Origin of the sequence: Pseudomonas sp. BF-RE-22, assembly GCF_019956155.1 — a bacterium.
Classification (GTDB): Bacteria; Pseudomonadota; Gammaproteobacteria; order Pseudomonadales; family Pseudomonadaceae; genus Aquipseudomonas; species Aquipseudomonas migulae.
This window is the reverse complement of sequence record NZ_JAHBDD010000087.1, coordinates 113,106-169,585: the sequence shown is the minus strand read 5'-3', so window position 1 is coordinate 169,585 and position 56,480 is coordinate 113,106. Positions and strand designations below refer to the sequence as shown.

At 60.8% G+C, this 56,480-nt stretch carries 53 protein-coding genes and 1 pseudogene (2 of these 54 cut by a window edge); 25 read left to right on the top strand and 29 right to left on the bottom strand.

The features are described from left to right. A protein-coding gene (locus KGA82_RS29140) for a DUF6515 family protein (protein WP_008044572.1) crosses the window boundary here: on the bottom strand, window positions 1-814 show its 5' portion. Its footprint begins 215 nt before the window's first position; 814 of the gene's 1,029 nt are visible here — the first part of the coding sequence; it begins with the start codon at window positions 812-814; its stop codon lies off the left edge, out of view. Window positions 815-1,249: 435 nt separating this feature from the next. Between KGA82_RS29140 and KGA82_RS29135 the strand changes: the two genes are divergently transcribed. Next, window positions 1,250-1,729, top strand: coding sequence for an Lrp/AsnC family transcriptional regulator (locus KGA82_RS29135; RefSeq protein WP_007894448.1), 480 nt, complete (start codon window positions 1,250-1,252; stop codon window positions 1,727-1,729). 189 nt (window positions 1,730-1,918) lie between these two features. Next, entirely contained in the window at window positions 1,919-2,128 is a 210-nt protein-coding gene (locus tag KGA82_RS29130) for a DUF2788 domain-containing protein (protein WP_007937369.1), read from the top strand. Here KGA82_RS29130 and KGA82_RS29125 read toward each other — a convergent pair. The 4 genes from KGA82_RS29125 to KGA82_RS29110 all read right to left on the bottom strand — a co-directional run bounded on the left by KGA82_RS29125 (window position 2,123) and on the right by KGA82_RS29110 (window position 8,617). Then, window positions 2,123-2,758: a pseudouridine synthase gene (locus KGA82_RS29125; RefSeq protein ID WP_223453282.1), complete on the bottom strand. Its 636-nt coding sequence runs from the start codon at window positions 2,756-2,758 to the stop codon at window positions 2,123-2,125. The genes KGA82_RS29130 and KGA82_RS29125 overlap by 6 nt on opposite strands. A 71-nt stretch (window positions 2,759-2,829) precedes the next feature. Continuing rightward, window positions 2,830-4,329 carry an AMP nucleosidase gene (gene amn, locus KGA82_RS29120; RefSeq protein WP_177318196.1) on the bottom strand — a complete coding sequence of 500 codons (1,500 nt, stop codon included), beginning with the start codon at window positions 4,327-4,329 and terminating at the stop codon, window positions 2,830-2,832. Between the two features lie 183 nt (window positions 4,330-4,512). Then, window positions 4,513-6,159: an acyl-CoA dehydrogenase family protein gene (locus KGA82_RS29115; protein WP_223453281.1), complete on the bottom strand. Its 1,647-nt coding sequence runs from the start codon at window positions 6,157-6,159 to the stop codon at window positions 4,513-4,515. A gap of 73 nt (window positions 6,160-6,232) precedes the next feature. Further along, window positions 6,233-8,617 carry a hybrid sensor histidine kinase/response regulator gene (locus tag KGA82_RS29110; RefSeq protein ID WP_223434722.1) on the bottom strand — a complete coding sequence of 795 codons (2,385 nt, stop codon included), beginning with the start codon at window positions 8,615-8,617 and terminating at the stop codon, window positions 6,233-6,235. Window positions 8,618-8,931: 314 nt separating this feature from the next. On the opposite strand from KGA82_RS29110, the gene KGA82_RS29105 reads away from it, so the two are divergent. The 4 genes from KGA82_RS29105 (at window position 8,932) to KGA82_RS29090 (ending at window position 12,450) form a co-directional block, all read left to right on the top strand. Then, a complete protein-coding gene (locus tag KGA82_RS29105; RefSeq protein WP_008044566.1) occupies window positions 8,932-9,729 on the top strand; it encodes a hydroxymethylpyrimidine/phosphomethylpyrimidine kinase in 798 nt (265 codons plus the stop codon). Window positions 9,730-9,747: 18 nt separating this feature from the next. Next, window positions 9,748-10,371 (top strand): thiamine phosphate synthase, encoded by a 624-nt coding sequence (thiE, locus tag KGA82_RS29100; RefSeq protein WP_008044565.1) that lies wholly within the window; start codon window positions 9,748-9,750, stop codon window positions 10,369-10,371. Window positions 10,372-10,386: 15 nt separating this feature from the next. After that, complete coding sequence (gene hemL, locus KGA82_RS29095) at window positions 10,387-11,670, top strand: glutamate-1-semialdehyde 2,1-aminomutase (protein WP_008035126.1); 1,284 nt, start codon at window positions 10,387-10,389, stop codon at window positions 11,668-11,670. A 225-nt stretch (window positions 11,671-11,895) separates the two neighbouring features. Then, on the top strand, window positions 11,896-12,450 hold the full coding sequence (locus KGA82_RS29090; protein WP_008035122.1) for a tetratricopeptide repeat protein: 555 nt from the start codon (window positions 11,896-11,898) through the stop codon (window positions 12,448-12,450). A gap of 119 nt (window positions 12,451-12,569) precedes the next feature. On the opposite strand, the gene KGA82_RS29085 is transcribed toward KGA82_RS29090, so the two are convergent. Then, a complete protein-coding gene (locus tag KGA82_RS29085; RefSeq protein ID WP_007894425.1) occupies window positions 12,570-12,899 on the bottom strand; it encodes a DUF1820 family protein in 330 nt (109 codons plus the stop codon). A gap of 135 nt (window positions 12,900-13,034) precedes the next feature. Here KGA82_RS29085 and miaB point away from each other — a divergent pair, with 135 nt between their 5' ends. The 5 genes from miaB (at window position 13,035) to lnt (ending at window position 18,452) form a co-directional block, all read left to right on the top strand. Beyond that, complete coding sequence (miaB, locus tag KGA82_RS29080; RefSeq protein WP_032832882.1) at window positions 13,035-14,363, top strand: tRNA (N6-isopentenyl adenosine(37)-C2)-methylthiotransferase MiaB; 1,329 nt, start codon at window positions 13,035-13,037, stop codon at window positions 14,361-14,363. 220 nt (window positions 14,364-14,583) lie between these two features. Continuing rightward, window positions 14,584-15,588 (top strand): PhoH family protein, encoded by a 1,005-nt coding sequence (locus KGA82_RS29075; RefSeq protein WP_032829221.1) that lies wholly within the window; start codon window positions 14,584-14,586, stop codon window positions 15,586-15,588. After that, window positions 15,581-16,075, top strand: coding sequence for an rRNA maturation RNase YbeY (gene ybeY, locus KGA82_RS29070; protein WP_008035119.1), 495 nt, complete (start codon window positions 15,581-15,583; stop codon window positions 16,073-16,075). Before KGA82_RS29075 ends, ybeY begins: the two co-directional genes overlap by 8 nt. Before the next feature lie 5 nt (window positions 16,076-16,080). Continuing rightward, entirely contained in the window at window positions 16,081-16,920 is an 840-nt protein-coding gene (locus KGA82_RS29065) for an HlyC/CorC family transporter (RefSeq protein WP_008035118.1), read from the top strand. Window positions 16,921-16,928: 8 nt separating this feature from the next. Further along, on the top strand, window positions 16,929-18,452 hold the full coding sequence (gene lnt, locus KGA82_RS29060) for an apolipoprotein N-acyltransferase (protein WP_223453280.1): 1,524 nt from the start codon (window positions 16,929-16,931) through the stop codon (window positions 18,450-18,452). A gap of 125 nt (window positions 18,453-18,577) precedes the next feature. On the opposite strand, the gene KGA82_RS29055 is transcribed toward lnt, so the two are convergent. Beyond that, window positions 18,578-19,339: a YdcF family protein gene (locus KGA82_RS29055; RefSeq protein ID WP_223453279.1), complete on the bottom strand. Its 762-nt coding sequence runs from the start codon at window positions 19,337-19,339 to the stop codon at window positions 18,578-18,580. A gap of 107 nt (window positions 19,340-19,446) precedes the next feature. Further along, window positions 19,447-19,767 carry a hypothetical protein gene (locus tag KGA82_RS29050; RefSeq protein WP_008044553.1) on the bottom strand — a complete coding sequence of 107 codons (321 nt, stop codon included), beginning with the start codon at window positions 19,765-19,767 and terminating at the stop codon, window positions 19,447-19,449. A gap of 279 nt (window positions 19,768-20,046) precedes the next feature. On the opposite strand from KGA82_RS29050, the gene leuS reads away from it, so the two are divergent. The 5 genes and pseudogenes from leuS (at window position 20,047) to KGA82_RS29025 (ending at window position 26,070) form a co-directional block, all read left to right on the top strand. Continuing rightward, window positions 20,047-22,653 (top strand): leucine--tRNA ligase, encoded by a 2,607-nt coding sequence (gene leuS / locus KGA82_RS29045; RefSeq protein WP_223453278.1) that lies wholly within the window; start codon window positions 20,047-20,049, stop codon window positions 22,651-22,653. Between the two features lie 87 nt (window positions 22,654-22,740). After that, window positions 22,741-23,346 carry an LPS assembly lipoprotein LptE gene (gene lptE / locus KGA82_RS29040; protein ID WP_223453277.1) on the top strand — a complete coding sequence of 202 codons (606 nt, stop codon included), beginning with the start codon at window positions 22,741-22,743 and terminating at the stop codon, window positions 23,344-23,346. A 39-nt stretch (window positions 23,347-23,385) separates the two neighbouring features. After that, window positions 23,386-24,417, top strand: a pseudogene (gene holA, locus KGA82_RS29035) (DNA polymerase III subunit delta); the annotation flags it as partial. A 103-nt stretch (window positions 24,418-24,520) separates the two neighbouring features. Then, the gene (arfA, locus tag KGA82_RS29030) at window positions 24,521-24,685 is read left to right on the top strand and encodes an alternative ribosome rescue factor ArfA (protein ID WP_008035105.1); all 165 of its coding nucleotides are present in this window, start codon (window positions 24,521-24,523) and stop codon (window positions 24,683-24,685) included. 62 nt (window positions 24,686-24,747) lie between these two features. Then, window positions 24,748-26,070 (top strand): lytic murein transglycosylase, encoded by a 1,323-nt coding sequence (locus tag KGA82_RS29025; protein ID WP_223453276.1) that lies wholly within the window; start codon window positions 24,748-24,750, stop codon window positions 26,068-26,070. Between the two features lie 94 nt (window positions 26,071-26,164). Here KGA82_RS29025 and KGA82_RS29020 read toward each other — a convergent pair whose 3' ends face one another. The 13 genes from KGA82_RS29020 to KGA82_RS28960 form a co-directional block, all read right to left on the bottom strand. Continuing rightward, window positions 26,165-27,115, bottom strand: a complete 951-nt coding sequence (locus KGA82_RS29020; RefSeq protein ID WP_223453275.1) for an LD-carboxypeptidase — start codon at window positions 27,113-27,115, stop codon at window positions 26,165-26,167. A gap of 161 nt (window positions 27,116-27,276) precedes the next feature. Continuing rightward, a complete protein-coding gene (lipA, locus tag KGA82_RS29015; RefSeq protein ID WP_008035102.1) occupies window positions 27,277-28,302 on the bottom strand; it encodes a lipoyl synthase in 1,026 nt (341 codons plus the stop codon). Window position 28,303: 1 nt separating this feature from the next. Then, window positions 28,304-28,951, bottom strand: a complete 648-nt coding sequence (lipB, locus tag KGA82_RS29010; protein WP_008044547.1) for a lipoyl(octanoyl) transferase LipB — start codon at window positions 28,949-28,951, stop codon at window positions 28,304-28,306. Beyond that, the gene (locus tag KGA82_RS29005) at window positions 28,951-29,226 is read right to left on the bottom strand and encodes a DUF493 domain-containing protein (RefSeq protein ID WP_008022933.1); all 276 of its coding nucleotides are present in this window, start codon (window positions 29,224-29,226) and stop codon (window positions 28,951-28,953) included. Before KGA82_RS29005 ends, lipB begins: the two co-directional genes overlap by 1 nt. 86 nt (window positions 29,227-29,312) lie before the next feature. Then, entirely contained in the window at window positions 29,313-30,470 is a 1,158-nt protein-coding gene (locus KGA82_RS29000) for a D-alanyl-D-alanine carboxypeptidase family protein (RefSeq protein ID WP_008035100.1), read from the bottom strand. Between the two features lie 182 nt (window positions 30,471-30,652). Continuing rightward, complete coding sequence (locus KGA82_RS28995) at window positions 30,653-31,663, bottom strand: septal ring lytic transglycosylase RlpA family protein (RefSeq protein WP_008044546.1); 1,011 nt, start codon at window positions 31,661-31,663, stop codon at window positions 30,653-30,655. After that, window positions 31,663-32,673: a lytic murein transglycosylase B gene (gene mltB / locus KGA82_RS28990; protein ID WP_008035098.1), complete on the bottom strand. Its 1,011-nt coding sequence runs from the start codon at window positions 32,671-32,673 to the stop codon at window positions 31,663-31,665. The genes KGA82_RS28995 and mltB overlap by 1 nt, the downstream gene beginning before the upstream one ends. A gap of 17 nt (window positions 32,674-32,690) precedes the next feature. Beyond that, window positions 32,691-33,794 (bottom strand): rod shape-determining protein RodA, encoded by a 1,104-nt coding sequence (rodA, locus tag KGA82_RS28985; RefSeq protein WP_050550375.1) that lies wholly within the window; start codon window positions 33,792-33,794, stop codon window positions 32,691-32,693. Window positions 33,795-33,825: 31 nt separating this feature from the next. Further along, the gene (mrdA, locus tag KGA82_RS28980; protein ID WP_008035095.1) at window positions 33,826-35,721 is read right to left on the bottom strand and encodes a penicillin-binding protein 2; all 1,896 of its coding nucleotides are present in this window, start codon (window positions 35,719-35,721) and stop codon (window positions 33,826-33,828) included. 9 nt (window positions 35,722-35,730) lie between these two features. Continuing rightward, the gene (gene rlmH / locus KGA82_RS28975; protein WP_007937439.1) at window positions 35,731-36,198 is read right to left on the bottom strand and encodes a 23S rRNA (pseudouridine(1915)-N(3))-methyltransferase RlmH; all 468 of its coding nucleotides are present in this window, start codon (window positions 36,196-36,198) and stop codon (window positions 35,731-35,733) included. 9 nt (window positions 36,199-36,207) lie between these two features. Continuing rightward, complete coding sequence (rsfS, locus tag KGA82_RS28970; RefSeq protein ID WP_008035092.1) at window positions 36,208-36,702, bottom strand: ribosome silencing factor; 495 nt, start codon at window positions 36,700-36,702, stop codon at window positions 36,208-36,210. Between the two features lie 72 nt (window positions 36,703-36,774). Further along, window positions 36,775-37,464, bottom strand: coding sequence for a nicotinate-nucleotide adenylyltransferase (gene nadD / locus KGA82_RS28965; protein ID WP_085988415.1), 690 nt, complete (start codon window positions 37,462-37,464; stop codon window positions 36,775-36,777). A 1-nt stretch (window position 37,465) separates the two neighbouring features. Continuing rightward, window positions 37,466-38,737 (bottom strand): glutamate-5-semialdehyde dehydrogenase, encoded by a 1,272-nt coding sequence (locus tag KGA82_RS28960; RefSeq protein ID WP_223453274.1) that lies wholly within the window; start codon window positions 38,735-38,737, stop codon window positions 37,466-37,468. A 177-nt stretch (window positions 38,738-38,914) separates the two neighbouring features. Between KGA82_RS28960 and KGA82_RS28955 the strand changes: the two genes are divergently transcribed. Both KGA82_RS28955 and KGA82_RS28950 read left to right on the top strand, forming a co-directional pair. Continuing rightward, a complete protein-coding gene (locus KGA82_RS28955) occupies window positions 38,915-39,613 on the top strand; it encodes a DNA-3-methyladenine glycosylase (protein WP_032832881.1) in 699 nt (232 codons plus the stop codon). A gap of 175 nt (window positions 39,614-39,788) precedes the next feature. After that, window positions 39,789-41,105, top strand: coding sequence for a bifunctional DedA family/phosphatase PAP2 family protein (locus KGA82_RS28950; RefSeq protein ID WP_008044540.1), 1,317 nt, complete (start codon window positions 39,789-39,791; stop codon window positions 41,103-41,105). Between the two features lie 124 nt (window positions 41,106-41,229). Here KGA82_RS28950 and KGA82_RS28945 read toward each other — a convergent pair whose 3' ends face one another. From KGA82_RS28945 to KGA82_RS28930, 4 genes are all read right to left on the bottom strand, one after another. Then, on the bottom strand, window positions 41,230-41,388 hold the full coding sequence (locus tag KGA82_RS28945; RefSeq protein WP_223453273.1) for a hypothetical protein: 159 nt from the start codon (window positions 41,386-41,388) through the stop codon (window positions 41,230-41,232). Between the two features lie 114 nt (window positions 41,389-41,502). Beyond that, window positions 41,503-42,093, bottom strand: coding sequence for an LON peptidase substrate-binding domain-containing protein (locus tag KGA82_RS28940; protein WP_223453272.1), 591 nt, complete (start codon window positions 42,091-42,093; stop codon window positions 41,503-41,505). A 10-nt stretch (window positions 42,094-42,103) separates the two neighbouring features. Beyond that, complete coding sequence (locus KGA82_RS28935; protein WP_008035079.1) at window positions 42,104-42,820, bottom strand: LrgB family protein; 717 nt, start codon at window positions 42,818-42,820, stop codon at window positions 42,104-42,106. Beyond that, on the bottom strand, window positions 42,817-43,179 hold the full coding sequence (locus KGA82_RS28930; RefSeq protein WP_008044533.1) for a CidA/LrgA family protein: 363 nt from the start codon (window positions 43,177-43,179) through the stop codon (window positions 42,817-42,819). The genes KGA82_RS28935 and KGA82_RS28930 overlap by 4 nt, the downstream gene beginning before the upstream one ends. A 183-nt stretch (window positions 43,180-43,362) precedes the next feature. Between KGA82_RS28930 and KGA82_RS28925 the strand changes: the two genes are divergently transcribed. From KGA82_RS28925 to KGA82_RS28915, 3 genes are all read left to right on the top strand, one after another. Then, a complete protein-coding gene (locus KGA82_RS28925; protein ID WP_017341009.1) occupies window positions 43,363-43,818 on the top strand; it encodes a MaoC family dehydratase in 456 nt (151 codons plus the stop codon). Between the two features lie 103 nt (window positions 43,819-43,921). Then, complete coding sequence (locus KGA82_RS28920) at window positions 43,922-45,640, top strand: C13 family peptidase (RefSeq protein ID WP_223453271.1); 1,719 nt, start codon at window positions 43,922-43,924, stop codon at window positions 45,638-45,640. 27 nt (window positions 45,641-45,667) lie between these two features. Then, a complete protein-coding gene (locus KGA82_RS28915; protein ID WP_008042977.1) occupies window positions 45,668-46,309 on the top strand; it encodes an oxidoreductase in 642 nt (213 codons plus the stop codon). Window positions 46,310-46,453: 144 nt separating this feature from the next. On the opposite strand, the gene KGA82_RS28910 is transcribed toward KGA82_RS28915, so the two are convergent. The 4 genes from KGA82_RS28910 to KGA82_RS28895 form a co-directional block, all read right to left on the bottom strand. Next, window positions 46,454-46,738 carry a YceK/YidQ family lipoprotein gene (locus KGA82_RS28910; RefSeq protein ID WP_008035760.1) on the bottom strand — a complete coding sequence of 95 codons (285 nt, stop codon included), beginning with the start codon at window positions 46,736-46,738 and terminating at the stop codon, window positions 46,454-46,456. Further along, window positions 46,731-47,363 (bottom strand): flavin prenyltransferase UbiX, encoded by a 633-nt coding sequence (gene ubiX / locus KGA82_RS28905; RefSeq protein WP_008035761.1) that lies wholly within the window; start codon window positions 47,361-47,363, stop codon window positions 46,731-46,733. Before ubiX ends, KGA82_RS28910 begins: the two co-directional genes overlap by 8 nt. After that, entirely contained in the window at window positions 47,360-48,709 is a 1,350-nt protein-coding gene (gene mpl / locus KGA82_RS28900; protein ID WP_223453270.1) for a UDP-N-acetylmuramate:L-alanyl-gamma-D-glutamyl-meso-diaminopimelate ligase, read from the bottom strand. The genes ubiX and mpl overlap by 4 nt, the downstream gene beginning before the upstream one ends. Before the next feature lie 154 nt (window positions 48,710-48,863). After that, complete coding sequence (locus KGA82_RS28895) at window positions 48,864-50,777, bottom strand: sigma-54-dependent Fis family transcriptional regulator (protein WP_223453269.1); 1,914 nt, start codon at window positions 50,775-50,777, stop codon at window positions 48,864-48,866. 299 nt (window positions 50,778-51,076) lie between these two features. Here KGA82_RS28895 and KGA82_RS28890 point away from each other — a divergent pair, with 299 nt between their 5' ends. The 4 genes from KGA82_RS28890 to eutC all read left to right on the top strand — a co-directional run. Beyond that, complete coding sequence (locus KGA82_RS28890; protein ID WP_008035766.1) at window positions 51,077-52,597, top strand: aldehyde dehydrogenase family protein; 1,521 nt, start codon at window positions 51,077-51,079, stop codon at window positions 52,595-52,597. A 218-nt stretch (window positions 52,598-52,815) separates the two neighbouring features. Continuing rightward, complete coding sequence (eat, locus tag KGA82_RS28885) at window positions 52,816-54,186, top strand: ethanolamine permease (RefSeq protein ID WP_008035770.1); 1,371 nt, start codon at window positions 52,816-52,818, stop codon at window positions 54,184-54,186. A 109-nt stretch (window positions 54,187-54,295) separates the two neighbouring features. Beyond that, window positions 54,296-55,690 carry an ethanolamine ammonia-lyase subunit EutB gene (locus tag KGA82_RS28880; RefSeq protein WP_008035777.1) on the top strand — a complete coding sequence of 465 codons (1,395 nt, stop codon included), beginning with the start codon at window positions 54,296-54,298 and terminating at the stop codon, window positions 55,688-55,690. A gap of 8 nt (window positions 55,691-55,698) precedes the next feature. Further along, window positions 55,699-56,480, top strand: partial view of an ethanolamine ammonia-lyase subunit EutC gene (gene eutC / locus KGA82_RS28875; RefSeq protein WP_177318901.1) — the 5' portion only. The gene runs 43 nt beyond the window's last position; the window shows 782 of its 825 coding nt (coding positions 1-782); the start codon lies at window positions 55,699-55,701; the stop codon falls past the right edge of the window.

Genomic DNA, 56,480 nt, shown 5'->3' with positions numbered 1-56,480 from the left:
TCGGTTGCGGTTGCACGGGCGGCTCGACCACCACGTAATCCTGAGTGCTTTCCTGATAGGCGTAGTACGAGCCCGCCGCCAGGAACAACAGCGCGCCGCCGATCCACACTTCACGGGCGTAATCAGGCAGGTAGCTGACGCGAATCCCGCGCGGCGGCTGCACCACGACATAACGCGGGCCGAGCGGGCGATACCAGTAGCCACCGGAGAAGAAATAATCCTGCCCACGATACGGCACGCGATAGTCGCGGTCCGGGAAGCGGTCGATCACATGCCCGGGACGGTACTGCGGGCCTGGCCCCCAACCGTTACCGTGGCCATTCGGGCGACCGGCCCAATGATGATCGTCGGGACGTGAACCCGGCCCGCCGGTCTGCCATTGCTGGTTGTAACCATTGTTTCGCGGGATGTCCTGATAGTAACCACGTTGCGGCTGCTGGGTCTGGCGCACGGTGTCGGGCCGGCCCTGGATCGGCAGGTCGTTGGCCGGCAATTGTGGCGGCGGCGGTGGCGGCCGGACGGGACTGTTGAAGTCGCGCGGCGGGTTGTCTCGCGGCTGATTGTTTTGCCACTGCCCGCCATTGCGCGACTGGCCGTTGTTCTCGAACTGACGACTGTTGTCGCCACGAATGATGTCGTTGTTTTGCGGACGCGGCTGATTGTTGCCGCCACGGCCCTGATTGTTGCCCTGATGACCGTCACCGCGTTGTCCATTGTCGGGACCCCGGTTCTGCGGCTCATCGGCCAGCGATTGCGCAGTGACACTGACACACAGCAAACCAACACCGGCCAAACGCCAGATGCGCGACTTCATGCTTTTCCTCACTGCGGGTTAGGGCCTGTACGTAAGACTGGGAAAGCACAGGCCGGTTCTGCAACAGGTTATCAGTCGCGCAACTTATTTATTGAGGGCGGGTGAAAAATTGCGGGCAAAAGAAAAGGGAGACCCGTCGGCCTCCCTTTGAGAACTTCGTCCGTGCTCGACGCTTATGACGTCGGCTCACCTCACGCCGTCTTCTGGACAGTGTGCAGCTCGGGGGCCGGCACATCCCCGGTGGGGGTGGCGGCCGCGACTGGCCTGATTGGGCGAGCCGCTGTGGACTGTTTGTCCGAGCAGTGATTCTGGTGATAAGAATAGGCCTGGGGCGCCGGCAGAGGATTGCGAAGATTGCTCAAATAAACATGACTTGCGCAATTTTTAACCCTGGATAGATAATCTGCCGCAATCGATATGACAAAGGCCTGATTGATGAGCAAACTCGACCGATACGACCTGAGCATTTTGGCGGAATTGCAGCGCGACGCGCGCATCTCCAACCAGGAGCTGGCCGAACGCATCGGCCTGTCACCTTCACCGTGCTCGCGCCGGGTCAAGCAACTGGAAGACGACGGCTACATCACCCGCCAGGTGGCCCTGCTGGATCGCAAAATGCTTGGCCTGAGCCTGACGGCTTACGTGCTGATCGGCATGGACCGGCATACGCCGGAGCGATTCGAGAACTTCGAAGCGGCGATTCGCACCTTGCCGCAAGTGCTTGAATGCAGCCTGGTGACGGGGATGGATGCGGACTATCAACTCAAGGTGGTGGTGCCGGACATGGATCACTATCAGAAATTGCTGCTGGGGCACCTGACAAGGATTGAAGGGGTGACGAGTGTGCGGTCGAGTTTTGTGTTGAACCAGGTGCTCAACAGCACCGAACTGCCGCTGACTCATCTGCGTAGCTGACGACGCCTTCGCGGGCAAGCCTCGCTCCTACAGGTTTTGCGCGAGCCTTTGTAGGAGCGAGGCTTGCCCGCGAAGGGGCCGGCAAAGGCGACGAATAGCTGCGACACGCTGCCGCAGGTCAATGCCGCGCCAATCCCTCATGCCGTATACTCCAGCGCCTTTTAGCCCCGCCCCCGCTGGAGATGTCCGATGGATCCTGCAGTATTCGAAGAGTGGATGATGACCGGACTGGTCAGCATTCTGATCATTTTCATGGGTTTCATCGTCTGGGATCTGGCAAAGAAATCCAAGGCCGGGCGCTTTGGCTCGTTCATCCTGTTCTTCGTGCTCGGTCTGGGCGTGGCCGCGTTCGTGATCAAAAGCGTGGTGATCGGCCTGATCGAATCCGGCACGTTATAAGCGCGCCGGCACTTCTTTCCACTGACCCTGATCGAGCCCTTCGATCGACCAGTCGCCGATCCTGACTCGCACCAGGCGCAACGTCGGCAAGCCGACCGCTGCGGTCATGCGCCGGACCTGACGGTTACGCCCCTCGCGAATCACCAGTTCCAGCCAACTGGTCGGCACGCTTTTGCGAAAGCGCACCGGCGGGTTCCGCGGCCACAGTTGCGGCTCATCCAGTTGCCGCGCTTGCGCGGGCAAGGTCATACCGTCATTCAGCTCGACGCCATCACGCAAACGCTGTAACTGCTCGGCACTCGGCTCGCCCTCCACTTGCACCCAATACGTCTTGGCCAGTTTGTGCTTGGGGTCGGCAATCCTCGCCTGGAGCTGGCCGTCGTTGGTCAGCAGCAACAACCCTTCGCTGTCGCGATCCAGACGGCCCGCCGGATAGATTCCGGGAATCTCGATGAAATCCTTGAGCGTCGCCCGCCCTTCGCCGTCGCTGAATTGCGTCAGCACATCGAACGGTTTGTTGAACAGAATCAGCTTCGGCTCGGCCGGGGGCGCTTTGGCGACACGGCGCGGGGCTGATGGCGGGGTGTTCGCGCCAGGGCGGCGAGAAACGGGACGTTGGGGACGGGACATGGCGAAGAGAACATCTAACGGTCAGGGCTGCTAATGCTAGTGCCCTGACCGCCAAATGACCATGACAACTATTACCGGAACGGCGGCTCGTCGAAGCTGCGCAGTTTGCGTGAGTGCAACGAGTTGAGTTCGGTGCGCAACAAGTCCACCGCCTCGATACCGATCTTCAAGTGCTGGCTGACCGCGCGCTCATAAAAGGCGTTGGCCGAACCCGGCAGCTTGATTTCGCTGTGCAGCGGTTTGTCCGAGACACAAAGCAATGTGCCGTACGGCACCCGCAAGCGATAACCTTGCGCAGCGATGGTGCCGCTTTCCATGTCCACCGCCACGGCGCGGGACAGGTTGATCAACGGACGCTCCTGGGCCCAGCGCAACTCCCAGTTACGGTCGTCGTAAGTCAGCACGGTGCCGGTGCGCAGGCGTTTCTTCAGCTCGTCGCCCTTTTCGCCAGTGATGTTGGCCGCCGCTTGCTGCAACGCCATCTGCACTTCGGCCAGGGCCGGGATCGGAATGTTCGGCGGCACGACCCGATCGAGAATCCCGTCGCGGCGCATGTAGGCGTGAGCCAGCACGTAATCGCCAATGGTCTGCGACTGACGCAGACCGCCGCAGTGACCGATCATCAGCCAGCAATGCGGACGCAATACCGCCAAATGGTCGGTGATGTTCTTGGCGTTGGACGGGCCGACGCCGATGTTCACCAGAGTCACGCCATGACCGTCGCTGGCGATCAGGTGATAGGCCGGCATTTGATAGCGATGCCAGACCACGCCGGCCGCAATCGCCGACGCTTCGCCGTGATCCATGCTCTTTTCGATGATCACGTTGCCCGGCAGCACCATGCGCACGAAACGCGGATCGCTGCGCAACTGCTCGAGGCCATGAACAATGAACTGGTCAACGTAGCGGTGGTAGTTGGTCAGCAGAATCCACGGCTGCACATGGCGCCAGTCGCTGCCGGTGTAATGCACGAGGCGGCGCAGGGAGAAATCCACCCGCGCGGCGTCGAACAGGGCCAGCGGCAGCGGGTCGGTGTTTTCCCAGTCGTACAAACCGTCGGCGATGCCATCGGTGGCGGCCGACAGGTCGGTACTCGGGAACACCCGCGCCAGCACGGCCGCGGTCACGCCGGAGCCGGCCAGTTCATCGCCCTGCTCGACCACATACGGATAAGGAATATTCTGCTGGCTGATGCCGACTTCCACGGTCACGGTGAAGTCGTGCATCAACGGTACGAGCTGTTCCAGCAAGTATTTACGGAAAGCCGCCGGATGGGTGACGGTGACGCTGTAGGTCCCCGGCAACTGCACCTTGGCGTAGGCGCGGGTGGTTTGCGGGACTTCGCCCTGGCAGTGGTAGGTCAGACGCAGTTCAGGATAACGAAACATCGCACGCTGTTCGGCGTCCGGTTCAACTCGATCCTTGAGGTAACGCTTGAGCGCCTGGCTCAGTGCGGTGGTTGCGCGATTGTGCAAGTGAGCAAGCCGGTCCACGGCTTGCTCGGCGGTTTGAACGATAATAAAAGCTTCGGTCACGATCAGCATCCTGTGTTCTGACTTGCAGGCCTTCATCTTGCCTGCATCGTCGCTTCACGGGAACAGTGGTGGCTACACAAATGCCAAGTCCACAGTAGATCCAATGTGGGAGCGAGACCGGCTTGCCGGCGATAGCGGTTCAACATTCAGCAATGTTGTTGGCTGAGAGTCCGTCATCGCCGGCAAGCCGGTCTCGCTCCCCCAGGGGTTCGGTGTTGGTTACATAGATGGGGTCGAGCGGGCGACGATCGCTTCGACATCCAGCCCACGCGGCAACGCACCGTATACGCGACCGGCGTCGCCGAGGCGGCTGGCGATGAACGCATCGCTGACCGCCGAATTGCCGGCCTCCAGCAACAGTTTGGCTTGCAGCCCCAACGCGATGTCTTCGGTGAGCTGCCGCGCACGATACTGAATGTCGCTGGTGTCCTTGAACGCCGCCTGCAATTGGCTGATGTGCGCGGCCAGCCGCTTGTCGCCGTGACCATCGCCCAACTCGCTGAACAGCACATCCAGAACACCCGGTTCTTTCGACAGCGCCCGCAACACATCCAGGCATTGCACGTTGCCGGAGCCTTCCCACGTCGAATTGACCGGTGCCTCGCGGTACAAGCGCGGCAGGATGCTGTCTTCGACATACCCGGCACCGCCCATGCATTCGGCAGCTTCGTTGATCATCGCGGGCGCGCGCTTGCAGATCCAGTACTTGCCCACGGCGGTCACCAGGCGGGCGAATTTCGCTTCGTGCCCGTCATCCAGATGATCCAGCGCCTTGCCCATGCGCAGGCTCAACGCCAACGCGGCTTCGCTCTCCAAAGCCAGATCGGCGAGGACGTTCTGCATCAACGGTTGTTCGCTGAGCAGCTTGCCGCCGACGCTGCGATGGGCGCAGTGATGACTGGCCTGGGTCAGCGCCTGACGCATCAAGGCGCTGGAACCGACCATGCAATCGAAGCGGGTCATGGCAACCATTTCGATAATGGTCGGAACGCCGCGCCCCTCTTCACCGACCATCCACGCCAGTGCACCGCGAAACTCGACTTCGCTGGAGGCGTTGGAGCAATTGCCGAGTTTGTTTTTCAGGCGCTGGATGTAGAACTGATTGCGCGTGTCGTCCGGGCGATGGCGCGGCAACAGGAAGCAGGTCAAACCTTTGTCAGTCTGGGCCAGCGTGAGGAAGGCATCGCACATCGGCGCAGAACAGAACCATTTGTGGCCCACCAGTTCGTAGGCCTGGCCCGGTCCGCTGGCACCCACCGGATACGCCTTGGTGGTGTTGGCCCGCACATCGGTGCCGCCCTGTTTCTCGGTCATCGCCATGCCAATGGTGACACCGGCCTTGTGGGCCATGCCGACATTGCGCGGGTCGTATTCGGTGGCGAGGATTTTCGGCAGCCACTGCCGGGCGAGATCGGGTTGCAAGCGCATCGCCGGCACACTGGCGAAGGTCATGGTCAGCGGGCAACCGCTGCCGGCTTCGGCCTGGCTGTGCAGGTAGGTCATGGAAGCGCGGGCGACATGGGCGCCGTCCTGTGGATGCGCCCAGGGCAGCGAGGTCAAACCGTGCTCGATCGCCGTGCGCATCAGCTCGTGATACGCCGGGTGAAATTCCACCAGATCGATGCGGTGACCGTAGCGGTCGTGGCTGCTGAACACCGGTTTGTTCTGGTTGGCCAGGAACCCCGCTTCCATCAGCGGCCCGCCGGCCAGCGCGCCGTAAGTGTCGATCCGCGACTCGGCCCAACCGGCCCCGAAACGCTGCGACCACTCCTGCAAAGGCAGGTCGATGCGATACAGGTTGGCGCCGTCCAGCGACGGCGGCTGGTTGGTGACTTCGTGGGTTTCGGCGAACTGATGCAGGTTCATGACGGGGCTCCTTTGGTCAGCCAAGGAGTTCAGTTAAGCACTGCCCCGAGGCCGAACAAAGTGGCATATCCGCCTAACTGTCGGCGCTTTCGCCTTGTTTTGGACAAAGCACGCGTCGATACAACGCGGCCTGCAAGTCTTCGAATTTCACCGGTTTGCTCAAGTAATCGATCAGTGCACCGGTTGGGCAACGCTCCCGATCAGCGCTCAAGGCAATCATGAACACCGGCAATTCGGCACAACCCGGCAAGTCCCGGATCTGGCAGCAGACAGACTCCCCGTCGAGGGGCGGTAGCTGACAATCGAGGAGTACGGCGTCGAAGGTTTCACGCTGCAGGACTTCCAGCGCGGCCACCCCGTTATCCGCCGTACGGACCCGAAACCCGAGCTTGAGCAACATGCCGCGCATCACCAATTGATTGATGCTGTTGTCGTCCACCAGCAGCACCGTGCAGTCCTGAGGCAAGCGCAGACGCGGGAATTCCCGGGTCATCAATGGCGTTGTCACGCGCTCGACCACCGGCAATTCAAACTCGACGTCAAGCTGGAAGCGGCTGCCGCGACCAGGTTCGGAGCGGTGCGTGAGGTTCCCGCCGAGCAGGTCGACCAGTTGTCGACAGATCGCCAGGCCGACACCGAGGCCGCCATATTCACGGGTCATCGAGCCGTCGAGCTGGAAGAACCGCTGATACAGCGTCGCCTCGCCCAGATCGGTGAAACCGATGCCGGTGTCGATCACCGCAAAGGACAATGCCAGCTTGCCGGGCTCCGCGTTTTTACCCGAGACCCGCAGCGCCACCCCGCCCACTCGCGTGAACTTGATCGCGTTATCCAGCAGGCATTCCAGGCATTGCGCCAACTTGACGTTATCGCCGTACAAGCGGTCCGGCAGGCCCGGTGTCACCTCGACCTTGAAGTCCAGCGACTTGCCCGACGCGTTGCCTTCGAACTGCACGCGCAAGGTATCGACCACGCTGCGCAAACTGAAGGTGGACGCCGAAGCCTTGAGCTTGCCGGCCTGCAATTCGGTCAGGGTAAGAATGCCGTTGACCATGCGCATCATGTCGCGCGCCGAACCGGCGGCCGTTTGCTGGTATTGCTCCAGCTCCGGGTCCATCTCGACGGTTTGCATCAATTCCAGCGAACCGATCACGCCGTTCATGGGGGTGCGCAATTCGTGGGTCAGCGTGGCGAGGAATTCATCCTTGAGCTTGTTACTGTGCGCCAGTTGCTGGTTGAGCACTTCAAGCTTCTGGCCAGCATCGAACAAGGTTTGCGCCTGTTGCTCGCGCATGGCGTTGATGCGGTCGGCCAGGGCCAGGGACAGCAGCGCCACCTCGATGGCCGAACCGATCTGGCTGGAATACATGGTCAGGAATACGTTCGGCAGGTAACCCAGCACCATCATCGTATTGATGATGCCGCCGAGCAAAAACGCCGACCAGGCGATGATGAAATAGCGCGCCACCCGCAAGCCGCGCCACCAGGCGAAAAACCCTGCGGCGAAAATCACCACGGTGAACGACAGGGCCAGCGTCGTCGCCAGGCGCAGGGCCAGGGCGTAACTGGTCATCAATGACAACCCGACGACGACCGCACTGAACGCAATCAACGCCAGCAGCAAGCGATCGAGCCAGCGGCTGAGGGTCGCCGTTTGCAGGAAGCTGCGGGCGAACTGGCTGCCGAACAGCCCTGCACAACCAATGAAAAACGGCGTCGCGGCGTTGGCCCACCACGGGTTGTCTGGCCAGAAATACTCTACGGCCGCGCCATTCACCGACAGCTGATACAGGCCGAACGAGGCAATATAAAAGATGTAATAGAGGTAGCTGGTGTCGCGCACGCTGAGGTAGATGAACAGGTTGTAGACCAGCATCCCCAGCAACACGCCGTAAATCAGGCCCAACACATATAGCCGCACCGGCTGTTCTTCAAGAAACGCAGTGCTCGACCACAACGTGACCGGCGCCTGGATCGACCCTTCGCTTTGCAGGCGCAAGTACACGGTTTGCGCTTGGTCGGGCGTGAAGTTCAGATCGAACAGGTAGTTGTTCTGGCGAATCTCGCGACTGCTGAACGGCAAGGCGTCGCCGGTCTGACGGGCCAATTGATAGCTACCGCCGGCATCAGGCAAATACAGATCAAGGTGGTCGAGGGGCGGATAGGCCAGTTCCAGCAGCCACGTCCGCTGTGCAGCGGGATTGGTCGGGCGGTAATGCAGGTCGATTTTCAGCCAGAACACCGAACGCGAGTAACCGGCGTTGAGCGTGGCCTTGTCATGGGGCTTGAAGTGTCCGGCAGCGGCTTGCGCGCGGATATCGGCAATGCTCGCCTGACCATCGGCGTCTTCGAACACTTGCAGGGTTCGGCCCAAGGGCAGGCTTTGAGTGAACTCATCGAACTCGACTGCGCTTGCCATGAGGGGCAAGCAAAACAGCAACATCAGCAAATAGCGCATTTAAGCCCCAGCGTGGCCTGTCCGGTTATCTCAGGAAGCCCCTCATTCCTTTTGAGTAGACGTAAAACCGGCATTACCTGTTATTGGTTTGGATCCACTCTAGAATAGCCGTTGATGGCCATTGAACACCATTGAAATTTTTCTTGGAAAGGCTCTAGAACGGGTGTTCCAGAGAAGAATATAGAGCCAGAGCTGTTTGCTCGGTCAGATTGTGACAATCCCGGACGACTGCATTTCCTGCCCATGACACTCTATCGGCAGACCTGGCGGGCACTGCACCCGAAAATCGATGTTTGGTGGTAAGCTCGCGCACCATGAATATCTACAGCTCTCGCCCCGTTGTCCTCTGTCTCTCCGGCCACGACCCAAGTGGTGGCGCCGGCTTGCAGGCAGATATCGAAGCCCTGCTTGCCCAGGGATGTCATGCGGCTCCGGCCGTCACCGCCCTGACCGTGCAAGACACGGTCAACGTCACGGATTTCCGCGTCCTCGACCGTGAGTGGGTGCTGGCTCAGGCCAACGCCGTGCTCAACGACTCCGAAGTCGCCGCCGTCAAGCTGGGCATGCTCGGTTCCCTGGAAATGGTCGACACCGTCGTCGAACTGCTTCAGGCACACCCGCATTTGCCGATGGTCTGCGACCCGGTGCTGCGCGCCGGCGGTGGCGGACGACTGGGCAAGGACGAAGTCGGCTACGCCATGCGCGAACGCTTGCTGCCCTTGGCCATCATCGCCACCCCTAACCTTCCCGAAGCCCGCATCCTCGCTGAACTGCCAGAAGGCACCGCCGACGAGTGCGCTGAAAAACTCCTGCCGTTCGTCAAACACCTGCTGATCACCGGCGGCCACGGTGATGAACACGAAATACACAATCGCCTGTACAGCCGCGACGGTCTGCGCGAAACCTATACCTGCCAGCGCTTGCCCGGCAGTTACCACGGTTCCGGTTGCACATTGGCGAGCGCCCTCGCCGGTCGTCTGGCCCAGGGTGAAAACCTCATCAGTGCCGTGCAGAGCGCGCTTAACTACACGTGGCGCACCCTGCGCGATGCCGAGCAGTTGGGCAAAGGCCAGTTCGTGCCGCGCCGCCTGCCACTGGATTTCTGTTCGTAACGCCATGAGGCTTGCCCGATGAAACTACGTGGCCTGTACGCCATTACCGACAGCCAGTTACTGGCCGGTAAATTTCTTTCGTACGTGGAGGCGGCGCTGGAAGGCGGCGTCACCCTGCTGCAATACCGCGACAAGAGCAGCGACGAGGCCCGCCGTCTGCGTGAAGCTGAAGCCCTGCGTGATTTGTGCGAACGCTACAAGACCCATCTGATCATCAATGACGATGCCGAACTGGCCGCACGCCTGAACGTCGGCGTGCACCTGGGCCAGACCGACGGCCCGCTGACCCCGGCCCGTGCGTTGCTCGGTCGCCAGGCGATCATCGGCTCGACCTGTCACGCGCAACTCGAACTCGCCGAACAAGCGGCCAAAGAAGGCGCCAGTTATGTCGCCTTCGGCCGTTTCTTCAATTCCAGTACCAAACCCGGCGCCCCGACTTGCAGCCTCGAACTGCTCGACCAGGCCCGCAGCACATTGCACCTGCCGATCTGCGCGATCGGCGGCATCACCCTGGAAAACGCCGCCCCGCTGGTGGCCCACGGGGTCGATCTGCTGGCGGTGGTCCACGGCCTGTTTGGCGCCGAGAGCACGGCTGAAGTGACCCGTCGCGCCCGCGCATTCAACGAATTACTAAAAATCTGATTTGAGAGCCCCATCATGTCTCGTTCCGAAACGCTGTTTGCCAATGCCCAGAAACACATTCCCGGTGGCGTGAATTCGCCTGTTCGCGCGTTCAAGAGCGTTGGCGGCACTCCCCTGTTTTTCAAACACGCTGAAGGCGCCTACGTCACCGACGAAGACGACAAGCGTTATGTGGATTACGTCGGCTCCTGGGGGCCGATGATCCTCGGCCACAGCCATCCGGACGTGCTGGACGCGGTACGCAAGCAGCTGGAACACGGCTTGTCCTACGGCGCCCCGACCGAGATGGAAACCGAGATGGCCGATCTGGTCTGCTCGATCGTGCCATCGATGGAAATGGTGCGCATGGTCAGCTCCGGCACCGAAGCGACCATGAGCGCGATTCGCCTGGCCCGTGGTTTCACCGGTCGCGACAGCATCATCAAGTTCGAAGGCTGCTACCACGGCCACTCCGACAGCCTGCTGGTTAAAGCAGGTTCCGGCGCCCTGACCCAAGGCGTGCCGAGCTCGGCCGGTGTACCGGCGGCCTTCGCCAAACACACCCTGACCCTGCCGTTCAACGACATCGACGCCGTAGAAACCATGCTCGCTGAAGTGGGCCAGGACGTGGCCTGCATCATCGTCGAGCCGGTGGCCGGCAACATGAACTGCGTACCGCCGGCACCGGGCTTCCTTGAAGGCCTGCGGACCCTGTGCGACAAGCACGGCGTGGTGCTGATTTTCGACGAAGTGATGACCGGTTTCCGCGTTGCCCTCGGCGGTGCTCAAGCGCATTACGGCGTTACGCCAGACCTGACCACATTCGGCAAGATCATCGGTGGTGGCATGCCGGTTGGCTGCTTCGGCGGCAAACGCGCAATCATGTCGCACATCGCGCCACTGGGCCCGGTGTACCAGGCTGGCACCTTGTCGGGTAACCCGCTGGCAATGGCGGCCGGCCTGACGACCTTGCGCCTGATCAGCCGCCCAGGCTTCCACGCCGAACTGAGCGACTACACCAGCCGCCTGCTCGATGGCCTGCAACAGCGCGCCGACGCTGCCGGCATTCCGTTCGTGACCACCCAGGCCGGTGGCATGTTCGGCTTGTACTTCAGCGGCGCCGACGACATCGTCACCTTCGATGACGTGATGGCCAGCGACGCGAAGCTGTTCGGCCGCTTCTTCCACCTGATGCTCGAAGGTGGCGTGTACCTGGCGCCAAGTGCATTCGAAGCCGGCTTCACCTCGATCGCCCATGGCGAAGCCGAGTTGAAACTGACCCTGGATGCCGCCGAGCGCGCTTTCGCTGCATTGAAATAACGTTGTGCCGCTGACGTTGGCGATTGCCAGCGTCAGCTTTCACCTACATTCCCGCCTCTTTTCCTACTCACCTGCCAATAATCCCCCGTAAAGTGGGCGATATATTCCCCGTGCAGCAGAAAAACGAGTAAAGACTTTGTAAGGTTGGCCCTGCTTATTTCATAATGCGCGCTTATTGGATCCCCTCGTTGGGTCCGCGCGCCCTTCAGAGGTAAGTCGATTCCCATGAACCGCACCGGCCGCGCCCTTGCAATGGGCTGCCTGTTGCTCCTTCAGCCCCTGCTCGCGCTCGCACAAGCAGGCGGCAACTCGTTGTTAATCCCAGCGATGGGTCGCTGCACCCTCAATACCCAGCCGCAAGACCTGGCACAGGCGCTCGCCGCCTGTCAGAAAGCGTCGGATGAAGGGGATGCGCAAGCGCAATACGAGTTGGGTGAGTTCTACTACGACGGCAAAAACACCCCGCGCGATCTGAAAAAAGCCCTGGATTACTTCGAAAAGGCCTCGCTGCAAGGCCATGCCCAGGCGCAATTCAAACTCGGCACCATGTTCTTCCACGGCGAAGGTGTACCGGCCAATAACGTTCAGGCGTACATCGTGCTGAAAATGGCGGCGGTCAATGGTGCGGAAGAAGCGCTGGATACGGCGGATGAAGTCGCCGAGAAGATGCCGCGTGAAGAGCTTGAAGTGGCGACCCAGGTGCTTGGGCAGATCTTCCGCAAGTACCTGATGGAATTGCAGAGCGCCGATGGGCGTACGCCTTTCTCGCCGCTTCCCTGATTTCTGCCTCGATCTTTCTGGCCCCTTCGCGGGCAAGCCTCGCTCCTACAGGTCTTATGCGCACACATAACCTGTAGGAGCGAGGCTTGCCCGCGAAGGGCGCGACCCGGTCTTGAGCCTTACTTCTCAGGCATCGGCATCGGAAACGGCATCACATTGCCGACCGCGCCACGGGCTTCGCTGATTTTCGGGGTGCCCAGACGCTCGACTTCGTCGATGCGCACGATCGAATGCATCGGCACAAAACTGCGCACCACGCCCTCGAACTGAGCCTTGAGCTTCTCTTCGCTCGGGTCGACGACCACTTGCGTGCGCTCGCCAAAGACGAACTCTTCCACTTCCAGGAAGCCCCACAGATCACTTTGATAGATCTGCTTGGCGTACATTTCGTACACCTGGCCCTGATTGAGGAAAATCACCTTGTAGATTGGAGCTTCACGTTTGGTCATGGTGGGCGAGCAACACATCGGGGGATAAAAATGAGGGCGCGAACTATAGCATAGCCACCGGACGCGCAACGGTAGGAACCTTGGGACATGTTCCCTATAATGCGCGGTTCTTTGAATCACGTGATGACTGTATCCATGGCCAAGAAGCTTTACATCGAAACCCACGGTTGCCAGATGAACGAGTACGACAGCTCGCGCATGGTTGATCTGCTGGGTGAACATCAGGCCCTGGAAGTCACCGCTCGCGCTGAAGACGCCGACGTGATCCTGCTCAACACCTGCTCGATCCGCGAACGCGCCCAGGACCGGGTGTATTCCCAGCTCGGCCGCTGGCGCGAACTGAAACTGGCGAACCCGGAGATGGTGATCGCCGTCGGCGGTTGCGTCGCCAGCCAGGAAGGCGCCGCCATCCGCGATCGCGCACCGTACGTCGACGTGGTGTTCGGCCCGCAAACCCTGCACCGTCTGCCGGAAATGATCGACGCCGCACGCGCCACCAAGCTGCCGCAAGTCGACGTCTCGTTCCCGGAAATCGAAAAATTCGACCACCTGCCCGAGCCGCGCATCGATGGCCCGAGCGCTTATGTGTCGGTGATGGAAGGTTGCAGCAAGTACTGCACATTCTGCGTGGTGCCCTACACCCGCGGCGAAGAAGTCAGCCGCCCGTTCGATGACGTGATTGCCGAGATCATCCACCTCGCCGAGAACGGCGTGCGTGAAGTGACGTTGCTGGGCCAGAACGTCAACGGCTATCGCGGCACCACTCACGATGGTCGCCTGGCGGACCTCGCCGAGCTGATCCGCGTAGTCGCCGCTGTCGATGGCATCGACCGGATTCGCTACACCACCTCCCACCCGCTGGAGTTCTCCGACAGCCTGATCCAGGCCCACGCAGAAGTACCGGAACTGGTGAAACACCTGCACTTGCCGGTGCAATCGGGTTCGGACCGCATTCTGTCGGCGATGAAGCGCAACCACACGGCGCTGGAATACAAATCCAAACTGCGCAAGCTGCGCGCCGCCGTTCCGGGGATCTGCATCAGCTCGGACTTCATCGTCGGCTTCCCGGGCGAGACCGAAAAAGACTTCGAACAGACCATGAAGCTGATCGAAGACGTCGGTTTCGACTTCTCCTATTCGTTCGTCTACAGCCAGCGCCCAGGCACGCCGGCGGCCGATCTGGCCGACGAAACGCCGGAAGAACTGAAAAAAGAACGCCTGAACGCCTTGCAACATCGCCTGAACCAGCAAGGTTTCGAGATCAGCCGACAAATGGTCGGTTCGGTCCAGCGGATCCTGGTGACCGATTACTCGAAAAAAGACCCTGGCGAGCTGCAGGGCCGGACCGAAAATAACCGGATCGTCAACTTCCGCTGCGACAATCCAACCCTGATAGGTCAGTTTGCCGACGTGCACATCGATGCGGCACAACCGCACTCGCTGCGCGGCTCTCTAATTCAATGACACCACAAAACCTGTAGGAGCGAGCGGTGCGGCGATCCGACTTGCCCGCGAAGGCCGCACCACGGTCTGCCTGACAAACCGCGTTATCGTTCATCGCCAGCAAGCCGGCTCCTACAGAATCGAGGTGTGTCAGGTCGAGATATTTAAGAGCTTTCGCACCCGCCTCACTGGCGTTATCCTTGATTTCATCTTAATTGCCCCAGGGCGGCTAAATACGACCTTGAACGCACCCATAGAACCACATCGTTTTATCCTCGAGCCCTTTGAGGCTCGCCGCTTTGCCAATCTGTGCGGGATGTTCGACGAACACCTGCGCTTGATCGAGCAACGCCTGACCATCGAAATCCGCAACCGCGGAAATCAGTTCGAGCTGATCGGCGACCCCAAACACACCACCTCCGCGGAAAACCTCCTGCGCCGCCTGTACCGGGAAACCAAGGGTACCGAGCTGTCGCCGGACATGGTTCACCTGTTCCTGCAGGAATCGGCCGTCGAAGAGCTGGACAACGTTTCGCCGTCCGAACCTTCCGTGGCCCTGCGCACCAAAAAAGGCATGATTCGCCCTCGCGGCTTGAATCAGCTGCGCTACGTGAAGGAAATCCTCGGCAACGACATCAACTTCGGCATCGGTCCGGCCGGTACCGGCAAGACCTACCTGGCCGTTGCCTGCGCGGTAGATGCGCTGGAACGCGAGCAGATCCGCCGCATCCTGCTGGTGCGCCCGGCGGTTGAAGCGGGCGAAAAACTCGGCTTCCTGCCCGGCGACCTGTCGCAGAAGATCGACCCGTACCTGCGTCCGCTCTACGACGCACTCTACGAAATGCTCGGCTTCGAATACGTCGCCAAGCTGATCGAGCGCCAGGTGATCGAAGTCGCGCCGCTGGCCTACATGCGCGGTCGCACGCTGAACAACAGCTTCATCATCCTCGACGAAAGCCAGAACACCACCGTCGAGCAGATGAAGATGTTCCTGACCCGGATCGGCTTCGGTTCCACAGCGGTCATCACCGGTGACATCACCCAGGTCGACCTGCCGAAAGGCACCAAGTCCGGGCTGCACCACGTGATCGAAGTGCTGAAAGACGTGCCGGGCATCAGCTTCACCCATTTCATGCCCAAGGACGTCGTGCGCCATCCACTGGTGCAGCGGATCGTCGAAGCCTACGAGCGCTTCGAGAATCGCGGGGCAGACGAAACACCAAAGGACAGCCGCCGCGATGCTTGAGCTTGATCTGCAACTGGCCACCGAAGCATCTGCGCCAAGTGAAGCCGAGTTCCGCCAATGGTGCGAACTGGCCCTGCGCCAGCGCACCGCCGACTCCGAAATGACCATTCGCCTGGTCGACGAAGCCGAGGGTCGCGAGCTTAACCACACCTGGCGGCAAAAGGACTACGCCACCAACGTGCTGTCGTTTCCTGCCGATGTGCCTGACGAGTTTCTCGACATCCCGCTGCTGGGCGATCTGGTGATCTGCGTGGCGGTGGTCGAGCGCGAAGCCGCCGAGCAAGGCAAGGAACCCAAGGCCCACTGGGCACATCTGGTCATTCACGGCTGCTTGCATCTGCTGGGTTACGACCATATAGATGACGACGAAGCCGAAGAAATGGAAGCACTGGAACGAACGTTGCTTGCTGAGTTGGGCTATCCCGACCCGTACGCGGACGACGAAACAGAAACATCCCCTATCGTTACAACAAAGGATTCAGAGTAATCGCTATGAGCGAAGATCGATCGAGCAACGGGCAGAAGTCATGGCTGGGTAAGCTCACCCAGGCTTTTGCCCACGAGCCGAAGAACCGTCAGGAGCTGTTGGAGCTCCTGCGCGATGCACATCAAAACAAGTTGCTGGACAGCGAAGCGCTGGCCATCGTCGAAGGCGCCATCCAGGTTGCAGACCTGCAAGTACGGGACATCATGGTCCCGCGCTCGCAGATGATCAGCATCAAGGCAACCCAGACACCCCGCGAGTTTTTGCCCGCCGTGGTCGACTCGGCCCACTCCCGTTACCCCGTCATTGGCGAAAGCCACGATGACGTGATGGGCGTGTTGCTGGCCAAGGACTTGCTGCCGTTGATCCTCAGGGAGAACGGTGACAGCTTCAACATCAAGGACCTGCTGCGCCCGGCCACCTTCGTGCCCGAGTCCAAGCGCCTGAACGTGCTGCTGCGCGAATTCCGCGCCAACCACAACCACATGGCCATCGTCATCGACGAATACGGCGGCGTGGCGGGTCTGGTGACCATCGAAGACGTGCTGGAACAGATCGTCGGCGACATCGAGGACGAGCATGACGTCGAGGAAGACAGCTACATCAAGCCGCTGCCCAGCGGTGATTTCCTGGTCAAGGCCCTGACGCCGATCGAGAACTTCAACGAATTCTTCGACAGCGAGTTCTCCGACGACGAATTCGACACCGTTGGCGGCCTGGTGATGAGCGCGTTCGGGCACTTGCCAAAACGCAACGAAATCACTGAAATCGGCCCTTACCGCTTCCGTATCCTCAATGCGGACAGCCGTCGAATCCACCTTTTGCGCCTGACTCCAATTGCCCGTTAAGGACTGACATGCTCCGCGTAACCCGCCCCGGCTGGCCCGGTAACCTGCTGGCCGTGGCGGCCGGCGCACTCACCACCCTGGCCCTGGCGCCGTTCGATATCTGGCCGTTGGCATTGCTGGCGGTCGGGTTCTTTTATGCCGGCTTGCGCGAACTGAACCCACGTCAGGCCCTTGGCCGTGGCTGGTGTTTCGGTTTTGGCCTGTTTGGCGCGGGCACCAGCTGGATCTACTACAGCATTCACAACTTCGGTGGCGCTTCCGTGCTGCTGGCCGGGTTCCTGATGCTGCTCTTCACCGCAGCGATTGCCTGGTTTTTCGCCCTGCCCGCCTGGATCTGGGCGCGCTGGCTGCGACGCAACGAGGCGCCGCTGGCCGATGCCCTGGCATTTGCGGCGTTGTGGGTCGGCCAGGAAGCGTTTCGTGGCTGGTTCCTGACCGGTTTCCCGTGGCTCTACTCCGGTTACAGCCAGCTCGACGGCCCGTTGGCCGGACTCGCCCCGGTGGGCGGGATGTGGCTGATTTCCTTCATCCTGGCCCTGACCGCCGCACTGATCTACAACGCCTTGCGCCTGGTGAAAGCGGGGCGTAAAGCCTTCATCGCCGCCGGCGTATTGCTGTTGCTCGGCCCTTGGGTCGCCGGCATCGCACTCAAGGGCCATGCCTGGACCACCCCGGCCGGTGAGCCGCTGAGCGTCGCGGCGATTCAAGGCAATATCGAACAAAGCATGAAGTGGGACCCGGCGCAGCTCAATGCGCAACTGGCGCTGTACCGCGACATGAGCTTCAGCTCCAAACCGGTCGACCTGCTGATCTGGCCGGAAACCGCCGTCCCGGTGCTCAAGGAATCCGCCCAGGGCTACCTGAACATGATGGGAAACTTCGCCGCGGAACGTAAGAGCGCGCTGATTACCGGCGTACCGATCCGTGAAGAAGTCCACCACCAGAAGCGCTTCTACAACGGCATTACCGTAGTGGGTGAAGGCGATGGCACGTACCTCAAGCAGAAACTGGTGCCGTTCGGTGAGTACGTACCGTTGCAGGAAGTGCTGCGCGGGCTGATCGCCTTCTTCGATTTGCCGATGTCGGACTTTGCCCGCGGCCCCGCCGATCAGGCGATGCTGCAAGCCAAGGGTTATCAGATTGCGCCGTTCATCTGCTACGAGGTGGTTTATCCGGAATTCGCCGCCAGCCTTGCCGCTCGCAGCGATCTGTTGCTGACCATCAGCAACGACACCTGGTTTGGCACTTCCATCGGCCCGCTGCAACACTTGCAGATGGCGCAGATGCGCGCACTTGAGGCCGGTCGCTGGATGATCCGCGCCACCAACAACGGCGTCACCGGCCTGATCAACCCGTTTGGGCAGATCACTGTCCAGATCCCACAGTTCGAACGCGGCATTCTGTATGGCGAAGTGGTGCCAATGCACAACCTGACACCGTATCTTGAATGGCGTTCGTGGCCGCTGATCATCGTGTGCGTGTTGTTGTTCGGCTGGGCGCTGGTCGCGAACCGGATGGCCAAAACCGTCTGAATCTCTGTAGGAGCGAGCTTGCTCGCGATGAGTTTGAAAGCGGCGCCTGTTTCCCGCAAACACGCGTCATCGTTCACGCCCATCGCGAGCAAGCTCGCTCCTACAGGAAATGGGTGAGCTTTGGGTTATCGGTAAAACAACGAATACCCCACCTGCCCCACCGCCTCATTCAACAACTGCCCGCTCTGCCAGATCGACTTGAACTCCGGCATCCAGCCGCCCAGCGGCCGGGCATTGTCCACGCCCAGAAACGCTACCGGCGCGGGCACCACCTCAAAGCCGGCTTTCTGAAAACTCCAGACTGACCGCGGCATATGCCAGGCCTGCGTCACGACCACAACACGCTTGATCCCCTGCGGCAGCAACATCTCAGCACTGAATAGAGCGTTCTCCCACGTGGTGCGGCTGCGCTCTTCCTGCCAGCGCACGGTCACGCCGAAATCATCGCGCAACGAATCGGCCATCAACCTGGCTTCGCTCGGAGGTGTCCCGTAATGCAATCCGCCGCTGGTCAGGATCGGCAAGCCCGACGCCTTCGCCAGCCGCGCCGCATAGCGTTCGCGCTCCAGCGCGACACCGGTCGGCTGGTCGGCGCCCCAGGCCAGGTCGCCACGTTCGCGCCCCGCACCAAGCACGATGATCGCGTCGGCGCGCTGAGCCAGGGTTGCCCACTCCTCGCGAGCCAGCGGCGGCTCGCGCTCCAGGGCTTTGGCGCCCCATTGCACAGCCACCGGCAGGCTCATCAGCCAGAAGCCGCCCGCCCCAAGCGCAAAGCACACACCGGCCAGGCGCGGTCTTGAGCGGCGAAACCACCAGGCAAGCACCAGCAACAGCAACAAAATGCCGGGCGGCATGAGAAGGTTTTTAACGAAGTAACGAAAAGGCATCGAGCATCTCCTGAAGATGCCCGAAGCCTAAGTGGGTTGACGCAATGCGACAACAAATGCGAAAGGACTATGCTTTAAAAAACCATACGCCATGGGTTCAAGTGCCCTTACTTGAATTGCAGAGACCGGACCTTTACCGCGTCTTTGCCGGGTGCCTTGTCCTTGAGCCAGATGATCTTGGCCGAACGTGGTGCGTCGAGTTGCTTCACTGCTTCTGACAAGCATCCGTGTGTTTCACGTTCACTGCGATCCAGATACGCCTTGACCAGTTCAAACTCTGCGGGGCTCAGGCCACGCAGCTCCAGCTCCAGGGGACGTTCATCGCGCAACCGGCCAGCGGTTTTTGCCGCGTCCAAGGCCAATCCCAGACGATCGATCAGTCTTTCGTACAACTCCGGTTTTGTAACTTTTTGCTGTGACTCAACCATCCCTCACCTCATTGAAGATAAGACTCACTCCCCATTTAGAGCTTAGCTTCCATGAACAAACCGGCTGAACGCCGCGACCAACGGCCCTCGCAGCCATTTCTGCGAGACGCGCGGCAGTAATCAGGGTTTCCCTCGGTAGAGTGCGGTCATGTATGCTACGGCGCTTCCTGTAACTCCACTTCCAGCTCGTCTGGGCACCGAAACGCCGATTTGGCGTGATCACCGTCCAGCGTCGCATTGAAGAGGATTAGGCCACCCCTATTCAGTTCAAAAGTAGCCATGCACGAACAATATCAGCCCCGTGAAATCGAAGCCGCCGCCCAGTCGTTCTGGGACGAGCAAAAGTCCTTTGAAGTCAGTGAACAGCCAGGCAAGGAGACGTTCTATTGCCTGTCGATGTTCCCTTACCCCAGCGGCAAGCTACACATGGGGCATGTGCGCAACTACACCATCGGCGACGTGATCTCCCGCTACCAGCGCATGCAAGGCAAGAACGTCCTGCAACCCATGGGTTGGGACGCCTTCGGCATGCCGGCGGAAAACGCCGCGATGAAGAACAACGTAGCGCCCGCCAAGTGGACCTACGAAAACATCGCCTACATGAAAAACCAGCTGCGCAGCCTGGGCCTGGCGGTGGACTGGTCGCGTGAAGTGACCACCTGCAAGCCCGATTACTACCGCTGGGAACAATGGCTGTTCACTCGCCTGTTCGAAAAAGGCGTGATCTACAAAAAGAGCGGCACCGTGAACTGGGACCCGGTCGACCAGACCGTCCTGGCCAACGAGCAAGTGATCGACGGTCGCGGCTGGCGTTCCGGCGCGCTGATCGAAAAACGCGAAATCCCGATGTACTACTTCAAGATCACCGCGTACGCGGATGAACTGCTGGAGAGTCTCGACGATCTGCCGGGCTGGCCTGAACAGGTCAAGACCATGCAGCGCAACTGGATCGGCAAGTCCCGCGGCATGGAAGTGCAGTTCCCGTACAACGTCGATTCCATCGGCGAAACCGGCGCGCTGAAAGTCTTCACCACCCGTCCGGACACCCTGATGGGCGCGACCTACGTCGCCGTGGCCGCCGAACACCACCTGGCCACCCTGGCCGCACAGAACAATCCCGAGCTGCAAGCGTTCATCGCTGAATGCAAGGGCGGCAGCGTCGCTGAAGCCGACGTCGCCACCCAAGAGAAAAAAGGCCTGCCGACCGGCCTGTTCGTCGAGCACCCACTGACCGGCGAGAAGCTGCCGGTTTGGGTCGCCAACTATGTGCTGATGCACTACGGCGACGGCGCTGTCATGGCGGTTCCAGCGCACGACGAGCGTGATTTCGAGTTCGCCCACAAGTACAACCTGCCGGTCAAATCGGTGGTGCGCACCAGTTCAGGTGACACCAACCCGGCGCCGTGGCAAGACGCCTACGGCGAACATGGCACGCTGATCAACTCCGGCGAATTTGACGGCCTCGACTTCGCAGGCGCTTTCGACGCCATTGAAGTTGCGCTGATCAAGAAAAACCTCGGCGCCTCGCGTACCCAGTTCCGCCTGCGCGACTGGGGCATCAGCCGCCAGCGTTACTGGGGCTGCCCGATCCCGATCATCCACTGCGGCACCTGCGGTGACGTGCCGGTCCCGGAAGACCAACTGCCTGTCGTACTGCCGGAAGATGTGGTTCCGGACGGCGCCGGTTCGCCATTGGCCCGCATGCCCGAGTTCTACGAGTGCACTTGCCCGAAATGCGGCGCACCGGCCAAGCGTGAAACCGACACCATGGACACCTTCGTCGAGTCCTCGTGGTACTACGCCCGTTACGCCTCGCCGCACTATGAAGGCGGCCTGGTGGAGAAATCCGCGGCCGACCATTGGCTGCCGGTGGATCAGTACATCGGCGGCATCGAACACGCGATTCTTCACCTGCTCTACGCGCGCTTCTTCCACAAGCTGATGCGTGACGAAGGCCTGGTGAGTTCCAACGAGCCGTTCAAGAACCTGCTGACCCAGGGCATGGTGATCGCCGAGACTTACTATCGTCGCGAAGCCAATGGTGCTTACACCTGGTTCAACCCGGCGGACGTCGAACTCGAACGCGACAGCAAGGCCAAGGTCATCAGCGCCAAGTTGATCGCCGACGGCCTGCCGGTGGAAATCGGTGGCACCGAGAAGATGGCCAAGTCAAAGAACAACGGCGTCGACCCTCAGTCGATGATTGACCAGTTCGGCGCAGACACCTGCCGCCTGTTCATGATGTTCGCCTCGCCGCCTGACATGAGCGCGGAATGGTCCGACTCCGGTGTAGAAGGTTCGCACCGCTTCCTCAAGCGCGTCTGGCGTCTGGCTCAAGCACACGTGACTCAGGGTCTGCCGGGCAAACTGGACATCGCCAGCCTGAACGACGAGCAGAAAGTCATTCGCCGTTCGATCCACCAGGCCATCAAACAGGCCAGCCACGACGTTGGCCAGAACCACAAATTCAACACCGCCATCGCCCAGGTGATGACGCTGATGAACGTGTTGGAAAAAGCCCCGCAAGCGACCGAACAGGATCGCGCGCTGGTTCACGAAGGTCTGGAAACCGTGACGCTGCTTCTGGCTCCGATCACCCCGCACATCAGCCATGAGCTGTGGCATCGCCTGGGTCACGCCGATCCGGTGATCGACGCCGGTTGGCCAGTGCTGGACGACAGCGCACTGGTGCAGGACAGCCTGACACTGGTTATCCAGGTCAACGGCAAGCTGCGCGGCCAGATCGAAATGCCGGCCAGCGCGACTCGTGAAGAGATCGAAGCCGCTGCCCGTATCAACGAAAACGTGCTGCGTTTTGTCGATGGCCTGACTATTCGTAAAGTGATCGTAGTGCCCGGGAAACTGGTCAATATCGTCGCCAGCTAATTGGATCAGGCGCCAGGTGAGCCTGGCGCCGAGTAAAACCTTTCGGGCCGCATGATCGGCCCACATGGTTTCAAGGGGAGCAACAAGATGATCAAACGCAATTTGCTGGTGATGGGCCTCGCGGTCCTGTTGAGCGCCTGCGGTTTCCAGCTGCGCGGCACCGGCACCTATGAAATGGCGATCAAGGAAATCGACCTGAGCGCACGCAATTCCTACGGCGAAACCGTGACGCTCATGCGTCAGGTGCTGAAAAACAGCGGCATCAATGTCCACAGCGGCGCACCTTACAAACTGGTGCTGGCCGATGAAAAAGAATCCCAGCGCATTCTCAGCTACGCAGGCGCCGGCCGTACTGGCGAGTATGAGCTGACTACCGTGGTCGACTACGTCATCCTGGGTCAGGGCAACCTGCTGCTGGTGAGCGACAAGATTGAAATGCAGCGAGTCTTCATTCACGACGGCAACAACCTGGTGGGCTCCGACCAGGAAGCCGCCGATGCCCGCAAGGACACGCGTCGTGAAATGGTTCAACGCATGATGATCCGTCTGCAACAGCTCACGCCAGCTCAGTTGGATCAGTTGCAACAGACCGCCGAAGCCAGGGTCAAGGCTGAAGCCGCGGCACTGGAAGCAACGCAAAAGGCTGAAGCGGAAACGCCGCGTCAGTCGCCTGTCGAAATCCCGCAGCAATAAGACTTACGGGGCGCTCAGGCGCCCCGTTTGCCCTCGCCTATGAAACTCGCCCCCGCCCAACTCGCCAAACACCTGCAAGGTGCGCTCGCGCCGGTCTACATCATCAGTGGCGATGATCCGCTGCTGTGTCAGGAAGCCGCCGACGCCATTCGCGCAGCCGCCCGTCAACAGGGCTTCGATGAACGCCAGGTGTTCGCCGCCGAAGCCAGTTTCGACTGGGGAACGCTGCTGCAAGCCGGCGCAAGCATGTCGTTGTTCGCTGAAAAACGCCTGCTGGAACTGCGTCTGCCGTCCGGCAAACCCGGTGACAAAGGCGCAGCCGCATTCATCGAATACTGCTCGCGACCCGCCGAAGACACCGTGTTGCTGATCAGCCTGCCGAAGCTCGATGGCAGCGCGCAGAAAACCAAGTGGGGCAAGGCGCTGGTCGAAGGCCAGCACACTCAGTTCGTGCAAATCTGGCCGGTGGACGCCAGCCAGTTGCCGGGCTGGATCCGGCAGCGCTTGTCCCAGGCCGGCCTGTCCGCCAGCCAGGACGCCGTGGAACTGATCGCCGCGCGAGTCGAGGGCAACTTGCTGGCGGCCGCGCAAGAGATCGAAAAGCTCAAGCTGATGGCCGAAGGCGGGCAGATTACCGTCGAAACCGTGCAAGCCGCAGTGGCCGACAGCGCGCGCTTCGATGTCTTCGGCCTGACCGATGCGATTCTCAACGGCGAGGCCGCTCACGCCCTGCGCATGCTCGAAGGGCTGCGCGGTGAAGGCGTCGAACCGCCGGTGATTCTCTGGGCGCTGGCCCGGGAACTGCGCTTGCTGGCCAACCTCTCGCTGCAATACAGCCAGGGCGTGCCGCTGGACAAGGCCTTCAGCTCTGCCCGACCGCCGGTCTGGGACAAACGCAAACCGCTGATGAGCAAAGCCTTGCAACGTTACTCGGCGCAACGCTGGGCACAGTTGTTGTTGGAAGCACAGCGCATCGACGCACAGATCAAAGGTCAGGCGGCGGGTTCGCCGTGGATGAGTTTGAGTCGGTTGTCGTTGTTGATGGCTGGGCAGAGATTGTCGTTGCCCGCGAATGGCGTCCGAAAGGTCCTACGCAATGCGGGGTCTAGACAGAACCCCAACTTCGGCAGATTATTTCCCCCCGCAAAACCCCACTCAATCGAGAGATCTGATCATGAGCAAAAAGCCATCTAAACATGGCCCCAACAAGGCCAAATCCATCATCGCCCAGCCACTGTTCCGCAGCCGTCAGGAACGAGCCGGCAAGGGCAAAGGCAGCTACCGCCGCGAAGCCTTCCAGTCTGACAACTGGGAGGCTTCTTACTTTCTGGCGGCCTGAAAGGCAAGCCATCGCTCAACATGTTAAGGTCTGCACCTGATCCGTATTCCCTGGACCCGTGCATGCCCCTTTGTATTTCCCGTCGTTGGCATTTGCGCCAATTGATTGCTGCCTCCAGCCTCGTTCTGCTTGTCGCCTGCGCGGAAAAACCGACCGCCGCCGACGCCCAACCGCTTCAGACCCTTCCCGTCGCGACAGCCCCAGCGGTGATCCCGCCCGTGGTGCCGACCGGTGAAAATCTCGACATCCAGCCAACCCAGACCTTCGCCGAATGGCAGGCGGGTTTCCGCAAGGATGCGCTGGCCGCCGGCATCCGCGCCGACCTGTTCGACCGCGCCTTCGCCAATGTCAGCCTGGACACCAGCGTGATCCGTGCCGACCGCAGCCAACCGGAGTTTTCCCGCCCTGTCTGGGAATACCTCGATGGCGCCCTGTCGCCGCTGCGCGTGCGCAAAGGTCAGGCACTGGTCAGCCAGTACGCCGACATCCTGCAAAGTATCGAACAACGCTACGGCGTCGATCGTCAGGCACTGGTTGCGGTGTGGGGCATGGAAAGTAACTTCGGCCAGTTTCAGGGCAGCAAGTCGGTGATCAACTCCCTGGCGACCCTGGCCTACGAAGGCCGGCGCCCTGGTTTCGCCCACGCGCAATTGATCGCGGCCCTGCAGATCCTGCAACAGGGCGACATCGCGCCGGAGAAAATGCTCGGCTCCTGGGCCGGCGCCATGGGCCAGACCCAGTTCATCCCGACCACCTACAACACCCACGCCGTGGACTTTGATGGCGACGGCCGTCGCGACATCTGGGGCAGCTCCGCCGACGCCCTGGCGTCGACCGCGCACTACCTGCAAAGCTCTGGCTGGCAGAAAGGCCAGCCATGGGGTTTTGAAGTGCAGCTGCCGGGCAGCTTCAACTACGTGCTGGCCGATGGCTCGATTCGCAAGAGCGTCGCCGAATGGCAGCAATTGGGCGTCACGCTGCCTAACGGCGGCCAGGTTCCGGCCGGTGCGGAACACCTGTCGGCGGCCCTGCTGCTGCCGGCGGGCTATCGTGGCCCGGCATTCCTGGTGCTCGACAACTTCCGTGCGATCCTCAAGTACAACAACTCGTCGTCCTATGCGCTGGCCGTCAGTTTGTTGGCCGGACGCTTCAATGGCGCGGGATTCATCAATGGCACCTGGCCCAAGGATGATTTGCCGCTGAGCCGTACCGAACGGATCGAGCTGCAAAACCTGTTGAGCGCGCAGAAGTATGACGCGGGCACCGCCGACGGCATCATCGGCGCCAACACCCGCAAAGCGATCCGCAGCGCCCAGCAGTCGTTTGGCTGGCCGGCGGACGGGTATCCGACGCACAAGTTGCTCGAAGGCCTGAGAAACCGCTAAAAGCTTCGCGGGCAAGCCTCGCTCCTACAGGGTTCGCGCATAACCTGTAGGAGCGAGGCTTGCCCGCGAAGACTGACTATCAGGCGCTGTAGAACTATCGCTTGATGACTACATCCTGCTCCAACACCAATTCCTTATTGCCCGCATCCAACCGGACCAGCGCCCCCATCGGCAACGTCAGGTTCGGATCGCAATGCCCGCTGCGCCACCCCGACAACACCGGAATCCGCAACGGCTCGAACGTCTGCTTGAGCAACCGCTCCAGCGCAATCGAATCAACCCCCGCCACATCCCCCACCAGAACCCCGCGCAACTTGCCCAGCGTGCCTGCGAGCCGCAGATGAGTCAGCAGCCGATCAATGCGGTACAACGGCTCGTTGATGTCCTCGATAAACAGGATGACGCCCTCGGCCTCGATTTCATAAGGCGTGCCCATGGTCGCGGCAATCATCGACAAGTTACCGCCCAGCAAGCGCCCGTGAGCGATGCCAGGCTCGATTGTGGTCAACGGGTAAGCCACCGGGTGCGTCAACACACTGCCCGCCTTCACCTGCCCCCTGAGCATGTTGAAAAACGAGGACTCGGTAGGTTTTTGCTTGTCCCCCAACAAATCAGCGTTGAGCAGCGGGCCATGAAAAGTCACGAACCCGGCATAACGGCTGATCGCCAGGTGCAGCGCCGTGATATCGCTGTAGCCGATGAACGGCTTGGCGTTGTTCTGCAATAGTTCGAAATCAATGCGATCGAGCAAACGCGGCGTGCCGTAACCACCGCGCAGGCAAATGATCGCATCGACCTCGCTGTCCGCGAACGCGGCGTGCAGGTCATTGAGCCGCACGTCGTCACTGCCGGCCAGGTAGCCATCCTGCTCATACACACCTGGGAAAATCCGCAACGCGTAACCGCGCGCGCGCATCCAGCTGATGGCCTTATCGGTGTCCAGTGCAGCGGGGCCTGCGGGCGCAATGACGCCGATCAGCCCTTGCGAGGGCAAGGCCGGAACGGGTTTATGGGGAAAAAGAGTGTGGGTCGGTCGAACGGTCATCCATGAATCTCCCTGCGCGAAAGCTTCTGCACACAGTAGTCAGGAACGGGAATAAACAGAAGAGGGACAGTCGCCCCACAGCGTGCAGGAAAAGACTGTAGTTGCCGTAGGCACGGCCAAAAAAAATGCCCGCAAGGCTGAAAAGCCTTGCGGGCGTTTTGTTACAACGACGAGATCAGTTCAGCTTTAACCAGCTTCGCCTGCTCGTCGGCGTGGTACGAGGAACGTACCAGCGGACCGGAAGCGACGTTCTTGAAGCCCATCTTGTAACCTTCCTCGGCGAACCAGGCGAAGGTGTCCGGGTGCACGAAACGCTGCACCGGCAAGTGGCTGCGGGACGGTTGCAGGTACTGGCCGAGGGTCAGCATGTCGATGTCGTGCTCGCGCATGCGCTTCATGACTTCGATGACTTCTTCGTCGGTCTCGCCCAGACCCAGCATCAGGCCGGACTTGGTCGGAATGTGCGGCATCATCTGCTTGAAGCGTTGCAGCAAGGTCAGCGACCACTGGTAGTCCGAACCCGGACGCGCAGCCTTGTACAGGCGCGGCACGGTTTCCAGGTTGTGGTTGAACACATCCGGTGGCTCGGCGGCGGTGATTTCCAGCGCCACGTCCATGCGCCCACGGTAATCCGGAACCAGGGTTTCGAGCTGCACGTTCGGCGACAGCTTGCGGATTTCGCGGATGCAGTCGGCAAAGTGCTGGGCACCGCCGTCACGCAGGTCATCGCGGTCAACCGAAGTGATCACTACGTATTTCAGTTTCAGGTCGGCGATGGCAATGGCCAGGCTTTCCGGCTCATTCACGTCCAGTGGTTTCGGACGGCCGTGGCCAACGTCGCAGAACGGGCAGCGACGGGTGCAGATGTCGCCCATGATCATGAAAGTCGCGGTGCCGCCGGAGAAGCACTCGCCCAGGTTCGGGCAGGACGCTTCTTCGCACACGCTGTGCAGCTTGTGTTTGCGCAGCAACGCCTTGATGCGGTCGACTTCCGGGGAAACCGGGATGCGCACGCGGATCCAGTCAGGTTTCTTCGGCAGTTCGGTGGTAGGAATGATCTTTACCGGGATGCGTGCAACCTTCTCGGCGCCGCGCAGCTTGACGCCGGCTTCAACCTTGGCACGCGGGGCCGGACGCTCGGTGACATCCAGCGTCGGGATCATGGTTTGCACTGCATCAGTAGTCATATCAGTCGATTCCGCCCGTTAGGGTCGTCTGCTCAGCATAGTCGAGGTGTTTGACGAGCTGCGCGCGCAGCCGGGCACTTACCTCGGCAAATTCAATCGATCCTGCGTGATCGCTCAGCTGGGTCATCGCCAGCCCGGCGTAGCCGCAGGGATTAATCCGTCGAAACGGTTCCAGGTTCATGTCCACGTTCAGGGCCAGGCCATGAAAGGAACAACCGTGGCGGATCCGCAGACCCAGGGAAGCGATTTTCGCCCCATCGACGTAGACACCCGGTGCATCCGGCTTGGCCGCAGCCGTCACACCGTAGCTGGCCAGCAGCTCGATCAGGCAGAGTTCCATGCGGGTGACCAGGTCACGCACGCCAAAACCCAGCTTGCGCACATCGAGCAACAGATAGGCGACCAACTGGCCGGGACCGTGATAAGTCACCTGACCACCGCGATCGACCTGCACCACCGGAATATCCCCCGGCAGCAACAAGTGCTCGGCCTTGCCGGCCTGGCCCTGAGTGAACACCGGTGGGTGCTCAACCAGCCAGATTTCGTCCGCGGCATCGCTGCCGCGTTCGTTGGTGAAACGTTGCATGGCATGCCAGACCGGCTCGTACGCCATCTGGCCGAGCTCGCGAAAGCCCAGCGTGCCAGACATCACAGCACCATGTGCACGAAGCCGGTAGCCCGCAGTTCGCTGTTGATGTTGTACAGCTGGTCCTGGTCGGTGGCGACGATGTGCAATTGAATCGTGGTGTATTTGCCGTTGGTGCTTTGGCGTTCATCCACACGGTCATGGTTGATCGTCGCGTGTTTCTTGACGATCTCGATGATCCTGTCTTTGTTGCCAACACCGGTATCGCTGATCACCTTAACCGGGTAATCAACGTTGGGGAATTCGATCTTGGGCGCCTTTACTTCAGTATCGGTCATGGCGTAACGGCCTCGTAAGCGTAAGCCGTGGCGACGGGCATGACCCCGCGCCGGATGAGCGCGGGACCATGCAGGTGCACACTAATTCAGTTGAACAAGCCGTAGAAGAATAGACGGATGCTATCCCACATGCGACGGAAGATACCACCCTCTTCGACGCCATCCAGAGCGATCAGGTCAGCGCTGTGCACCACCTTGTCGTCCAGTTTGACTTCGACTTTACCGATCACGTCGCCCTTGGCGATTGGCGCAACCAGTTGCGGGTTCATGGTCATGCTGGCAGCGAGCTTTTTCAGCTGGCCTTTTGGCAGGGTCATGGTCAGGTCTTCAGCCAGGCCGGCCTTGACTTGATTGGTGGAGCCCTTCCAGACAGGGGCCTGAGCCAGCTCGGCACCTTTCTGATAGAAGGTCTGGGTTTCGAAGAAACGGAAACCGTAGGTCAGCAGCTTCTGGGTTTCCGACGCACGTGCCACTTCGCTGTTGGTGCCAAACACCACGGCGATCAGGCGCATGCCATCACGTACGGCCGAAGACACCATGCAGTAGCCGGCTTCGTCGGTGTGGCCGGTTTTCAGACCGTCGACAGTCTTGTCGCGCCACAGCAGCAGGTTACGGTTAGGTTGCTTGATGCCGTTCCAGAAGAACTCTTTCTGCGAGTAGATCGCATAGTGAGCCGGGTCTTCGTGGATGATCGCGCGAGCCAGCACAGCCATGTCGTGAGCCGACGAGTAGTGCTCAGGGTTCGGCAGACCGGTCGGATTCATGAAGTGGCTGTTGGTCATGCCCAGGTCGGCCACGGTTTTGTTCATCATGTCGGCGAAAGCGTCTTCGCTGCCGGCGATGTGCTCGGAGAGCGCAACACTGGCGTCGTTACCCGACTGAATGATGATGCCGTGCAGCAGGTCGCTGACGGTCACTTGCGAACCGACCTTGATGAACATCCGCGAACCGCCGGTGCGCCAGGCGTTTTCGCTCACGGTCACCGGGTCGTTTTCGCCGATCTGGCCGCGACGGATTTCCAGAGTCGCGATGTACGCGGTCATCAGCTTGGTCAGGCTGGCTGGTGGCAGACGCTGGTCACCGTTGTTCTCGACCAGCACGTTGCCGCTGCTGGCATCCATGAGCACATAGGCTTTGGCGGCCAGTTGTGGCGGCGACGGCATCATCTCGACCGCGAAAGCGGCAGGCGAGAGGAGCAGCGGGACTAGAAGGCACAGGCGTTTGGCAAAGGTGGTGATGTTCATCCGTCTCTCGAAATCGCTAATGGAAACTGCCCGAAGGCAAAACTAATCAGACAGCCTTCTAACGAGCTGTCGCGTGTTCAGTCGTTCACTCAGTACCCTTGCCGGGCTTTTGTTCTTCAACGAGCCAACAACCAGGTCCACCCCTCAAAACCGCAAGTGAACCGTCAATCAAGTACTACGTATTACTCGGCGGTGACCACGCTCGGCGAACCGAGATTGGCCAGGCGCACGCTGTTCTGCACTTGCTGGATTTCACCCGGCGAGCCGATCGGCCCCAGGCGCACCCGATGCAGTGTCTGTTGATTACGCACGATCGAGCTGATGAACACCGGAGCGCTCACCATCCCGCTGAGCTTCGATCTCAGGAGTTCTGCAGCGTCCGGGTTGGCGAACGCGCCCACCTGCAGATACTGGCCAGAGGCTGGTACAGAAGCGTTTTTTTTTGCATCGATCTGCACGGGCACAACGGCCGCGGCGTGTTGCTGCGGCGGCGGCGTCCATTGCTCGACCGTGCCGGCCGATGCGGTAATCGTCGGCGCGGCATTTTGCGCTACTTGCGGCTCGTTGAGCATCAAAGGCGCCGGACGGCCTTTGGCCGCCCACCATTGCTGCGGGTCGATGCCTTCGACCTTGACCCGTGCGGTGCCGGTTTCGGCGTAGCCGAGTTTCTTCGCGGCAGCGTAGGACAAGTCGATGATGCGGTCCGAGTAAAACGGCCCGCGATCGTTGACCCGCAAAATCACTGACTTGTTGTTGTCCAGGTTGGTCACCCGAACGTAACTCGGCAGTGGCAAGGTCTTGTGAGCGGCGCTCATGCCATACAGGTCGTAAACCTCGCCATTGGCGGTGTTCTGGCCGTGGAACTTGGTGCCGTACCAGGACGCCGTGCCCGAGGCGACGTAGGTCTTGGATTCTTGCAGCGGGAAGTAAGTCTTGCCCAGCACGGTGTACGGGTTGGCCTTGTAAGGGCCGGTGTGCAGGGTCGGCGTGGCATCCGGGATGCGCGATACGTCGACGTCCCACCACGGTGCGCCATCTTTGTGGGCGCGGTTGATGTCCAGCCCCGGCGCCGAGCGCACGGCGGTGGATGATTTCTGTGACGGTGCGCGGCTGGTCGAACAACTGGCGACCAGCACTGCCAACGCGGCGAATGCCATCAGCTTCAGGGGTTTATTCATAGGCAATGCCCGCATTACTTGACGCCCCGTGCTTGGACCAGCTGTTCAGACAGTTGATGTACGGCCATGGCGTACATCACGCTGCGGTTATAACGCGTGATTGCGTAAAAATTCGTCAGGCCCATCCAGTATTCAGGGCCATTGTCACCTTCCAGGCGGAATGCCGTGACCGGCATATCATCGCGCAGCGCATCATGACTTGACCACCCTAGAGCCCGCAACTCCCCGACGGTTTTAGTCGGTTCGATGCCGGTGGTCAAACCTTCGTCGACCTGATCGCCACGCACATCGGCGCGGCTGACCACCGGTTCGCCGGCCACCCAGCCGTGACGCTTGAAATAACTGGCGACGCTGCCGATGGCATCGTCCGGATTGGTCCAGATATTAATGTGGCCGTCACCGTCGAAATCCACCGCATAGGCGCGAAAGCTGCTCGGCATGAACTGCGGCAAGCCCATCGCCCCGGCGTAGGAGCCTTTGAGGGTCAATGGATCGACCTGCTCTTCCCGGGCCAGCAACAGGAATTCACGCAATTCCTTGCGGAAGAATTCAGCACGGGGAGGATAGTCGAAACCCAGGGTCGACAAGGCGTCGATTACCCGGTAATTGCCGGTATTTCGACCGAAAAAGGTCTCAACGCCGATGATCGAGACAATCACCTGGGCCGGCACGCCATATTCCTGCTCGGCACGGGCGAGTACCGCCTCGTGCTGCCGCCAGAAATCCACGCCGCGTGCGATGCGCGCATCGGTGATGAACATCGGGCGATATTCTTTCCACTGTTTGACCCGTTCGGCGGGCTTGGAGATCGCGTCCAGAATCGACTGTTTGCGCTCGGCTTCGCGGAACACGCCCATCAGCTGTTCACCGGCAAAACCGTAGTCGCGAGTCATTTCACCGACGAAGCCGGCCACCTGGGGTGAGCCTTCGTAATCGCCGGCCAACGCGTCCTGCGCTGTGCCAAGGATGCTTACCAGGCCGACCCATGGCGCGTATCGAGTCGCCCAGCCACGCATTACTTGCATTGAAATCTTCACCTTATTCAAACCTGTGCGATCCACTTGCGATGGGTATGGATCGACATCAAAACCCCAAACGCTGACAGCAGCGTTACCAGCGAAGTTCCTCCGTAGCTAATGAACGGCAACGGCACCCCTACAACCGGCAACAGGCCACTGACCATACCGATGTTGACGAAAACGTAAACAAAAAACGTCATGGTCAGGGCGCCCGCGAGCAGTTTGCCGAACAATGTCTGGGCCTGGGCGGTAATCACCAGCCCGCGACCGATCAACAACAGGTAAATCAGCAGCAGTGCGCAGATGCCCACCAGGCCGAACTCTTCACCCATCACCGCAATAATGAAGTCGGTGTGGCTTTCCGGCAGAAAGTCGAGGTGCGATTGCGTGCCCAGCAGCCAACCCTTGCCGAACACGCCGCCGGAACCGATGGCGGCTTTTGACTGAATGATGTTCCAGCCGGTGCCCAGCGGATCGCTTTCCGGGTCGAGGAACGTCAGGATTCGTTGCTTCTGGTAGTCGTGCATGATGAAAAACCACATCCCCACGGCCACCGGCACGGCGGCGGCCAGTACGCTGATGATCCAGCGCCAGCGCAGCCCGCCCATGAACAAAACGAATGCGCCACCCGCCAGGATCAGCAGCGAAGTGCCGAGGTCGGGCTGACGCACGATCAGAATGAACGGCAAACCGATCAGGAACAGGCTGACGCCCACATGCTTGAGTTGCGGCGGCAAGGTGCGCTTGGACAAGTACCAGGCGATGGTCGCCGGCATCAGGATCTTCATGAACTCCGAAGGCTGGAAGCGGATCACCCCCGGAATGTTGATCCAGCGCGTGGCGCCCATGGCGTTGTGGCCCATGACGTCCACCACCACCAGCAACAGCACGCCGACGACATAAGCGACCGGCACCCAACGGGCCATGAAGCGCGGCTCGAATTGGGCGATGACAATCATCGACACCAGACCGATGCCGAAGGAAGTAGCTTGCTTGGCCAGCAGGTCCCAGCTCTTGCCGCTGGCCGAATACAGCACGAACAGGCTGCCGGCGGCGAGGGTCAGCAGCAGGATCAGCAACGGTCCGTCAATGTGCATGCGTTGCAACAGCGTCGCACGGCGACGCATCACATCCTCGCTGGAGAGGATGCGATCGAAATTACTCTTCACGGGCCGTAGCCTCCGCACTGATAGGGCTGGCGTATTCGGCTTTCAGTCGGCCGTCCTGGTCGAGGAGCCAGGCGTCCATGACTTGACGCACCACAGGCGCGGCGACGCCTGAACCGGACTCGCCGTTCTCGACCATCACCGAAACCACGATTTTCGGGTCGTCGGCCGGCGCAAAGCCGACAAACAAGGCGTGGTCGCGATGACGCTCCTGAACCTTCGAGCGGTCGTACTTCTCGCCCTGCTTGATCGCGACCACCTGGGCGGTACCACTTTTGCCGGCGATCCGGTATTGCGCGCCGATCGAAGCCTTGCGCGCCGTACCGCGCGCACCGTGCATCACTTGCTGCATGCCGTGGTTGACCCGGGTCCAGTCGGACGGATCGCGCAGGATGATGTCCGGCATCGGATTGTCATCCTTCGGCCGCTCGCCTTCGACAGTCTTGGCCAGGTGCGGACGGTTCCACACGCCTTTGTTGGCCACCAGCGCCGTGGCCTGGGCCAGTTGCAGCGGCGTGGATTGCATGTAGCCCTGACCGATCCCGAGAATCAGCGTTTCACCCGGGAACCAGGCCTGGCGCCGGGTCGCACGCTTCCACTCACGGGACGGCATCAGCCCCGGCGACTCTTCGAACATGTCCAGCGAGACCTTTTGGCCGATGCCGAACTTGCCCATGTAGGCCGACAAGCGATCAATCCCCAGCTTGTGGGCCAGGTCATAGAAGTAGGTGTCGTTGGACCGCATGATCGCCGTGTCCAGATCGACGTAGCCGTCACCGGTACGGTTCCAGTTGCGATACTTGTGATCGTAATTGGGCAGCATGTAGTAGCCGGGGTCGAAGACCCGGGTCGACGCGGTGACAACGCCCGAGTCCAGGCCCGCAATGGCCACCGCTGGCTTGATGGTCGAACCCGGTGGGTAAAGGCCACGCAGCACGCGGTTGAACAACGGCCGGTCGATGGAATCACGCAGTTCGGAATAAGCCTTGAAGCTGATGCCGGTCACAAACAGGTTAGGGTCGAAACTCGGCTGACTGACCATTGCCAGCACTTCACCGGTTTTCGGGTCCAGCGCGACCACCGCACCACGGCGACCGCCGAGTGCCGCTTCGGCCGCTTCCTGCAACTTGATGTCCAGGCTCAGGACGATGTCCTTGCCGGGAATCGGATCGGTACGCTTGAGCACCCGCAGAACGCGGCCTCGTGCGTTGGTTTCGACTTCTTCGTAACCCACCTGGCCATGCAGTTCGGGCTCGTAGAAACGCTCGATGCCGGTCTTGCCGATGTGGTGGGTGCCGCTGTAATTGACCGGATCGAGAGACTTCAGCTCTTTCTCGTTGATCCGCCCCATGTAACCCACCGAGTGCGCAAAGTGCGCGCCCTGCGGGTAATGCCGCACCAGCTGCGCAACCACTTCCACACCCGGGAGGCGGAACTGGTTCACGGCGATGCGGGCGATCTGCTCTTCGGTCAGCTCGAACAGGATCGGCACCGGCTCGAATGGCCGACGCCCCTGGCGCATGCGTTTCTCGAAGATCACCCGATCCTCGGGCGTCAGTTCCAGCACTTCGACGATCACGTCGAGCACTTGCTGCCAGTCGCCGGAACGCTCGCGGGTCATGCTCAGGCTGAAGCTGGGCCGGTTGTCGGCCACCACCACGCCATTGCGGTCGAAGATCAATCCGCGGGTCGGCGGAATCGGCTGCACATGGACGCGGTTGTTTTCCGACAGGGTCGAGTGGTACTCGTACTGGATCACCTGAAGGAAATACAGGCGAGCGATCAGCACGCCGATCAGCACCACCACTGCAATAGCCCCGAACACGACGCGGCCACGCACCAGACGGGCGTCTTTTTCGTGGTCCTTGATGCGGATCGGCTGGGACATGAGGCAGAACTACTTGTGGTAAGGGTGACCGGACAGAACTGTCCAGGCACGGTACAGCTGTTCGCCGATCAGAATCCGCACCAGCGGGTGCGGCAACGTCAACGGTGACAATGACCAGCGCTGATCGGCCCGCGCACACACTTCCGGCGCCAGCCCTTCGGGGCCGCCGACCATGAAATTCACCGTGCGCGAGTCCAGCCGCCAGCGATCGAGCTCGACCGCCAACTGCTCGGTGCTCCAGGGCTTGCCGTGGACTTCGAGGGTGACAACGCGCTCGTTCGGCCCGACCTTGGCCAGCATGGCTTCGCCTTCCTGACGGATGAAGCGTGCCACGTCGGCGTTCTTGCCACGGGTGTTGAGCGGTATTTCCACCAGTTCCAGCGCCAGCTCGGACGGAAGACGCTTGGCATATTCATGCCAGCCTTCTTCCACCCACTTGGGCATGCGTGAACCGACGGCGATCAGTCGCAGTCGCACAGCAATCCCTTACAGCTGGTCTTTGTTGAGCTTGGTGAAATGCTCGTGGGTGTTTTCCGGGCTGTGATGCGCAGCGCTGGCCGAACGGCTCTGCTCTGCACCGGCCCACAGGCGCTCCAGGTCGTAGAACTGGCGAGCCGAGGCGGTCATCATGTGCACGATGACATCGTCCATATCCAGCAGGACCCAGTCGCTGTCGCCCTTGCCTTCTTCACCCAAAGGCTTGACGCCCTGGGCTTTGACGGCTTCGCGGACCTTGTCCAGCATGGCGCCGATCTGGCGGTTGGACGTACCGGTAGCGATGATCATGAAGTCAGTGATGCTCTGCTTTTCACGAACGTCGATGACCTGGATGTCCTGGGCCTTCACGTCTTCCAGGGCTGCCACGGCAACCTTGACCAGCGCTTCGCCAGCCAGCTCAGGGCCGGTTGGAGCTTCTACTGGCAGCGGGGCGCTCTTGAATGTGCCTTTGCGCTTTACTTTAGCTACGTCTTTGTCAGTCATATAAAACTCGTTTTGCTCGTATGTTCGGGCGCTTCGCTACACGCATTCACGTGCCTTGAAGCGCACCCTTTTTCAGTTCGACGCACGGTAAAGTCCGTGCGCATCGATGTAGGCCAGGACCGCGTCGGGCACCAGGAAACGTACCGACTTACCGCTGGCCAGCAGTTGACGGATCTGGGTGGCGGATACCGCGAGCGGCGTCTGCCAGACGAATGCAATCTGTCCGCTCGGCCCTTTAAGGGCCAGCGGGTCGCTCACCGAGCGCGCTGCCAGCAGGTTGCGCAAGGCATCCGGCGGTTCGCTGTCGGCATCCGGGCGTTGCAGCACCAGGATGTGGCAATGCTGGAGCAACTCTTCCCAGCGATGCCAAGTGGGCAGGCCGCAAAATGCGTCCCAGCCCAAAAGTAGAAAAACCTGGTCTTCAGCGGCCAGTTCGGCACGCATCAGTTCCAGGGTGTCGATGGTGTAGGACGGCTTGTCCCGCTGCAATTCGCGGGCGTCCACCACCAACGGCGCCACACCGGCCACCGCGCACTCGACCATCGCCAGTCGGTCCTTCGCCGACACCTGCGGCGTACCGCGATGCGGCGGCCTGGCACTGGGTGTCAGGCGCAACTCGTCGAGCGCCAGCGCTTCGGCGACTTCCAGCGCACCGCGCAAATGGCCGATGTGCACCGGGTCGAACGTCCCGCCCAGCATGCCGATACGTCGAGGCGCAGGTTCGCTGGTGGTTACCGGGGCCGACGGATTAAGGTCGCCCAAGTCAGACCGACGCCTGGCCGCGCAACTGGCCATCACCGACCACGATGTACTTCTCGCAGGTCAGACCTTCGAGACCCACCGGGCCGCGGGCGTGCAGCTTATCAGTAGAAATGCCAATCTCGGCACCCAATCCGTATTCGAAGCCATCAGCGAAGCAGGTCGGGGTGTTGATCATAACCGACGACGAATCGACTTCCGCGACGAAACGCCGGGTGTCCGCAAGGTTTTCGCTGACGATCGAATCGGTGTGATGGGAGCCGTACTTATTAATGTGCTCGATAGCCTGATCCAGCCCGTCGACCACGCGGATCGAGAGGATCGGCGCCAGGTATTCGGTGTGCCAGTCTTCTTCAGTGGCCACTGCGGCCTCAATGATCGCCCGAGTGCGCTCGCACCCCCGCAGTTCAACGCCTTTTTCGCGGAACTGGACAGCCATCGACGGCAGGAAATCTTTGGCAACGGTTTGATCCACCAACAGCGTCTCCATCGCACCGCAAATGCCATAACGGTAAGTCTTGGCATTGAAGGCAATACGCTGGGCCTTCGGCAGATCGGCGTGGGCACTGACGTAAACGTGGCAGATACCGTCCAGATGCTTGATCACCGGCACGCGCGCATCACGGCTGACGCGTTCGATCAGGCCACGGCCGCCACGGGGCACGATGACGTCGACGTATTCAGGCATGGTGATCAGCGCGCCAACGGCGGCACGGTCGGTGGTTTCGACCACTTGCACCACGGCGGCCGGCAGATCGGCTTCGGCCAGGCCGCGTTGAATGCAGGCGGCGATGGCACGGTTGGAATGAATCGCTTCGGAACCGCCGCGCAGGATGGTCGCGTTGCCGGACTTCAGGCACAGGCTGGCGGCGTCGATGGTCACGTTGGGCCGGGATTCGTAAATGATCCCGATTACGCCCAGCGGCACACGCATCTTGCCGACCTGAATCCCCGACGGACGGAAGCTCATGTCGCGAATGGCGCCGACCGGGTCCGGCAACGCTGCAACCTGGCGCAAACCGACGATCATGCCGTCGATACGCTCCGGGGTCAGCGCCAGACGTTCCAGCAGCGCAGGTTCCAGGCCATTGGCTCGACCAGCCGCCAGATCCAGCTCGTTGGCGGCCGTCAGCTCGGCACGCGCAGCATCCAGCGCATTGGCAGCCGCCTGCAAGGCGCGGTTTTTCTGCGCGGTGCTGGCACGGCCGATGATGCGCGACGCTTCACGGGCGGCGCGACCCAGGCGGGTCATGTAGTCGAGAACGGACTCAGTCATTGTCTGCTGTGATCTTGGCAAAGATGAAAGCGGCAGATTATAGCTGTCGCGTCCCCTGACTAACAGCGGTGACGGGCGGATGGTCGAAATGGAGGGCAATTTGCCGACGTTCAGCCGTGATTAAGCTGCAAATTGTTATCATCACGACTCAATCAGCTTTGATAAATGCCGTTCATCATGTCCAACCTGACTGTTCGTGCGACCGCTGCGGGCCTGCCCACCGGGCTCCCGGACGCATTTTTCGACCGGGATGCGCAAACGCTGGCCCGGGATTTACTTGGCAAAGTCATCCGGCATCGGGTCGGTGAACTGTGGCTCAGCGCCCGGATCATCGAGACCGAAGCCTATTACTTCGAAGAAAAAGGCAGCCATGCCTCTCTCGGCTACACAGAAAAGCGTAAGGCTTTGTTTCTGGATGGCGGCCACATCTATATGTATTACGCCCGGGGCGGTGATTCCCTGAATTTCAGCGCTCAAGGTCCGGGCAATGCGGTTTTGATCAAATCCGCTTATCCGTGGGTCGATGAGTTGAGCGGCCCGGCAAGCCTGGCGCAGATGCTGCTGAACAATCCCGACGCCCAGGGCCGCCCTCGCCCGTCGCAAAAACTCTGTGCCGGGCAAACGCTGTTGTGCAAGGCGCTGGGTTTGAAGGTGCCGGTCTGGGACGCCAAGCGTTTTGATCATGAGGTGCTGCTGGTGGAGGATGTCGGCCCGGCACCGGGTCACATCATTCAAACCACACGCCTGGGTATTCCCCATGGGCGCGATGAGCATCTGATGTACCGCTTCGTCGATGCGGCTTACGCGCCGTATTGCACGCGAAATCCGCTGCGACGGGGGCAAGTCGAAGGTCGCGATTATTTTTTGCTCACTTGAACAATGAAAATCCCTTGTAGGAGCAAGCTTGCTCGCGATAGCGGTCTGACAGTCGAAGCAGATGTTGCCTGACACTCCGCCATCGCGAGCAAGCTTGCTCCTACAAGGGTCTGTAGTGTTTTGAAGAGTGTGTTCGGCCCTTGAGGCCAATTGATTATTCAATGGAGTTGTTTTTATGGGCCCATGGCTCGATAGCGTGACCGGATGGCTGACGGTCAACCCGCAATGGCTGGCTGCGGCGGTGTTCATCGTGGCCTTCGTGGAATGCCTGGCGATTGCCGGACTGATCGTACCCGGCACGGTGTTGCTGTTTGCCGTCGCCGTGCTGGCCGGCAGCGGCGCACTGTCGTTGAGCGAAACCTTGCTGCTGGGATTCGTTGCCGGCGTGCTGGGCGATATCGTTTCCTACTTTGTCGGGCGACATTTCCACCAGAACATCCGGCGCCTGCCCGGCCTGCGCCATCACCCGGAATGGATCGCCGGTGCCGAGGCTTACTTCCAGCGCTATGGCATAGCCAGCCTGCTGGTCGGACGATTCATCGGGCCACTAAGGCCGATGCTGCCGATGGTCGCCGGGATGTTCGACATGCCGTTCCCGCGCTTCGTCGCCGTCAGCCTGCTGGCCACTGCCGGCTGGAGCGTCGCCTACCTGCTGCCCGGCTGGGCCACGGGCGCGGCGATTCGCTTGCCATTACCGGAAGGTTTCTGGCCTGAGGCCGGGATCGTCGCCGGCAGCATCGCCGTGATGATCGGCCTGAGCGCGACCAGCAGCCTGCGCCGTCATCGCAAGGCCACGATACTGATCGCCAGCATGAGCTTGTTGATTCTGGCCGGATTGTTTATCGGTTACCCGCACCTCACCGCTCTCGACCAGGGTTTGATGACACTGGTGCAGGAACACCGCAGCCCGATGCTCGATGAAGTCGCCGTGACTTTCACGCTGATCGGCGAGTTCCGCAACATGCTGCTGTTCAGCGCCCTGCTCACCGTTTTGCTGCTGCTGACCCGGCAATGGCGCCAGGCGATTTTCGCCGGCAGCACGCTGCTCGTCACCGCACTCGGCAATACGCTCACCAAACACTTTTTCGCCCGGTTGCGCCCGGAAGTCCTGAGCGACCCGCTTACCAGCTACAGCATGCCCAGCGGCCATGCCTCGGGCTCTTTCGCGCTGTTTCTGACGCTCGCCGTGCTGGCCGGTCGCGGACAACCGCCAAGGATGCGCCTGACCTGGTTGCTGCTGGGCTGCCTGCCGGCGCTGGCGATTGCCTTGTCACGCGTGTACCTGGGCGCGCACTGGCCAACGGATGTGCTGGCCGGCGCCATGCTGGCGGCGTGCGTGTGTGCGGCGAGCCTGGGGTTGAGTCAGCGCCAGACGCCGCTCAACGCCATGCCACCCAAAGTCTGGTGGCTGGTGTTGCCGGCGATGGTGGTGTTATTCGGCTTCTTCGCGTTGCGGCATTTACCCCATGCAATGTTGCGGTACGCTTACTGACACCGAACTTTGCGATATCACTCGATACAACAACGACCTCACATTCCCGCTTATAAATAAAAAGCCCTCGACCTAATAGTCGAGGGCTTTTGTCGCTACCTGATCATCTCAAGGTATAACGAGCTCAAGCACGCTCACGCTTACGTTTCTCCAGCACTAGCGCATCGGCCAATTTGCCTGCGTATACAGCGGCCTCCTCGCGAGTACCACCGGATTGATTCTGAAGCAGATACCCCACCGCAACAGCCTCCCAAAGTGCATGCTCATAAGAATAAATAGTCATGTAAAAATTCCTTTAATTAGTTTAAATAGCCACATCATGTGGACAAGGCTAAATCTAATAAAGTTGGAACTTCAGCACAACACTCCGCACTTACCAAGTTACTACAAGATGCAACTAAGCAAACAACTCACCCTGCAATTCATCGAGCAACGCCTGGATCGCATCCAGGCGTTGCTGCGGATCGTCGAGTTGCAGCAGGTCGATCTTGTCCACCTCGGCGAATGGCAGCAGGTACGCCAACTGATTAGCCAGCGACTGTTGCCCGGTCGCTTCGGTGCCCATGTTCAGCGCTTCGACCATCGGGTGTTCGGCCAGGGCCTTGAGCAGTGCGACGAGGTCGGCATCCTCATCCTGCAAGGGTTGCTCTGGCTCGTCTTCCAGCCACTCGACCTCGGCGACGGTCAACTGATCGCGCTGAACCTCGGTGCGCAACACGTGAAAACGCCGCCCGCCCTGCACCCTAATGCCCAGCAGGCCATTGTCCTGCTGCTTGAAATCGGTGATCAGCGCCTCACACCCGACCAGCGCATAACCTGACGGGGCGATGCCGACCTCTTCACCCTCAAGGATGCACACCACGCCGAAGCCGCCGCCCTGTTTCATGCAGCGACCAATCATGTCCAGGTAGCGCGCCTCGAAGATCTGCAAGTCGAGGATGCAGCCCGGAAACAGCACCGTATTCAGCGGGAAAAGCGGCAGGTTCATAGACATTTCCTTACACCACCATCGACACCGCCAACGGCAGGAACACCGCCGTGGCCACGCCCATCAGACTCATCGCCAGCGCCGCGAAGGCGCCGCATTCTTCACTTTCCTGCATCGCCACGGCCGTGCCCACCGCATGGGCGGTCATGCCCAGCGCCATGCCGCGCGCCTCGGGGCTGTGGACGCCGAGCCGGTTCAGCAGGCTCGGCCCAAAGATCGCCCCGATCACGCCGGTGATCAACACAAAAACCGCCGCCAGCGCCGCGACGCCACCGATCTGTTCGGCCACCAGCATGGCGATCGGCGAGGTCACCGACTTCGGCGCCATGGTCATCAGGATCATGTGCTCGGCACCAAACGACCACCCCAGCAACACGCCCATGCCGGTGGCAATCACGCCACCTATCACCAGCGTAGTAAATATCGGCCAGAACAACTGCCGAATCCGCCGCAGGTTGAGGTAAAGCGGCACGGCCAGCGCAACGGTGGCAGGGCCGAGCAAAATACTGAGGATCTCGGTGCTCTTGCGGTACTCGGCGTAGGTCAGGCCGCAGCCGACCAGCACGCCAATGACCAACAACATGGAGACCAGCACCGGCTGCAGAAAAATCCAGCGGGTTTTCTCGAACGCCGCCAACACCAGCTGATAGGCGCCGAGGGTGATGCCGATGCCGAACAATGGATGATGAATCACCGACACCCAGGCGCCCTGCCAGTCGAAGATCATTGCGAGTCCTCGCGGTGCGCGTGGCGTTTGACCATGCGTTGCATCAGCACACCGGCGAACGCCATGGACAGCAGCAGCGACAACACCAGTGCGCCGACGATGGCCCAGAAGTCCGCGGCAATGTCCTTGGCGTAAACCATCACGCCCACGGCCGGCGGCACCAGCAACAACGGCAGGTAACGCAGCAGGCTGCCGGCCGCCAGGCTCAACGGCTCGCCGACCTGGCCACGGCTGATCAGGAACACCAGCAGAAGCAGCAGGCCAATGATCGGCCCCGGCAGCACCGGCAAAAACAAATGGTTGATGGCGGTGCCCAGCAATTGGAACAACACCAGCCAGGTCAGGCCACGTAACAACATCCGTCCTCTCCCCCGAAAAATCGCGCCCGGCATTATAAGCATGCCAACGCTATAGACCGGCATTCGCCAAAAGCATGGTCAGTTGACCGGAGCAATTTGCCATGTTGATCTAAAGTGGTAATCCGGGAGGTCAAATCCCCCCACCTCAAAACTATAAAACCGATGAACCCAAGGAGAGTCTCAATGCCCTATGTTCCAGTTGCAGAGCTCAAAGATTATGTCGGCAAGGAACTTGGACGTTCCGAATGGCTAACTATCGATCAGGAGCGCATCAACCTGTTCGCCGAAGCCACTGGAGACTATCAGTTCATCCACGTCGACCCGGTCAAAGCCGCGCAAACGCCATTTGGCAGCACCATTGCCCACGGTTTCCTGTCGCTGTCGCTGATCCCGAAACTGATGGAAGACATCCTCATCCTGCCTGAAGGCTTGAAGATGGTGGTCAATTACGGCCTCGACAGCGTGCGGTTCATTCAGCCGGTCAAGGTCAATTCGAAAGTGCGCCTCAAGGTCGATCTGACCGAAGTCACCGAGAAGAAGCCCGGCCAATGGCTGCTCAAGGCCACCGCCACGCTCGAGATCGAAGGTTCGGAAAAACCGGCCTATATCGCCGAGCCACTGTCGCTCTGCTTCGTGTAAACCCTCCCGGATGCGAAGCAGCTCACGCTGTTTCGCGACCTCTCTCTATATCTCAGTCATAGAGCTGCGGCATACTCGGTCGCCTAATTGCCCGGATCCCGCTATGCGCTCACTTGCACTCATTGCCTTGACCCTGATGCTCACCGCTTGCGGCGACAGCGAATCGCTGTTGCCGCCCGATGCGCGCCTGCCGGACGGCGGCCGCTATCGCGGTGACCTGGTCAACGGATTGCTGCAAGGCCAGGGTCGCGTCGATTATCCGAACGGCAGCTGGTACGCCGGCAGTTTCGACAAGGGCCAGTGGCACGGCCAGGGCGAATGGCACGGCAGCAACGGCGAGCTGTATCGCGGCAATTTCAACCTGGGGCTGTTCGACGGCCAGGGCACGCTGACCACCAGCGGCAGCAGCTACACCGGCGGCTTCAAGGCGGGTCGGCGCGAAGGCGAAGGCACCCTCAAAGAAAACGGCATGACCTACCGCGGCGAATTCAAGGCCGATCAATATTCGGGGCTCGGCCGTCTGGAACTCGAAGACGGCAGCTCGTATCAAGGCCAGTTCGCCCATGGCAAACCCAACGGCGAAGGCCAGCGTGGCGACGCCAGCGGCAATCAGTTCACCGGGCATTTCAAGGACGGTCAGCTGGAAGGCAACGGGACATTCAACAGCGCTGAAGGCGACATTTACGTCGGCAGCTTCAAGAACAACCAACTGCATGGCAAGGGCCGCTACGAGAACGCCGACGGTGATGTCTGGCTCGGCCAGTTCAAGGAAGGCTCGCTGAATGGCAAAGGCGAGTTGATCGGCGCCGACGGCAGTCACTACATCGGCCAGTTCAGCGACTGGCGCTTCACCGGTCAGGGCCGACTGAACCTTTCAGATGGCAGCTTCTACATCGGCCAGTTCGAAGGCGACAGTTATCAGGGGCGCGGCACACTGGTGCTGACCGATGGCACCGTGCAGAGCGGCACGTGGGCCAACGGCCAACGAGTACGCGATGCCGACGGCAAGCTGTTGCCCGACAGCCTTGAACTCGGCTTGCTGGCCCAGGGCCGCTTGCTCGAAGACGCGCTGGCCAATGTGCCGGCTTCGACCCCGGCGATCGAGTTGTACACCTTGACCGTCGGCGGTGACGGCAAGCAGAGCGTGTTCCTGCGTGAATCCGATTACGTCAGCAACATGCTCACCAGCCGTTTCGGTGCGTTTGGCCAGATCCGCCTGGTGAACCATCGCGACCACCTCGTCGACCGGCCGATGGCCACCCGGGAAAACCTGCGCCGTGCGGCGCTGACGCTGGCCGAGCGCAGCGGCCCGGAAGACCTGATCTTCATCTACCTGACCAGCCACGGCACCAGCGAACACGAACTGGTGCTCGACCAGCCACGCATGGAGCTGTCCGACCTGCCGGCCAACGAACTCGGCGCCGTGCTCGCCCCACTGAAAAACCGCGACAAGATCATCGTGATTTCGTCTTGCTACTCCGGTGGTTTCATCCCCGCCCTCAAGGACGAACGTACCCTGATCATGACCGCGTCGCGCGCCGACCGCGTGTCCTTCGGGTGCTCGGAAGAAGCCAACTTCACCTACTTCGGCGACGCGCTGTTCGCCCAGGCCCTGAACCAGACCGACGACCTGGAACAAGCCTTCAAGCTGGCCAAGGCCTCCGTGGCCGAGCGTGAATTGGCGGACAGTTTCGAAGCCTCTGAACCGCAAATCTGGGCGCCGAAAACCGTTCTCTCCCATTGGCAGCTGTTACGTAAACAGCAGGCACGAAAAGCGCTACAAAGTGTCTCTATCGACAGCAAGGACGCAAAGAGCAACTAAGCTGATCAGTATCAAGGGGGACATATTATGTACTTGACGCCTCAGCACGTATTGCTTGCCGGAGCTACCGGGTTAACCGGTGAACACTTGCTTGATCGCCTGCTCAACGAGCCTACGATCACGCGCGTATTGGCCCCCTCACGCCGGCCGCTGGCCGAGCATCCGCATCTGGAAAACCCGGTCGGCGACCCGGCGATGTTCCTGCCGCAACTCAGCGGTCGCGTCGACATCGCCTACTGCTGCCTCGGCACCACGATCAAACAGGCCGGCTCGGAAGCGGCGTTCCGCGCGGTCGATCTGGACATGGTAGTGGCCTTCGCCAAACGGGCGCGGGAAATGGGTGCGCGACACTTGATTGTGATCAGCGCTCTGGGGGCTGATCGCAGGTCCTCGGTTTTCTACAACCGGGTCAAAGGCGAGATGGAGTACGCATTGCGCGCACAAAACTGGCCACAGCTGACCATTTGTCGACCTTCGGTGTTGTTGGGTGAACGCCTCGAACCGCGTCTGGCCGAGCAGGTCGCCGGTCCGTTGTCCCGCTTGATCCCCGGCAAATACCGCGGCATCGAAGCTTGCCAACTGGCCAGGGCGATGTGGCGACTGGCGCTGGAAGAACAGGATGGGATACGGATTGTCGAGTCGGATGAGTTGCGCAAGTTAGGCAAATGATCCTGCAGTGTCTGCAATGACGCCTTCGCGGGCAAGCCTCGCTCCTACAGGTTTTGTGTCGAATCCAACATTGGCGAACGACCTCAATCCTGTAGGAGCGAGGCTTGCCCGCGAAGGGAACAACGCAGGTCTAAAGCCGAACGGCTACAACCCGCCAGTCGCCTGAAAACTCACGCCGATCACCGTCAACACCGACAACGGCAACAGCAACGTATCAAGCAACGCGCTGGCCGGCAGATCGACACCCGGATAACTCGGCGCCTCTGCCCCAAAACGATCCATCGCACAGCAACCGCCATTCAGGGCGTACAAATCCAGGCGTGTCCCCGCATACACCACCGGCGCCCCCGGTTTGGCAGCATCCAGCGTGCGTGCCGTGGCGCACCCCGCCAGTTGCAGCGCCAGCACAATCGTCAGCAGCTTATTCATCGCTGGTCAGATGGTGTTCGCCCCAACGCGGCAGCATGTCTTGTGGAATGTTCAGCAGGTTGAGAATCCGCGCCACCACAAAATCGATCAGGTCATCGATGGTCTGCGGCTGATGATAGAAGCCCGGCGACGCCGGCAAAATGGTCACGCCCATGTTCGACAACTTGAGCATGTGCTCCAGATGAATGCTCGAATATGGCGCTTCACGCGGCACCAGAATCAGCTGGCGACGCTCCTTCAGCGTGACATCGGCGGCGCGCTCGATCAGGTTGTTGCAGGCACCGGTGGCAATGGCCGACAGCGTACCGGTCGAACACGGCACGACCACCATCGCCGACGGCGCACCGGAGCCCGAGGCCACCGGTGACATCCAGTCTTCCTTGCCGTACACCCGAATCTGCCCGGCGGCAGCGCCGGTGTACTCGGTGAGGAAAGCCTGCATCATTTGGGTTTTCGGCGGCAGCGTGACGTCAGTCTCGGTGGCCATCACCAGTTGCGCAGCCTTGGAAATCAGGAAGTGCACCTCGCGGTCTTCGCGGATCAGGCAGTCCAGCAGGCGCAAACCGTACTGGGCGCCCGAAGCGCCGGTCATCGCCAGCGTGATGCGTTCCGGGCCGTTGTTCATTGCAACGCCTCGGCGAGTTTGCCGTGCAGGCCGCCGAAGCCGCCGTTGCTCATGATCACCACGTGAGTGCCGGGCTGCGCCTGGCTCTTCACACGGTCGATGATGCCTTCCAGTGATTCGCTGACAATCGACGGCACCGTGCACAGCGCCGCCGTTGCGCCCAAATCCCAACCGAGGTTGGCCGGTGCGTACCAGATCACCTGATCGGCATCGACCACGCTTTCCGGCAAGCCGTCGCGGTGCGCGCCGAGCTTCATGGAGTTGGAGCGCGGCTCGATGATGGCGATCAGCGGCGCGTCGCCGATGCGTTTGCGCAGACCGTCGAGGGTCGTGGCGATGGCCGTCGGGTGATGGGCAAAGTCGTCATAGATGGTAATGCCGCGGACCTCGGCGACCTTTTCCATCCGGCGCTTCACGCTTTTGAACGCGCTCAACGCGGCGATGCCCATCGACGGCACAACACCGACATGCCGCGCTGCTGCCAGGGTGGCCAGTGCGTTGGCAACGTTATGCTGGCCGGTCATGTCCCAATCGACCACGCCTTGAGCGACGCCTTCGAACATCACTTCGAATTTCGAACCGTCTTCGCTCAGCAGTTTGACCTGCCACTGACCACCGGCGCCGGTGGTTTGCACCGGGGTCCAGCAGCCCATCTCGATCACGCGCTGCAATGCCGGCTCGGTGGTCGGATGGATCACCAGGCCTTCGCTCGGGATGGTCCGCACCAAATGGTGGAACTGCCGCTCGATGGCCGGCAGATCGGGGAAGATGTCAGCGTGATCGAACTCCAGGTTGTTCAGGATCGCCGTGCGCGGGCGGTAGTGAACGAACTTGGAGCGCTTGTCGAAGAACGCACTGTCGTACTCGTCGGCTTCGATCACGAAGAACGGCGTGCCGCCCAGACGCGCCGACACCGAGAAATTCTGCGGCACGCCGCCGATCAGGAAACCGGGGCTCATGCCCGCGTGTTCCAGCACCCAGGCCAGCATGCTGCTGGTGGTGGTTTTGCCATGCGTACCGGCAACGGCCAGCACCCAGCGGCCCTGCAACACGTGATCGGCCAGCCATTGCGGACCGGAGACATAAGGCAGGCCTTTGTTCAGAACGTATTCAACAGCCGGGTTGCCGCGGGACATGGCGTTGCCGATGACCACCAGATCCGGCGCCGGATCGAGCTGCGCGGGGTCATAACCTTGGGTCAGTTCAATGCCCTGCGCCTCGAGTTGAGTGCTCATCGGCGGATAGACGTTGGCATCGGAGCCGGTCACATGATGGCCCAGCTCTTTGGCCAGAACCGCCATCGAACCCATGAAAGTGCCGCAGATACCAAGAATATGAATGTGCATTAGTCGACCTCGTAAAACATGGCCGCAGGTTAGCGTAGGGAGGCGAAAATCGCACCTTGTGTTTGTAGGAGCGAGGCTTGCCCGCGAATGCCATCACACGGTTCACCTGATGCACCGCGTTATCGTTCTTCGCGGGCAAGCCTCGCTCCTACGCCTATCGGGCGATGCCGTGTTTACGCAGCTTTCTATAGAGGGTGTTACGGCTGACACCCAACTGCTCGGCGGTATGGGTCATGTGCCAACGGGTTTGTTCAAGCGCATTCAGCAACGCCAGGCGCTCGGCATCATCCAGCGGATGTTCGCAAGGCGGTTCGACGGCAACAACCGGCACCGGCCTGGCCTGTCGAATCATCGCCGGCAAATCCTCCAGCCCGATCCGGCCGCCATCACACAACGCCGCCAAGGTGCGCAGCACGTTGCGCAGTTGCCGCACGTTCCCGGGCCAGGCGAAACCCAGCAACGCCTGGCGGGCGGGTTCATCAATCAGCACCGTCTCCCCGCCCGCCTCTTCCGCCAGCAGGAAGTCGAGCAACTGCGATTTGTCACTGCGTTCGCGCAACGCCGGCAACGCAATCTCCAACCCATTGAGCCGGTAATACAAATCCTCGCGGAAGCTGCCGTCCTGCACCCGTTCCAGAAGATTACGGTGAGTCGCGCTGATGATCCGCACGTTGACCGCCTCCGGCTCGCCGCCAATCGGCACCACTTGCCGATCTTCCAGCACTCTTAATAGCCGGGTCTGCAACGCCAACGGCATGTCGCCGATTTCATCGAGGAACAAGGTCCCGCCATCCGCCTGCTGCAACTTGCCGCGCATGCCTTCCTTGCGTGCGCCGGTAAAGCTGCCGCCGCGATAGCCGAACAACTCGCTCTCGATCAGGCTTTCCGGGATGGCCGCGCAGTTGAGCGCGACGAACGCTTTTTCGGCCCGCTGACTGGCCTGATGCACCGCTTTGGCGAAGGCCTCCTTGCCGGACCCGGTTTCGCCGTTGATCAACAGCGGCACATCCCGTTCGAACACGCGCAGGGATTTGCGGAAGTCTTCCTGCAAACCCGCATCGCCCAGACAAATGCCCGACAGGCGCGCAGGTTCGGCAACGACCCGACTGGTCACTACCGGCACCGGAATGCTGCGCGGCTGACCGCGCAACACGGCAAACAGGGCACGCCCGTCACGTGCGCGCAACGGCCAACTGGCGCTGGCATTCACACTCGCCCGGCCCAGCAACTCATCCAGCGAGCAATCGAAAAACGCCTCGACCGGTTTGCCCAGCAGCCCGCCGCGACTATGCCCCAGCAGGTTCAGCGCGCTCTGATTGACCGCGCTGATCCGACCTTCGCCGTCGAACGCCAGCAGCCCTTCGCTGAACAGCCCGACGGATTCCGCCTGCAGGTGAAAACGCAGCAACCATTGATTGTCGAAGTAACGCAGGAAATAGCAGCTCTCGATCATCTTCGCCGACAGATTGACCAGGGCCATGGTGTGGAACTGACTTTGCCGCGACACCTCGTGCCGCGCCGAGGACACGTCGAGCACCGCCAGCAGTTCGCCATGCGGATCGAACACCGGGCTCGCCGAGCAGGTCAGGCCAGTGTGACGACCACGAAAATGTTCGTCCTGGTGAATGGTCAGCGACTGACGCTCCACCAGGCAGGTGCCGATGCCGTTGGTGCCTTCGCAGGCTTCGCTCCAGTCGGCACCGAGCCAGAGGCCGGCGCGTTCGAAAATCTTCCGCTCGGCGGGTGCCGTCACACAATTGAGGATCACCCCGCGCGCATCCGTCAGCAGCACCGCATGACCGGCGCCGGACAGCTGCTGATGAAGACTGCTCATTTCATTGCCGGCGATGTGCAGCACTTGCTGCAAGCGTTCGCGGCTTTCGAGGACACGACCGTGCTCCAGCACCGTCGGCGCCATGGTCAGGGCCGGGTCGAGGTGATAGTCCTCAAGACAACGCAGCCAGGAACGGGCAATGGACGGATCGCTGCCGGGACCGTGCAGGTGGGATTTCCCCTGGGTCACGGTCAGCACTTGCTGGGCATGGCGACTCAAATGGTTGTCGTGCATTTCTTATTATTCTCCCCGGGGCTCGGTGACCCGTATTGAGGTGATGCCCGAGCATCCTCCAGCCTAGCCCGCATTGCAATGCTGGCAAGACCGGTCAGTCACAGCTTGTGCCACAAGCGGTACAAACTGTCATGGGGGCTGTACCGAAAGCGTCACAGCCGCCATCCATCCGTCCGACAAAAAACGCGCAAGGCCTTGATTTGCCTAGCTCACAGGGCAGTGGCCCGACCTTTGCTCTACGCTTATAGCAAGCGCACATGCGCCTCTCTAATAAGTACAAAAGCCAAGGAGAAAACACCATGCGTTACGCTCACCCCGGTACTGAAGGCGCTATCGTTTCGTTCAAAGCCAAATACGGTAACTACATCGGCGGCGAGTTCGTCGCGCCTGTCAAAGGTCAGTACTTCACCAATACCTCGCCAGTGAATGGCCAACCGATTGCCGAATTCCCGCGCTCCACGGCCGAAGACATCGACAAAGCCCTGGACGCTGCCCACGCCGCTGCCGATGCCTGGGGCGCCACGTCCGCCCAGGCGCGCTCGCTGGTGCTGCTGAAAATCGCCGACCGCATCGAGCAGAACCTGGAACTGCTGGCGATCACCGAATCCTGGGACAACGGAAAAGCCGTTCGCGAAACCCTCAACGCCGACATCCCGCTGGCCGCCGACCACTTCCGTTACTTCGCCGGTTGCATCCGTGCGCAGGAAGGCAGCGCTGCCGAGATCGACGGCAACACCGTGGCCTATCACATCCATGAACCGCTGGGCGTGGTCGGGCAGATCATCCCGTGGAACTTCCCGATCCTGATGGCCGCGTGGAAACTCGCCCCGGCGCTGGCGGCGGGTAACTGCGTGGTGCTCAAGCCAGCAGAACAAACGCCGCTGGGCATTACCGTGCTGGTCGAGCTGATCGGCGACCTGCTGCCACCGGGCGTGCTCAACATTGTGCAAGGTTTCGGCAAAGAAGCCGGCGAAGCGCTCGCCACCAGCAAACGCATCGCCAAGATCGCCTTCACTGGCTCGACCCCGGTCGGCTCGCACATCATGAAATGCGCTGCCGAAAACATCATCCCGTCCACCGTGGAGCTGGGTGGCAAATCGCCGAACATCTTCTTCGAAGACATCATGAAAGCCGAACCGTCCTTCATCGAGAAAGCCGCTGAAGGCCTGGTGCTGGCGTTCTTCAACCAGGGCGAAGTCTGCACCTGCCCGTCCCGTGCGCTGGTTCAGGAATCGATCTACGACGACTTCATGAAGGAGGTGATGAAAAAAGTCCTGTCGATCAAACGCGGTGACCCGCTGGACACCGACACCATGGTCGGCGCCCAGGCGTCCGAGCAGCAATTCGACAAGATCCTTTCGTACCTGGAAATCGCCAAGGGCGAAGGCGCCGAGCTGCTGACCGGCGGCAAGGTGGAAAAACTCGAAGGCAGTCTGGCGACGGGTTATTACATCCAGCCGACCCTGCTCAAGGGCACCAACAAAATGCGTGTGTTCCAGGAAGAAATCTTTGGCCCGGTGGTGAGCATCACCACGTTCAAGGACGAAGCCGAAGCCCTGGCCATCGCCAACGACACCGAGTTCGGTCTCGGCGCCGGCCTCTGGACCCGCGACATCAACCGCGCCTATCGCATGGGCCGCGCCATCAAGGCCGGTCGCGTGTGGACCAACTGCTATCACCTGTACCCGGCGCACGCCGCGTTCGGTGGCTACAAAAAGTCCGGCGTCGGTCGTGAAACCCACAAAATGATGCTCGATCACTATCAGCAGACCAAAAACCTGCTGGTGAGCTACGACATCAATCCGTTGGGCTTCTTCTAACCCGGCGCGAAACCGCGTAACGGCCTTCGTGAGCAAGCTTCGCTCCTACAGGATCACGCCGTACCTGTAGGAGCGAGGCTTGCCCGCGAAGGCATCCTCAAACACACCACAAATCACTGCCCTGCCGCTCTGGCACGGGCTTTGCGTGCCCGCTCCACACCAAAAATCAGTTTCCGAAAGTCCAACAGATCAAACAATAAAAAAGACAGCGAGGACTTATGACTTCTTCCACACAGCTCAAACCCACACTCGGCACCCTGCACTTATGGGGCATTGCCGTCGGCCTGGTGATTTCCGGCGAGTACTTCGGCTGGAGTTACGGCTGGGGCACCGCAGGCACTCTGGGTTTCCTCGTCACCGCCCTGATGGTGGCGACGATGTACACCTGCTTCATCTTCAGTTTCACCGAACTGACTACCGCCATTCCCCACGCTGGCGGGCCCTTTGCCTACAGCCGACGGGCCTTCGGCGAGAAAGGCGGCTTGATTGCCGGCATTGCCACGCTGATTGAATTCGTCTTTGCGCCGCCAGCCATTGCCATGGCCATTGGCGCTTATCTGAACGTTCAATACCCGGAACTTGACCCCAAGATTGCCGCCGTTGGCGCCTATTTTGTGTTCATGACGCTCAACATCCTCGGCGTCAGCATCGCCGCCACGTTTGAACTGGTGGTGACCGTGCTGGCCGTCGCCGAGTTGCTGGTGTTCATGGGCGTGGTCGCGCCGGGCTTCAGTTTCAGCAATTTCGTGCTCAACGGCTGGTCGGGTTCGAACGAGTTCACCATTGCCTCAATCCCCGGCATCTTTGCGGCGATCCCGTTCGCGATCTGGTTTTTCCTCGCGATTGAAGGTGCGGCGATGGCGGCTGAAGAAGCCAAGGACCCGAAACGCACGATTCCCAAGGCGTACGTCAGCGGCATTTTGACGTTGGTGTTCCTCGCGATCGGCGTGATGGTGATGGCCGGCGGCGTGGGCGACTGGCGTCAATTGTCGAACATCAACGACCCGCTGCCTCAGGCGATGAAAGCCGTGGTCGGCAACAATTCGACCTGGATGCACATGCTGGTCTGGATCGGCCTGTTCGGGCTGGTGGCGAGTTTCCACGGGATCATTCTCGGTTACTCGCGTCAGTTCTTCGCCCTGGCCCGGGCCGGCTACCTGCCACGTTCGCTGGCCAAACTGTCACGTTTCCAGACCCCGCACCGGGCCATTCTGGCCGGCGGCGTGATCGGCATCGCGGCAATCTACAGCGACGGCCTGGTCAACCTGCAAGGCATGACGCTGACGGCAGCGATGATCACCATGTCGGTATTCGGTGCCATCGTGATGTACATCATCAGTATGCTGAGCCTGTTCAAGCTGCGTAAGACCGAGCCGAACCTGGAACGCAGCTTCCGCGCGCCGGGTTACCCGATCGTACCGGGGATTGCGCTGTTCCTGGCCGTGGTGTGCCTGGTGGCGATGGCGTGGTTCAACCCGCTGATCGGCTGTGTGTTCCTCGGTTTCATGGCGGCCGGGTATTTGTATTTCCAACTGACCGCCAAACAGCGCTTCGATGCGCCGGCGGATGCGATGCTCGAAGGCGCCTGAGTTGCACCGGTGCCGGGCTAACGCCCCGGCGCCTGCTTTATTGAAGTGCACATCGCTCCCACAAGGGAATGTCAGGGTAATCAAGACTTCTACACATCAGGAGGACACCGTGGCCACATTTGCCCATTCCATCGGCGCCCAGACCTACCGCTTCGCCAGCCTCAAAGAGGTCATGGCCAAGGCCAGCCCGGCGCGTTCCGGGGATTTCCTGGCCGGCGTCGCCGCCCTTAACGATGGCGAGCGCGTCGCCGCGCAAATGGCCCTGGCTGATATCCCGTTGACTCACTTCCTGCAGGAAGTGCTGATCCCCTACGAAACCGATGAAGTCACCCGACTGATCATCGACACTCACGACAAACAAGCCTTCGCCGTGGTCAGCCATCTCACCGTTGGCGGGTTTCGCGACTGGCTGCTCAGCGATGCCGCCGACGAACAGAGCCTGCGCGCCCTCGCACCAGGCCTGACGCCGGAAATGGCAGCAGCCGTGTCGAAAATCATGCGCGTGCAGGACCTGGTGCTGGTCGCGCAGAAAATCCGCGTGATCACGCACTTTCGCGGCACCATGGGCCTGCGGGGACGCTTATCCACCCGCCTGCAACCCAACCACCCCACCGACGAACCGGCCGGTATCGCCGCGAGCATTCTCGACGGCCTGCTGTACGGCAACGGCGACGCGATGATCGGCATCAACCCGGCCACCGACAGCATTGCCTCGATTTGCGCGATGCTGGAAATGCTCGACGCGATCATCCAGCGCTACGAAATTCCTACACAAGCCTGCGTGCTGACCCACGTCACCACGTCCATCGAAGCGATCAATCGCGGCGTTCCGCTGGACCTGGTGTTCCAGTCGATCGCCGGCACCGAAGCGGCCAATGCCAGCTTCGGCATCAACCTGAACGTGTTGCAGGAAGGTTACGACGCCGGTTTGAGCCTGAATCGCGGCACGCTTGGGCAAAACCTGATGTATTTCGAGACCGGCCAGGGCAGCGCCCTGTCGGCCAACGCCCACCACGGCATCGATCAACAAACCTGCGAAACCCGCGCCTACGCGGTTGCCCGACATTTCAAACCGTTTTTGGTGAACACCGTCGTAGGATTTATCGGCCCGGAATACCTCTACAACGGCAAACAGATCATCCGTGCAGGCCTGGAAGACCACTTCTGCGGCAAATTGCTGGGCGTGCCGATGGGCTGCGACATCTGTTACACCAATCACGCCGAGGCCGACCAGGACGACATGGACACCCTGCTGACCCTGCTGGGCGTGGCCGGGATCAACTTCATCATGGGCATCCCCGGTTCCGACGACATCATGCTCAACTACCAGACCACTTCGTTCCACGACGCGCTCTACGCCCGACAAACCCTGGGCTTGAAACCGGCGCCGGAGTTCGAACAGTGGCTGGCCAAGATGGGCATTTTCACTCAGGCCGATGGCAAGATTCATTTCGGCGAGCGCCTGCCGCCAGCCTTCCGCCAGGCGATGGGGCAACTGGGATGAGTGTCGAGATGGATAAACCGCCTGTTGATTCAGAAAATCCATTGCTGGAACTGCGGCGCCTGACCCCGGCACGGATTGCCCTGGGCCGCACCGGTACCAGCATGCCGACCAGCGCACAGCTGGATTTTCAGTACGCCCACGCCCAGGCTCGGGACGCGGTGCACCTGCCCTTCGACCATGCCGGGCTCAGCGCGCAACTGGCCGAATGCGGATACGAAAGTGTGCTCCTGCACAGCGCCGCCACCAACCGCGACAGTTATTTGCAGCGCCCTGACTTGGGGCGGAAATTGAGCGATGAGTCCGCGCAAATCCTGCGCAACCATGCTTCAGCCTATCCCGGCGGCGTCGATCTGGTGATTGTCGTGGCCGATGGTTTGTCGGCACTGGCTGTGCACCGCCACACCGTGCCCTTCCTTTCGCGCATGCGAGAGCAGATCGAAGTCGATGGCTGGACGGTTTCACCGGTGATTCTGGTAGAACAAGGCCGGGTCGCGATAAGCGACGAAATCGGCGAGTTGCTGGGCGCAAAAATGGTGGTGATCCTGATTGGCGAACGCCCAGGCCTCAGCTCGCCAGACAGTCTGGGATTATATTTCACCTACAATCCAAAGGTCGGTCTGACGGATGCTTACCGCAACTGCATCTCCAATGTGCGACTGGAAGGCCTGAGTTATGGCATGGCGGCACACCGATTGCTGTATTTGATGCGCGAAGCCTGTCGGCGACAGTTGTCGGGGGTCAACCTGAAGGACGAAGCGCAACTTCAGACGCTGGAGTCGGACGCAGGAGC

Excerpts from the sequence above, each read along its gene's own strand:
- mpl (WP_223453270.1), bottom strand. The coding sequence starts at position 48,709 with ATGCACATTCATATTCTTGGTATCTGCGGCACTTTCATGGGTTCGATG.
- miaB (WP_032832882.1), top strand. The coding sequence starts at position 13,035 with ATGGCCAAGAAGCTTTACATCGAAACCCACGGTTGCCAGATGAACGAG.
- KGA82_RS29000 (WP_008035100.1), bottom strand. The coding sequence starts at position 30,470 with ATGAACATCACCACCTTTGCCAAACGCCTGTGCCTTCTAGTCCCGCTG.
- lnt (WP_223453280.1), top strand. The coding sequence starts at position 16,929 with ATGCTCCGCGTAACCCGCCCCGGCTGGCCCGGTAACCTGCTGGCCGTG.
- KGA82_RS29055 (WP_223453279.1), bottom strand. The coding sequence starts at position 19,339 with ATGCCTTTTCGTTACTTCGTTAAAAACCTTCTCATGCCGCCCGGCATT.
- KGA82_RS28910 (WP_008035760.1), bottom strand. The coding sequence starts at position 46,738 with ATGAATAAGCTGCTGACGATTGTGCTGGCGCTGCAACTGGCGGGGTGC.
- KGA82_RS29105 (WP_008044566.1), top strand. The coding sequence starts at position 8,932 with ATGAATATCTACAGCTCTCGCCCCGTTGTCCTCTGTCTCTCCGGCCAC.
- KGA82_RS28890 (WP_008035766.1), top strand. The coding sequence starts at position 51,077 with ATGCGTTACGCTCACCCCGGTACTGAAGGCGCTATCGTTTCGTTCAAA.
- KGA82_RS28915 (WP_008042977.1), top strand. The coding sequence starts at position 45,668 with ATGTACTTGACGCCTCAGCACGTATTGCTTGCCGGAGCTACCGGGTTA.
- KGA82_RS28940 (WP_223453272.1), bottom strand. The coding sequence starts at position 42,093 with ATGAACCTGCCGCTTTTCCCGCTGAATACGGTGCTGTTTCCGGGCTGC.
- rodA (WP_050550375.1), bottom strand. The coding sequence starts at position 33,794 with ATGCGTCGCCGTGCGACGCTGTTGCAACGCATGCACATTGACGGACCG.
- KGA82_RS29125 (WP_223453282.1), bottom strand. The coding sequence starts at position 2,758 with ATGTCCCGTCCCCAACGTCCCGTTTCTCGCCGCCCTGGCGCGAACACC.
- KGA82_RS29025 (WP_223453276.1), top strand. The coding sequence starts at position 24,748 with ATGCCCCTTTGTATTTCCCGTCGTTGGCATTTGCGCCAATTGATTGCT.
- thiE (WP_008044565.1), top strand. The coding sequence starts at position 9,748 with ATGAAACTACGTGGCCTGTACGCCATTACCGACAGCCAGTTACTGGCC.
- KGA82_RS29130 (WP_007937369.1), top strand. The coding sequence starts at position 1,919 with ATGGATCCTGCAGTATTCGAAGAGTGGATGATGACCGGACTGGTCAGC.
- KGA82_RS28950 (WP_008044540.1), top strand. The coding sequence starts at position 39,789 with ATGGGCCCATGGCTCGATAGCGTGACCGGATGGCTGACGGTCAACCCG.
- KGA82_RS29050 (WP_008044553.1), bottom strand. The coding sequence starts at position 19,767 with ATGGTTGAGTCACAGCAAAAAGTTACAAAACCGGAGTTGTACGAAAGA.
- KGA82_RS28960 (WP_223453274.1), bottom strand. The coding sequence starts at position 38,737 with ATGACTGAGTCCGTTCTCGACTACATGACCCGCCTGGGTCGCGCCGCC.
- ybeY (WP_008035119.1), top strand. The coding sequence starts at position 15,581 with ATGCTTGAGCTTGATCTGCAACTGGCCACCGAAGCATCTGCGCCAAGT.
- hemL (WP_008035126.1), top strand. The coding sequence starts at position 10,387 with ATGTCTCGTTCCGAAACGCTGTTTGCCAATGCCCAGAAACACATTCCC.
- KGA82_RS28895 (WP_223453269.1), bottom strand. The coding sequence starts at position 50,777 with ATGCACGACAACCATTTGAGTCGCCATGCCCAGCAAGTGCTGACCGTG.
- KGA82_RS29110 (WP_223434722.1), bottom strand. The coding sequence starts at position 8,617 with ATGCGCTATTTGCTGATGTTGCTGTTTTGCTTGCCCCTCATGGCAAGC.
- lipA (WP_008035102.1), bottom strand. The coding sequence starts at position 28,302 with ATGACTACTGATGCAGTGCAAACCATGATCCCGACGCTGGATGTCACC.
- KGA82_RS29090 (WP_008035122.1), top strand. The coding sequence starts at position 11,896 with ATGAACCGCACCGGCCGCGCCCTTGCAATGGGCTGCCTGTTGCTCCTT.
- rsfS (WP_008035092.1), bottom strand. The coding sequence starts at position 36,702 with ATGACTGACAAAGACGTAGCTAAAGTAAAGCGCAAAGGCACATTCAAG.
- KGA82_RS28935 (WP_008035079.1), bottom strand. The coding sequence starts at position 42,820 with ATGATCTTCGACTGGCAGGGCGCCTGGGTGTCGGTGATTCATCATCCA.
- mltB (WP_008035098.1), bottom strand. The coding sequence starts at position 32,673 with ATGCAAGTAATGCGTGGCTGGGCGACTCGATACGCGCCATGGGTCGGC.
- KGA82_RS28920 (WP_223453271.1), top strand. The coding sequence starts at position 43,922 with ATGCGCTCACTTGCACTCATTGCCTTGACCCTGATGCTCACCGCTTGC.
- ubiX (WP_008035761.1), bottom strand. The coding sequence starts at position 47,363 with ATGAACAACGGCCCGGAACGCATCACGCTGGCGATGACCGGCGCTTCG.
- KGA82_RS29065 (WP_008035118.1), top strand. The coding sequence starts at position 16,081 with ATGAGCGAAGATCGATCGAGCAACGGGCAGAAGTCATGGCTGGGTAAG.
- arfA (WP_008035105.1), top strand. The coding sequence starts at position 24,521 with ATGAGCAAAAAGCCATCTAAACATGGCCCCAACAAGGCCAAATCCATC.
- amn (WP_177318196.1), bottom strand. The coding sequence starts at position 4,329 with ATGAAGGCCTGCAAGTCAGAACACAGGATGCTGATCGTGACCGAAGCT.
- mrdA (WP_008035095.1), bottom strand. The coding sequence starts at position 35,721 with ATGTCCCAGCCGATCCGCATCAAGGACCACGAAAAAGACGCCCGTCTG.
- KGA82_RS29115 (WP_223453281.1), bottom strand. The coding sequence starts at position 6,159 with ATGAACCTGCATCAGTTCGCCGAAACCCACGAAGTCACCAACCAGCCG.
- KGA82_RS28945 (WP_223453273.1), bottom strand. The coding sequence starts at position 41,388 with ATGACTATTTATTCTTATGAGCATGCACTTTGGGAGGCTGTTGCGGTG.
- KGA82_RS28995 (WP_008044546.1), bottom strand. The coding sequence starts at position 31,663 with ATGCGGGCATTGCCTATGAATAAACCCCTGAAGCTGATGGCATTCGCC.
- KGA82_RS29020 (WP_223453275.1), bottom strand. The coding sequence starts at position 27,115 with ATGACCGTTCGACCGACCCACACTCTTTTTCCCCATAAACCCGTTCCG.
- KGA82_RS28930 (WP_008044533.1), bottom strand. The coding sequence starts at position 43,179 with ATGTTGTTACGTGGCCTGACCTGGCTGGTGTTGTTCCAATTGCTGGGC.
- KGA82_RS29135 (WP_007894448.1), top strand. The coding sequence starts at position 1,250 with ATGAGCAAACTCGACCGATACGACCTGAGCATTTTGGCGGAATTGCAG.
- lptE (WP_223453277.1), top strand. The coding sequence starts at position 22,741 with ATGATCAAACGCAATTTGCTGGTGATGGGCCTCGCGGTCCTGTTGAGC.
- leuS (WP_223453278.1), top strand. The coding sequence starts at position 20,047 with ATGCACGAACAATATCAGCCCCGTGAAATCGAAGCCGCCGCCCAGTCG.
- KGA82_RS28925 (WP_017341009.1), top strand. The coding sequence starts at position 43,363 with ATGCCCTATGTTCCAGTTGCAGAGCTCAAAGATTATGTCGGCAAGGAA.
- KGA82_RS29005 (WP_008022933.1), bottom strand. The coding sequence starts at position 29,226 with ATGACCGATACTGAAGTAAAGGCGCCCAAGATCGAATTCCCCAACGTT.
- lipB (WP_008044547.1), bottom strand. The coding sequence starts at position 28,951 with ATGTCTGGCACGCTGGGCTTTCGCGAGCTCGGCCAGATGGCGTACGAG.
- eat (WP_008035770.1), top strand. The coding sequence starts at position 52,816 with ATGACTTCTTCCACACAGCTCAAACCCACACTCGGCACCCTGCACTTA.
- KGA82_RS28955 (WP_032832881.1), top strand. The coding sequence starts at position 38,915 with ATGTCCAACCTGACTGTTCGTGCGACCGCTGCGGGCCTGCCCACCGGG.
- KGA82_RS29085 (WP_007894425.1), bottom strand. The coding sequence starts at position 12,899 with ATGACCAAACGTGAAGCTCCAATCTACAAGGTGATTTTCCTCAATCAG.